The organism is Rickettsia akari str. Hartford, from assembly GCF_000018205.1.
GTDB classification, from domain to species: Bacteria; Pseudomonadota; Alphaproteobacteria; order Rickettsiales; family Rickettsiaceae; genus Rickettsia; species Rickettsia akari.
In genome coordinates, this window is record NC_009881.1 from 576,714 (window position 1) to 634,384 (window position 57,671).

The following is a 57,671-nucleotide window of genomic DNA, read 5'->3' on the forward strand; positions in this document are numbered from 1 at the left end:
GTATATTATGGCAGTGCAGGTTAACGGCAAACTCCGTGATACCTATAAGTTTAAAACTGCCGCAAGTGAAGATGCAATAAAGCAAATTACTGTCAATTTGCCAAAGGTACAAAAATTTTTAGCAGGAAAAGAACCGAAGAAGATTATTCTCGTGCCTCGTAAAATTGTGAATATTATAGTTAATTGATTTGAACTCACCTACTGCGTTATTCATCGTCTAGCCTATTATTTATAGGGTTTGCTCCTCGCTCCTTGTATCCGAATCCAACTAAATTTACTATATTGTGTGCATTGTTATTGTGAGAAGAACTACTCAGTGTCACTCCATTGCCCAGTTAAAAATACTAATAATTATTAGTATTTTAAGTTATATTTTTGGATCCCGTGGTCAAGCCACTGGATGACACCAAGTGCGTTTTCCAAACCACGCAACAATGCCTCTTCTGTAGCAAAGACATAGAGTCAAAATCATAGAGTATTACATCGATGCCCTCTTTAAATAGAGTGCAGGATTTTATACTTGAAGTCAATTTACTATGTTAATACATTTAATATCTTTATTAACTTATCTTAATTTAAATTAATGCATAAAAATATCGATTTCATTCCAACCGATAAGGTCTAAATTAGCTCTTGTTGGTAAAAAACGAAAAATATCATGGGCAAGCTCGAGCCTATTTTCTCTCAGTAGCATTTTTTGTAACATATCTTTTAACTGATGCAAATAAAGCACATCTTTTGCTGCATATTCTTTTTGTTCTGAAGATAAATTGTCAGTACCCCAATAGGAAGATTGTTGTTGTTTTGAAATATTTATATTAAGCAATTCTCGGCATAAATCCTTAAGACCGTGGTTATCTGTATAGGTTCTAACTAGTTTTGAAGATATTTTAGTACAAAATATATTTTCTAAATCTATACTTAAATATTGTTTTATAGATGCTAAATCAAATCTAGCAAAATGAAATATCTTGCATCTAGTTTTATCTAGCAATAACGCTTTTAAATTAGGAGCAGTGTAATCTTGATTTACAAAATGAACAAGATGGGCTTCACCATTGCCGTTACTAAATTGTAGCAAACATAGTTTATCTCTATGTAGATTTAAGCCCATTGTTTCGGTATCTATAGCGATATCTCCTTCAAGTTCAAAATTATCAGGTAGGTCGTTTTGATAAATTTTTATAGTCATAAATTATATTTAATTCTTTTTTAATCATGTTGTTTTGGATGTTCTGCTCATTTATTCTATGTCATTCCCGCAGAAGCGGGAATGACACAAGCGTCATGCAACCACAGCTTTAGTTGCTTGCAATGACGATACCTACCTTTGACTAGGTGTGTCTTTTATTGTAAACACCTGCTCATTTGGAGCAGCTACTCCTAAAACTTTCTTTGCTTGTTCTTCCAACATATCTTTATTTAGCGATTCCGTTCGGAGTAATTTGACGTTATGTTCAAGTTCTACTCTTTCTGCTCGTAACCCTTTCAGTTCATCATAAGCTTTTTCAAGCTGCCTATTTACTTTTAAATATGCAATAATCCCTTTGTTCCCATATATGCAATGAAAAACAAAATATCCAAGCAGTAAAGCTAAAAAGATATTTAAAATTATTTTTTTAGAATGATTGTTTAAATGTAGTATCATAAATATATATTCATAAAAAATAATACCGGAGCGGTTAAAATAATACTATCAAATCTGTCTAGCACTCCTCCGTGACCGGGTATTATATGCCCACTATCGTTAATATTAAATTTTCGTTTAAAATATGAAATAAATAAATCACTTGATTGAGCTATTAATGCTAATATACAACTAATTATAAACAAATAAATTTTATTTAAAAAATAGTAATTTTCAATATGAAAGTTTGGTATAAGACTCACTAATACCGCAACCAAACCTGCTGATAATATTCCTGTAACTAAACCGCTCCAAGTTTTTTTAGGACTGATTTTTGGAGCAAGCTTTGCTCCTTTAAAAGTTTTGCCTCCAATCATTGCAAAAGTATCTACAGACCAAATAATGCAAAAATAAAGCATAATAAGCCATTTATTAGTATCTTCCAATAATATTAATAGAGCTATAGGCATCGGGATAATAATTAGTCCCAGTACTGAATACGGTATAGAAGAGTAGGTCATATTATACCATTCACTTAACATTCCTACACCCACTAATATCATTAGAATATAAAATAAAGGCTTAAACCATAATATAGCTACAACAAATAACGGCACTAAAACTACACCGGACAGGATTCTTAAGTATATATTTTGTTTATCTTTTGCCAAATGTTCTTTTCCTTTTTGAGTAATCATTTATAGCTTCTAGTATATCATCTTTATTAAAATCAGGCCAATATTTGGGTGAGAAATATAATTCAGCATAAGCTGCCTGCCAAAGCAAGAAATTACTGATGCGATAAACCCCGCCCGCTCTTATTAATAAATCTACATCCGGCATTTCTGGATCATATAAAGCATGTTGTATATCACTTTCACTTACTTCTTTTTTACCGCTTGCAATAATTTTTGTGCATGCATCAACTATTTCTTGGCGACTTCCATAACTAAAAGCTATACAAAGTGTTATTTTATTATTATTTTCTGTTAATTCTATAGCATTATTTATTTGTTTTTGCAATGAGCTACTTAATAAATTCAGTCTACCTATTACTTTTATTTTAACGCCGTTTTTATGTAAACTGTTTAATTCATTTTTTAAATAAATACTTAATAATTTTATTAAGAAATCTACCTCCGTGTTTGAGCGTTGCCAATTTTCGGAAGAGAAAGTATATAAAGTTATATAAGGTATATTAAGGTTAATAACCTCAGGCAGTAATTCACGAATTTTATCGGCACCTGCTTTATGTCCTTCAGATTTTGTTAAGTTATGCCAATCTGCCCAACGAGCATTGCCGTCCATTATTATTGCTAAATGTTTTATGTTAGTCATTATTTTATATTTTAGATGTTGCTGTATGGATCAATTTTTCCGTCATTGCGAGCGGGTACTGCTACGTGGACACTAAAACCATCATTCCGAGGAGCGAAGCGACGTGGCAATCCAGAAAAAATAATAAAAAAATTCTGTAAATCAGAATTTTTTACTGGATTGCTTCGTCGAATTACTACGTAATTCTTTTCGTAATGACGATTTGGTATCTATGCGGGAATGACATCGGCAGTCATATTCTAGGTATTTCAATTCTTACCGATAGCCCGCCTAAATCTTTGCTATCTTCTAAATAAATAGAGCCTTTATAATCGTTTATTATTTCTTGAGTAATAGCAAGCCCAAGTCCTACATTACTTGCATTATCAAGCTGCCTTGCTTTATCTGATCTATAAAACGGTTTAAATACAAGATGTTTTTCTGTATCATCTATACCGATACCGTTATCCTCAATAATTATAGCTACGGTAGATGGATTATCTGCCAAAGATATTTTAATTTTAGTTCCATATTTTATAGCGTTACCGATTAAATTAGACAAGGCTCTTTCAAAAGAATTCGGTTTAATTCGTACTTTTGAATTATCTATATTATTAAGTTTTATAAATTCAATATCTACATGTGACCATTTTTTGTCTAAAAAATGTTCTATCCAAGGTAATAACAAAATTTCTTCAAATTCTTCTGTACTTTCACCTTTAGCAAAATCTAAATAAGAATTTATCATTTGCTGCATAGTTAATATATCTTGTTTTAACCCTTCAATTTCTTCGCTTTCTTCCATTAATTCAAGTTGTAGTTTCATTCTTGTTAAAGGAGTTCTAAGATCATGAGAAATCATAGCAAGCATAGTGGTTCTTTTAGTAATTTGTTTTTCAATACGAGCTTTCATTTTTAAAAAAGCAAGTCCTGCTTTTCTTATTTCTAAAGCTCCTGAAGGTTTAAAAATTTTGCCTTTTAAAACACCTCGACCAAATTTATCCATGCTATCCGCAAGATTGAGTATTGATTTAATTTGATTTTTGGAAAAAATAATAGAAACAGAAAGTAATATAACAGTTAAAGATATAATCCATAAAACAAATATATATACCGTAGGATTAAGTAGTAATTTTGCAGGAAAAGTAATGTATAATATTATTCCATCCTTTAATTCTAAAAATACTTCAATTTTATTTTCCTTATTCAGCTTAACTATATTTTTTTCATGGATTTTTGTAGCCAAAATATTTTTAAATATAGTTAGAGGCTCACTTAATTTAGGTTGTTTTATAGATAACTTTTTATTAAGCTGAAATTGATAAGATAAATTAAGATAATTTTCAGATAAATGGGTTATCTTTCTTGAATTATTTCTATGTTCTTTAATCAGTGATTCTATTTCATTGATAATAATAGTACTAGTATAATATGAAACATTATACCAATGACGATCGTAAAACAAGAATATAGCAACGATTTGTCCTATTAAAATCGGAATGATTATAATAAACATAAACCGTACAAATAATGTTCTCGGTAATAATTTAGATATAAAGCTCATATGTAATGTGTATACGTAATTTGCATTGTCTGTATGGCTCAATAAGCCTGCTCGATGTCATTCCCGCCTACGCGGGCATGATAATAAAGTGATCAAATATAAAGTGCATAGCCCTCATTACGCACGGTTTTTAAATATTTCGGCTCTTTTGGGTTGTCTTCTATTTTGCCTCTTATTCTTGTAATTTGCACATCGATAGAACGCATACTAAGCCCTCCCATTATTTTTGAAAGTTCAAAACGACTAGTAGATTTACCGGAATTTTTTATTAATATCTCAAGTAATTTTTGTTCGGTAGAGCTAAGAGATATAATTTGATCGTTCTTAGTGAATTCCTTTGTATCAAAATTATAGAAATTATTGCCGAATTTAATTATATTCGTTTCTTTTTTAAAGTTATTATAATTATTAATTAAATTATTTATCCGAAGTAATAATTCTCTCGGTTCAAAAGGTTTAGTTATATAATCAGAGGCACCAGCTTCAAGTCCTTGAACACGGTCATCGGCTTCCGATAAAGCAGTAAGCATAACTATAGGAATATTATTACCGGCATCCCTTATAGTAGTAGCAAAATCAAGCCCTGTTATTTCAGGTAACATAACATCTAAAATAATTAAATCATAATTAGAATTTTTTAATAGATTTTTAGCTTCTATGACTGAGCTTGCCGTTGATACTAAAAACTCGTTTTTATTTAAAAACTGCTTTAAAAGTGCTAATATTCTGCTATCATCATCTACGATTAAAATATGTGCTTTATGTGGTTGCATATATACTCATTTGTCATCCCGTGGCTTTACCACGGGATCCAGTAAAATTATTAATATCATAAGCTGTTTTTTTGGACCCCGTGGTCAAGCCACGGGGTGAGATCTTAGATTATATCTACTTTAATATAAATATGTGTTAATGACAATGATAAAACTAGAGCAAATTTTTGGGCATGTTTGGATTAATGGTGATTTAGTTCCTTATCAATTCGCAAGGATTCATGTTTTAACTCATAGCCTGCATTATTCAGGATCGGTATTTGAGGGTGAGAGAGCTTATAACGGCAAAGTTTTTAAACTAAAAGAACATACGGCAAGGTTAATAAAATCAGCAGAAGCATTAGGTTTAAAAGTACCTTATAGTGTGGACGAGATAATAAAAGCTCATGAACTTGTAATAAAACAAAATAATATTAAGGATGCATATATAAGACCGCTTATTTGGTGCGGAGACGAATCACTAAATATTACTAACCCTGATTTGTCTACTAATCTTTTGATTGCCGGTATTCCATCAATTCCCAGGTCTTTTGAAAAAGGTATAAATTTACATGTAAGCCGTTGGCGTAAAGCAATGCCTGATAGCACCCCGGTACAATCTAAATCTGCCGCTCAATATAATATGGCAATAACGAGTCAAAAAGCAGCTAAAGCTCTTGGCTATGATGATGCATTATTACTTGATTATGAAGGGTATATTGCTGAATGTACTACAACAAATATTTTCTTTGTTCAAGATAAAACGTTATATACTCCAATTGCTGATAGATTTTTAAACGGTATAACAAGACAGACTATTATTGAAATTGCAAAAGATTTAGGTCTAGAAGTAAAAGAAGAGCGCTTGAAATTAGAGCAACTAGAAAATTTTACCGGATGTTTTGTTACAGGTACGGCAATTGAGGTGCAAAATATTAGTTCTATAGATCTTGGCAATAAAAAGCTTATTTTTGAGGATCATAAAATTACAGAACTTTTGAAAGAAGAGTATGGGCGTGTTGTTAGGGAGTAGGAATAAGTGCTAAATATTTAATCCAGTGATTAAGTCGTGGGATAACAAATTAGGAAGCTGAACCATGAGGCAAATGCTTCCTCACAATGACAAATTAATAAAAAATAAAAAACAAAAATGAATAACATATTTAAAGGTTTAATTACCGCACTTATAACACCTTTTAAAGATAATAAGTTAGACTTATATGCTTTAGAGAGAATTTTAAAACATCAAATAAAGCATGATGTCGATGCAATATTAATTGCAGGTTCAACCGGAGAAGGTAGTAGTTTGAGTTTTGAAGAATATAAATTATTACTGCAAACTAGCGTAGAAATCGTTAATAAGCGTATTCCTATAATAAGCGGATGTTCATCAAATAATACCGCTTATGCAATAGAACTGGCAGCGGAATCTACAAAAATCAAAGTTGATGGTTTTATGGCTAGTCCACCATCTTATGTAAAACCTACACAACACGGGATTTATAAGCATTTTGAAGCATTACATGAAGCGTGTAATCTACCTATTATATTATATTCAGCTCCCACTAGAAGCGGAGTAGATTTTTCTGATGAGACGATATTGAGGCTTAGCGCGCTAACGCGTATCTTAGCATTAAAAGATTGCGGCGTAGATTTAGGACGTCCATTGCGTATTAGAGCAATAGTTAAAAAGGATTTTAATATTTTAACCGGTAATGATGAAGTAGTTTTAGCTTTTAATGCACAAGGTGGGGTAGGGTGGACTGCTGTAGCCTCTAATATTGCTCCCGATATGTGTAAAGAGTTATTAGAGAAGTGGTATAAGAATGATACTAAAGGAGCATTAGAAATCCATCAGAAATTACTGCCTTTATATAAAGCTTTGTTTCTAGAATCTAATCCGATTCCAATAAAATATGCCGCTCATTATTTAGGTTTATGTGAAAATGAAATTAGACCTCCATTAACTGAAGCAAGCGATAGTGCTAAAAAACAAATTGAAAACATTATAACAGCACTATCTATAAAAATATGACCGAATATAAGAAAGTTATTGCACAAAATAATAAAGCCATTTTTAATTATTTTATTGAAGAAAGATTAGAAGCAGGTATTGTATTAAATGGGAGTGAAGTACAGTCTCTGCGTCAAGGCAAAGCTTCTATAGAGGAAAGCCATGCGGCAGATACCGGACATGAGGTATTTTTGTATAACTGCCATATTGCAGAATATGAAAAAGCGAATAGATTTAATCATTCTACTCGTAGACCTCGTAAATTATTGTTGCATACTAAAGAGATAAAGAAAATTATCGGTAGAATTAGAATAAAAGGCTATACGCTAGTAGCTCTTTCTATGTATTTTAATAAACAAAATAAAGTGAAAGTTGAGCTTGGTATTGCTAAAGGTAAGAAATTACATGATAAAAGAGAATCAATTAAAGAAAAAGACTGGAAAAGAGATCAGAGTAGATTAATAAGGCAGAAATAAGCGTCATTGCGAGAAGCATTACATAGTAATTCGACAAAGCAATCTAGTAAAAAATACTAATTTATGGCATTTTTTTATTATGTTTGTTGGATTGCCACGTTGTCTAGCTCCTCGCAGTGACGCTTTCAAGTAAAAACAATATAAAATTTTTTAAAAAAGGAATTTATGCAGAATATTATAGGTAAAATATTAGTTATATTTGTATTTGTGATAGGAGTTTTATTTGTTTTCAAAACAATGAAAACTTATTCTACAAATCCGGTTTCCGTTGAGGTGAAACAAAGTGAGGATGCAAGGAAATGTGAAGAGGAAAGAGTCCAAGAAATAATCAAAGATTATTTGCTTAAAACTCCGGAAATAATAATAGAATCAATAGAAGGCTTGCAAAAACGTAAAGTACAGGAAAATGAGACTAAAGTTAATAACTATCTAAAAGATCATAAGTTAGGTATTGAAGATAGTACAAGCTTTCCTATTATAGGAAATAAAGACGGGGATGTAGTAATAATTGCTTTTTATGATTACAATTGTTCTTATTGTAAAAAAGGCGATATTTTTATCAATGAATTATTACAAAATGATCCAAAAGTTAAAGTTATATTACGACCGCTCCCTATCCTTGGAGATGCTTCCGAATATCTTGCAAGAATAGTTTTATCCGTTTATAAGGTTAATCCAAGTAAATTTAAAGCTGTTCATGATGAATTAATAAACATAAGAGATGTTTCTAATGAATCCATAAAAGAGTTATTAACCGAGAATGGCTTAAATGCTATGGAAATTGAAGAAATTGCCGATAGTAATGAGATTAAAGATTTCATTACTCAAAATATGAAAATAGCTAGAAGCCTTAGAATCCAAGGAGTACCTGCGTATATCATTGATTCAAAATTAATACCTGGGTTAATAGATTTCCCACAATTACTAAATATAGTTAAAGAAATTAGGGATGCTCGGTGAATTTCAAAAATTGGCAATGTCATCTAGCAAGAGCTGCGGTGTTCATTGGTTAAGTATATGTACCGTTCCTCGACCTTGCAGACTCCTTGCTCTTTTTGCAGTTGACCATATCCGCGAGGTGTTGTTACGTGGACTGGTAAAACCCGTTTTGTCAGCCCGTGTCTTGACCACGGGGTTCATGAAAACAATAAAAAATACTAATAATTTTAGTATTTTTAACTGGATCCCGTGCTCGCAAGCCACGGGGGGGATGAGAGATGGGAAATTGATACGTGCAACAATCCCTTCCCACGCACGTGGAAATATTAAAATTACTTTTCTAGATTCCTGCTTTTAGCTAGGAATGACATCGATTCATCGATTGCTGTTGAATAATTTTAGCCTTTATTTAACAAATCAAACATAGTTTTACCGATATCGGCAGGGGATTTAGTGATAGTTACGCCGGCACTTTGTAGAACTTCAAGCTTATCTTCGGCACTTCCTTGTCCTCCGGCAATAATAGCTCCGGCATGTCCCATTCTTTTACCGGGAGGTGCTGTAATACCTGCAATAAAGCTAACAATAGGCTTCTTGATTTTTGATTGCTTGATAAACTCGGCTGCATCTTCTTCTGCATTACCGCCAATTTCACCAATCATAATAATTGCTTTTGTTTCATCATCTTTTAAGAACATATCAATACAATCAACGAAATTAGTGCCGTTAACAGGATCGCCGCCTATACCGACACATGTAGATTGTCCAAGTCCTACGGCTGTTGTCTGTGCTACTGCTTCATAAGTTAGAGTACCTGATCTTGAAACAATACCTATCGTTCCTCTTTTATGAATATGCCCAGGCATAATACCGATTTTACATTCACCAGGTGTGATAACTCCAGGGCAGTTAGGCCCGATTAATCTAGTTTTAGAACCGACTAAAGCACGTTTTACTTTCACCATATCAAGTATCGGAATTCCTTCCGTTATACATACTACTACTTCAATTTTTGCATCGATTGCTTCTAAGATCGAATCAGCGGCAAAGCTGGGCGGAACATATATGACGCTTGCATTTGCACCAGTTTTTGCTTTTGCTTCATGTACGGTATTATATACAGGTAAATCAAGGTGAGTATGACCGCCTTTGCCCGGTGTAATACCGCCAACCATGTTAGTGCCGTAAGCTATCGCTTGTTCAGAGTGAAAAGTTCCTTGTGAACCAGTAAAACCCTGACAGATAACCTTTGTTTTTTTATTTATTAATATTGCCATGTTAAATAATTTTTATTGTTTTTATTTTGTGTAATTGTCACCGTCATTGCAAGCAACTGAAGGCGTTGTTGTATGGATCATTATTATGTAATTCCCAGCATACGCGTGAATGCCATAAAAGCCACGTAAGTACTACGCTTGCCTAGCTCATGACGAGTACACCTACCTAATAGCCGCGACTATCTTATTTGCTGCATCTGCTAAATCATGTGCCGGTATTATGTCTAAACCGGAATTTGATAAAATTTCTTCGCCTTTTTCAACGTTAGTACCGGCTAAACGGACGACTAATGGCACTTTTATACCTATGTCTTTTGCAGCTGCAATAATCCCTTCCGCTATAATATCACAACGCATAATACCGCCGAAAATATTAACTAAGATCCCTTGCACTTCTTTATCGGATAAAATTATTTTTAAAGCTTCTTTTACACGCTCACGATCAGCCCCGCCGCCAACATCTAAGAAATTTGCAGGTGACGCACCGTAAAGCTTAATAATATCCATAGTAGCCATAGCAAGACCCGCACCGTTAACCATACAACCGATATTACCGCCCATTTTTACATAGCTAAGCCCCGCATTTGCCGCTCTAGTTTCTAAAGGATCTTCCTCATCGTGATCACGCATTGCCGTAATATTTGGATGTTTGAATAAGCCGTTATCATCAAAAGTGATTTTTGCGTCTAAAGCGAGTAAATTTCCGTCCGTTTGTACAATTAACGGGTTGATTTCAATTTGTGCAGCATCAGTTTCAACAAAAGCATTATACACTGATTTTACTATTTCTTTCATTTGTTTAGCTTGGTTATCCTTAAAACCTAGCTCATAAGCTATACCACGCATATGAAAATCTTGTAAACCGGTTGCAGGATCAACAGAAAATTTAATAATTTTTGCAGGAGTTTTTGCTGCTACTTCTTCAATATCGACTCCTCCTTCGGTAGAAGCTATGAAAGTAATACAACTTGCCGATCTATCAAATACTATACTGAAATAATATTCTTTTAAGATATCACAACCTGATTCGATATAAAGACAATTTACTTTTTGTCCTTGAGGTTCTGTTTGATGTGTTACTAAATTAATACCAAACATGTCATGAGCCACTTTTTTTGCTTCTTCTTTACTCTTAACAACCTTAACACCGCCTGCTTTACCTCTACCGCCGGCATGTATTTGTGCTTTAACCACATATACTTCTGTATTTAACTTATCTATGGTTTCGTTAATCTTCTCGGTTTTCGTAACAACGAGTCCAGTGGAAGTAGGTACGCCGTATTTTCTCAAAATCTCTTTTGCTTGATATTCATGAATATTCATTTTAAATAATGTATTTAAATAATTAAAGCACAGTATAATAATTAATCTTTAAACTGTAAAGTAGAGAGTTTATGATGTCAGTCCCGCGTAGGCTGAAATCTAGTAAAAATACCAAAAACAAGTTAAGTTATATACAAATTAGTTTATAATTCCACATTCTCTTCAGTACCTTATCTTTCCTAATAAAGTGCTGATACGCAGCCAGTATATGCAAAATAATTAAAGTAGTAAATAACAATGCAGTCTTTTTATGGATTTTTTAAAGATTTTGTCAAATTGTAAATCTTGAACACAAGAACTTATAGTAAACAAACCGTCAAAATCAATATGATGATTTGATAGGATAGTCATGAAAAAGCTGCTTATTGGCATTAATAACATTAAAAGATATAGCAAATTTATATTAATATTAGCAGCTTTTTGCTGCCAATTCGGTAAATCTAGCTGGTAATAAAACATTAAAAGACGTATTATTACTAAAGATAAAACAACTATACCGGTTGTTTCATGTATCCCCTATAACTCACATTTTAGAGGCGCTTCTATATAATTATCCATTAAGAAACTGACAACGAGTATTACTATAAGTATAATACTCATTATTCAGTGAAAAAGTCTTACAATTAAGCCGCAAGAATTTTCAGTATTTGTAAGTAGCATTATTAATACGCTAATAAATTATTCTGAACCTAATGTTATTCCTAACTAATGTATGGCTCGATTATGACTGCTCGCAATGACGCAAGGATATCAATGCCCAATTGCTTTATCTATAATCTTTTCCGCTTCCTCGCCACTAATTTTTGCTTTATCATTCAGAATGAGATTAGCATTCTTTAAGTCATCTCCTATTGCTTCTGCTCTTCCTTTTAAAATCTTAGCTAAAAACTGTTCGGCAAGAGCGTAATATGAGATTCTGTTACCTGGTTTTGCAAAGCCATGTCCTTCATCTTTGTAAAGTGCATAAACTACCGATATATTCTTTGCTTTCATGCTGTTTACAATCTGTTCTGATTCTGCCTGTACGACCCTCACATCGTGAGCACCTTGTGCTATAAATAAAGGCTTTTTGATATTATCAACAAAATTAATCGGTGATCTTTTTCTTAAAAACTCTTGTTCTTCTTCAGTATCCCAAGGTCCTATACGTGTTTTATATATACTTAACAATGGTGTAATATAAGGAGCTTTAGATTGCACATGAGTTAATAAATTAGACATACCTACAACATCAACACCGCAAGCAAATATGTCAGGGGTCATGGTAAGACCTACAAGCGTTGCATAACCTCCATAACTTCCGCCCATAATACAAACTTTGTCAAAATCAACTATATTATTTTTAATAGCCCAGTTAACACCGTCAATTAAATCGGTGTGCATTTTACCGGCATATTCTAAATTACCGGCGTTTAAGAAATGTTTCCCAAAACCGGTAGAACCACGGTAATTTATACTTAAAACTGCGTAACCACGATTTGCAAGCCATTGATGCTCAGGATTGTATCCCCAGCTATCACGAGCCCACGGTCCGCCATGAACATTAATTATTAGCGGTACTTTTTTATCAGGAATATTATTTTCATCAAGCTTTACATCATTGGGAAAAGTGATATAGCTAACTAAATCAAGCCCGTCACGTGACTTGATAATTACCGGTATCATCTTAGCAAGGCTATATTGCTCAAGTTCTTTGCGATTAGTAAATAAAAATTCGGCTTTTTTATTTGCCCTATCATATTTATAATATTTCACCGGTGCATTATCAGCCATATAAGCAACGATCCAAGTTTTGTCGTCTAACGTCCTACTATTGATAATTAAATCACCACGATCAAGAGTCTGCAGATATTTCATATCATCTTCAATCTCTTTATCTAATATTTTATATGAAACTCTATCATAGTCTATGGATACTGCTTGCGGAGTGTGTTTGGTAGGATGCATAGTAAACAAACCGATATCGGCTTTTGGATCTTCAGCTAATATTACTTCGTTATCTGTAGCGAGTGTTATCGCCTTAAGTGCTGAAGTATTGCGGTTACGCCCATCAAGCATATAAAGAATTTCGCCGCTAGCATCAAAACCTAGTATAGAAGTATTGAAAGAATCCTCCATTGAGATTTTAGTATATAATTTAGATGCTCCGTCTTTTAATTCATAATATTCAACGGCTCCATCTTTATCTAGTAAATTACCGAATCTTAAATTTAAATTTTCATCAGTTACATAATCAGTAAATCTATCATTTTTATAAATGAGTTCTTTTTCTAAAGTATCTAGATTTAATTTATAAATATCAAAATATTCAGGATTACGCTCATTTAAATATATTAATATCTCATTTGGCTTTTTATAGCTCACTCCAGCTATACCGGCTTTAACGCCTCTTTCAGGAGTAAGTAATTTTGTCTCTTTGGTCTCTATGTTATAGCTATAAATTCGGTCATTTTCATCACCGTTAAAATCTTGTGTATATAAAATATTTTTATTATTATAAGCTTTAGTATAAGACCAAATACCACGTCCTTTATCATTGGTGATGGCTTCTGCTTTACTAATATCATCTGATGGTGCTAGCCAAATATTTAAGACACCATCTTGCGGTGCAACATACAGAATATATTTACCGTCGTGGGTTAGAGAAACCCTTGCTTTATCAGGGTTACCGAATAAAACTTTTCTTGGGATTATTTGATTGTTATCCGTTATTGTTTGCTTTTGAAACATAAAAATACCGACACTTATTATTAATATAGTGCCTATAATATAGCAAATTTTACTCATTACTAATGGTTTGTTATTTAAATTGATGTTCTTTTTATGTCATTTCAGCGTAGGCGGGAATAACATAATGGGCACGGGACGACAAAAACTATACTCTCTCAATATTGCTTAAAAACCAATCAACTTCTTTAGTATTAGCATTACGTGTAAATGTCCATTCTTCTTTTAAATCTTCAATTTTGTCAACTACATTTTTACCTTGAAATAGTAATTTAATAAAGATGTTATTACCAAACATGTAAATTTCTGAATATTTTGCACTTAAAGCTGATGAGTCAAAAACATCTCCATAAGATGGTATTATTTTTTCAAATGCTTCCAAGTATCTTTTATCTATGAGCTCAGATAATTCCTTAGAATCTTTTTTATAAGCAGCTTCTATAATCATTTGAAAAGCAGTTTTAGCATTATTTATGAATTTAACCGGATCAAAAGAGTAAAGGCGTTTATGGACTTGTTCCATTCCATCTACGACCGCAGTTATATTATGTTCGACTATTATATCTTTAAAAGCTTTAATATCTTGGGCTGTTGGAATATTTTTTTCTTCTTTATTGGATTTGACTGTACTGTAAGTTACGTCCTTAATAACCGGTTCGCCAAAATAAGATTTTTGCCTTGTCTGTTCCTCTTCTGAAGTAGAACCGAGAGTCGTAATTAATTTGTTTATAATGTAAAAAGCAATAACGGCAAAAATTAATAACTCTATTATTTGAGGAGACATTTTTTATTTTTTTTTATTAAAAGATTATTCTATATATCTTAATATAAAAAAATAATCTTTTAAAGTTATTTAATAAAAATAAGGATTTATTTTTATTTGAGTTATACTTAAAGTTTAAAAAAATTAAAAGATAACTAAAATATCTTGATTATTTCAATTATTATGATATTACCACTTTGTACATGATGTTTAAACTCCATCATTGCAAAACATTTATAGCCTTTAGTCCATTTATGCTAGGTGGCTGTTGTATTAAAGTTTAATTTTTAAGCGTGTTTAGTATAACAGATAATTATTATTTTCAATGATTGAGTTTATCCCCTAGAACTTGTATATTTTTTAGCAACTCTTCCACTTTTATAGCATTATCAAATCCGTGATCGTAATGAAATCTTATATCAGGTGAGAATTTCACATTTATTTTATTAGTAATAAAATTTCTGATAGCTTTTTTAGAATTATTTAATGCATTCATAACTTCATTTATTGTTAGTTTAGTATTAAAAGGCAAGAAATAACAATTAGCTATTTTTAGATCAGCAGTAACTATAACTTTCGTAATAGTGAGCGGACAATTAAAAAGTCTGCTATCCAGCATTTTACCACGTCTTAGAATTTCGATTAATGCTTCATTTATAATGCTTGCTAATTTTTGTTGTCTATGAGAATTAGTTTTGGTTAATTTTTTCATAAGTTAAAATATATACAATTCTAGAGCATAATAGCATACTTTTGCCAAACAACCAATCACTAAAAATTTTAGAAATTTTGTTTTAACAAAACCAGAGAATAAAGAAATAAAGCATCCCCAAAAAGGAAATGCCATTAAGAAAATTATAAATATCTCATATTTATAATATAATTTTGTTAAACTTTTATGTCTTAAGATATTATGTTCATTTTTTGAAGCATAAAAGATATTTAAAACTATTCTTCCAAAAATATAATTGAATGCATGACCGCTAAGAGCAGCACAAATAGCTACTAACAGCATTATTAAACTATTATAGCCCGCAAACACTTTCATAGAATGAAATATTAATTCATTCTGAAAACCGATAATAAGATTTGAGACAAAACTATCAACGAATAATAAACTATATGCTTCAAATTGATTCATAAATGTAATATATTGAATTTTGATTATGTATGTTGTATTGCTTGATCCTTTTATTCCGTGGTCAAGCCACGGGGTGACAAAATAGCAACATACCACAACCATTACTATCTAACACCAAAATAAAGTAACCGGCAATGAAAAAGCAAATTATTTATCCTGATTTTATAGCACGAATTTTTTCTACGGCACTTGATTTATCATTATTTGCCTTTATAGCAATCCCAATATCACAATTTTGTTCTTTTAATTTATTATGGTTGTTCTTTAATGATTATTTCCTTAGCAATAACATTAATCTTTATAATCCCAATGAAATGTTTAACTCAGTTATGAGTCAGGAATTTTATGAATATCTTAAAGCAGGAAATTTTAATAAATATATTTTGTTTAATATCTCAATTTTTGCTACTAATATGTTAGTAATAGGCTCATATTTTGTAACGCTTTGGTATTATAAAGGTGCAACGCTTAGTAAAATGTTCCTACGTATGAAAGTCGTAGATGCCGTAACATTAAAGCGTCCAACTTTAAAGCAGTTAATTAAAAGATTTTTAGGGTATATGACTTTTCCTATAGGTATTTTTTTCATACTTTTTTCTTCTAAAAAACAAGCATTGCATGATAAGATAGCCGGAACAGTTGTTATTAAGTCTTAATATATTATACTCGCTGAATTTGAAAAATTGGCTATGTTGTTTTTTGCTTTTAATCCTCACGTACTAGTTACGTACGCTGCGGTGAAAAGCTTCAAAACGCCTTGCTCTTTTCCAAATTGATCTTCGTATTGTATACCAACTCTTCATTTATAATGATATATACTCCGACTATGAATAAAACAAATGATCATGAAATAGACCAGCTGATTTATCTTTTTTCAAAATTGCCTGGGCTTGGTAGTAGGTCAGCAAGACGTATAGTGCTTTATCTACTACAAGACAAAGATGTTAGGTTAAAAAGCCTGATTAATAACCTTGTAGAGATAGATAAGAAAATAGTAAAATGCAAGATTTGTGGTAATATGGATACGGAAAGTATTTGCTCTATTTGCTCTTCTAAATATAGAGATAAATCGGTTATTGCTGTTGTTGAAACCGTAGCTGAATTATGGGCAATGGAGCGTAGCGGTAATTTTAAAGGTTTATATCATGTACTAGGCCATAATTTATCGGCGGCTAGTAGGCAAAATCCTAGCATACTAAGGTTACCTGAACTACTTAAAAGATGTTTTGCAGAAAATATTAAAGAAGTTATTATTGCTACTAATTCTACTTTAGAAGGTCAAACTACTGCCTATTTTATTACTGAATATTTAAAAGAGCATCCTGCTAAAATTTCTCGCCTTGCTAGCGGTATACCTATCGGAGGTGAACTTGATTATCTAGACGAAGGTACTTTATCTGCCGCTATTAACCTACGCCAACCTTTTGAGTAAAAAATTATTGCTTTTACCTATCTAACTACTTAATAAAAATTAATTAAATTATTTTGTTAACAGTGCCATAGTGCAATAATTGAATTTTTTATTAAAAAAAATATGAGGTAAATATTATGCCAAATGAGAATAATAACGGTATCATTAACAACCAATAGCCCAAACGGTAAATATATGTCTCCAAGACCGGAATGAGTAAAACCTAACTGTGTGGTTATTACTTATTCTGTAATTGATAATATTAATTCCACTCTTGAAGCCTTACAAGCACGAGGTGCAAGTGTTTATTACATAACTGATAAGGATGGAACGCAATATCAATATCATAATGATTTAATAGATCAAGCTTTTTATGCTGGCAAGAGTAGTTGGCAAGGAGAAGTAGGTGTTAATAAGTTTGGTATTGGGAATATGCTTATTAATGATGCAAAAAGTGATTTTGCTGAAGAGCAAATAGAGCAGTTATGTAAATTCCTTAAGGATATAAAAGTAAGATATCCGGATTTAGATTTAAAACATGATTTAGTAGGTTTTGGTGAAGTAACTAGCTGGTTTTGGTAGATATTCTGATACTACGCAAGATCAAAATAGTAAAGTATTATTAGGTCTTGATAGTACTGGAGAACAAGTTGATACTTTACAAACAAAGTTAAAAGCATATGGTTATGGAGTAGCATCGACAAGCACTTTTGCTCAAATTACTCAACAAAAGCCGTCAGAGTATTTAATGACCGTTACGATACCGGTTTACCGAATAAAGTGCCGCCTATAACTTGGACTGAAGCAAGTGAATATGCATTATCAAAATTATTAGGGGAAGCACCAGCTGGGGATATAATATAATTAAATATTATATCTTAATAATCATTCGACAAAGTGCTCTTTAATATTGAGTTATTAAAGAGCACTTAAAGCTATAACAAATCTTGATGAAATTCTAGATGATGTTCACCGGAAAATTTTATTACATCATTATGATTCCATTGATGGTCCAAATTTATCAGTAATTCACCTTGTTCTATGTATTATACCTTTCTTTAAGGCATCTATAAATTTATCATACTGATTCTTATCTAGTTCTTCTTGTAATTTTTCACCAATTTTTCCGTAACAATCTAAATCTCTATATTTACCAAGCGGAATAACGTCGTTAATAGTCATATCATGCTCTTTTGCAATATGCCATATAATATTAGTAATAATTTCTTGGTGGCGATTAATTTGTTGTATAGTACGAAATTGATGGATTTCTATAGGATCCCACTCTTTGGGTATCTCATAGTTATCATATTTAGGTAAGAGATTAGAATATTGCTGTATCTTTTTGTGATTGTTAATTAATGAAGCAACCTCTAAACCTATTTTAAGCACTTCTTGATTTTGAGCCTCATTGTTTAGAACTTCATCAATTTTTTCTAAAGCTAGATTATACTTCTTATCTGCAATCAAATCGATGCTAACCGTATCAACTATTTTTATAGCTTAGTCTGATGAAAAATGAAGTTTATTTGTAAGATTTTCTATATGGATTTGAGTGTTATGTTTTTCATGGTTTAGTAAAAATTCTAATTCCTTAACAGTATTATTTACTTGTGTATCTAGATAGAGAGTTATTTGAGGTACTGATGTGCTAGTTCGTATTGTTTAGTCTTTAATGTAATTTGAGCTAATGTATACGGTTCATTAACACTCTTACTAATTTTAATTATCTTATCTCTTAGGTTTGCTTTATTGAAAATTTTTTCAGAAGTAGAATATTTATTATATTTAGCCATATATTGAAAGATGTAACATGCCATTACAATTATCAGGTAAATTATTTTGCTTAATTGAATTTAAGTTAGATTGAGAAATTGCGTTAGAATTCAAAATCATTTTTGCTAAAGTTTTTATATAATTAGAGGCATTTTGTATTAAATTTTCTGTTTCTGTAAATTTTCCATTAAGCCTATAAATCGTAAATAAATTATAGAAGTGTCTATTTTGTCTTTTAACATGATCAATAATTGCCATTCAGATGATGATAAATTTTTTGTATTAACATATGCTGGACACAGATTAGTCCGACAACGATTATAAAGCTTCTTTTTCTTCACCATCACTTACTAAAGTCGGTAGCTGAGGATTAAGTAGTGTATACTCAAGTATTATTATTACTGCTTCATATTCTTAGTATTACTTAATATTCCTGAAAAATGAGCTAAGTTCATAAGATTTATAGTTATTGTATTTGTATTTATTAAATTTTTATAACTTCAAGTTGTTTGTCAGATTTTATAAATATTACAATATGTTCTAAGAATTGAAGATATTGTGGATAATCTATTGTAGTTTTTAGTAATTTTGAAACTATATTGGCAGTATTAAGTAGATTTTTGGCTATTTTTTCCATAATTTGAATATTTTTTCTATTACTGCTATAAAAAAATATTTTTCGTGCATTATTGCATTATACTTATAAGTAATAAGATCTAAAGGATTTTAAAATGATATAGGTTTACATTTAAACTCAATTTCTTATTCATAGCTTTTGTGAATTATAGCAGTTTTATCTTGATTTATGTCATAATCTTCAAATAATTTGTGGCTTTTAAGGTCTTCATAATTATTATTATTTTAATAAACATTTTAGTAATAATTTTTTATGTATATTACTTGCTATATTTGCTGTTTCTAAGGCTAATTTTTAAATCCTTTACGTTCTCTATAGTTTCTAAATAATTTTCTATTTTAAACTTTCTAACTTCATCTTCGATAGATGTTGTTGTTCCTTGTAACATAATATCACCAACAAGCAGTAACCATAAAATATGGTTACTTTCAGAAAAGTTAATAGAAGACTTGTGTGATTTCATATAGAATGCCTAGTTATTGTTAACAAGGCATTGTATATTAATTTGATTCTTAGTCAAAAATTATTAATATTTTTTAATAATTATCCACCGAATTGCTCTTTAATAATTCTATCTTCTAGCGTATGGTTTTTATTAAAGAGCAGTTTGATAGGCGTATCCGTAGTAGATTTAACGGTAACATTTGTGATATTATTAAACTCCTGAAAATCGGCAGTAGCATTTACCGGTCGTTTATTTGTATTAAGTATTTTAAATTGAATTGTAGCAGATGCAAGCAGTAAAGCACCGTGCCATCTACGTGGTCTAAAAGAGCAGATAGGGGTTAGGCATAGCATATTTGATTCAAGCGGTAAAATAGGACCGCCGGCAGATAAATTGTAAGCACTACTTCCGGCAGGCGTTGCAATTAAAGCTCCGTCTGCTACTAATTCGCTCATTCTCTCTATTCCGTTTACGTCTATTCTAAATTTAGCAGCTTGATTAGTTTTACGAAATATCGATACTTCGTTAATAGCAAGTGCGGTATATATTTGACCACTTATATCTTCAGCTTGCATAAGAAGAGGATTTAGAATAGAAACAGTACTTTCATGTATATTTTGTGATAAATTCTTAGTATCTAAAGGATTCATTAAAAAGCCGAGGTTTCCTAAATTAACTCCATAAAAAGGTATATTAAGATGCATATAGCGGTGAATATTATGTAGTAATGCTCCATCACCTCCTATTACGATAATTGCTTCTGCTTCCTCTATTTTACAATAATTATAGAGTTTTTTTATTTCCTCTATAATAGCTAGATGTTTGGAATTTTGGTTATAAATTAATGCTATTTTATTTATATTCATTATACGAATTTCTTTTTTAATATATAGACGCTTAACTCATAATAAGTTATAAGAATAAAGTAATAAAATAAATATTAAGTTAAATTATGTCATCATTCAACATCAAAAATCATAAAAATGATCTGCTATTTGTACCGCTAGGAGGATCCAATGAAATAGGTATGAATCTTAATCTTTACCATTATAAAGGTAAATGGTTAATGATTGATTGCGGTAGCGGTTTTGCCGATGATTACTTACCTGGTGTTGATATGATAATTGCCGATAGTCGCTTTATAGAGAAATATAAAAAAGATATAGTAGGTCTGATTTTAACTCATGCTCACGAGGATCATTTAGGCGGTGTACAATATTTATGGAGTAGCCTTAAATGTCCTATTTATACTACTACTTTCACAGCAAATTTTTTAAAAATTCGTTTAAATGAATATGATTTTGCTAAAAATATAAAAATTCATGAAGTGAAATCTGGTAGTAAAATAAGTCTAGATCCTTTTTCCTTAGAGATGGTGCCACTGACTCACTCGGCTCCTGAAATGCAAGCAATTATGATCCGTACGGATGCAGGTAATATTTTACATACGGGAGATTGGAAATTTGATAATGATCCTGTACTTGGTCAAAAAGCCGATGAGGAGCTTCTGAAGTCTTATGGAGATGAAGGTGTTCTTGCACTTGTTTGTGATTCAACTAACGTGTTTAATAAAGGAAGCTCAGGGTCTGAGGGAGATGTTAGAAAAAGTTTAGTAGATATCATAGCCGGATGCCCTCAAATGGTAGTAGTTTCAACCTTTGCATCTAATTTAGCACGGCTTGATACAATAATTCATGCTGCAGGACTGGCCGGTAGAAAAGTAGTCTTAACCGGTAGAAGTTTGCATCGTATGATGCTTGCAGCTCAAGAAAGCGGCTATTTCAAAGATATTGCTCCTCTAATTAGTGAACGTGATGTTAGTAGATTTAGCAGAGAAGAATTATTAGTCATTGCTACCGGTTGTCAAGGTGAGCCTATGGCAGCAACTGCAAAACTGGCTAGTAATTCTCACCCGTCAATAAGACTTGCTCCTAAGGATACGATGATTTTTTCTTCAAAAATTATTCCTGGTAATGAAAAGAAAATATTCAGACTATTTAATATATTTGTTAAAGCTGGTGTAGAAGTGATTACTGAACGTGACCATTTTGTGCATGTTTCAGGACATCCATCGATTGACGAGCTGCACAAAATGTATTCTCTAATTAGACCAAATATTTGTATACCTGTTCACGGCGAGCCTATACATATTCATGAACATGTTAAGCTTGCTAAGAAAAATGGTATAAAACAGGCAGTAGAGGTTGAAAATGGTAGTGTAGTATTGCTTGAACCTAATAATGCAACAGTAATTTCAAAAGTTGAAAATGGTTATTTAGCTGTAGATGGTAATTATTTACTCCCTGTAGAATCTCCGATTTTCAAAGCTAGAAGACGTATGTGTGAGTCGGGTATCGTTGTAGCATCAGTAGTAATTAATAAAAAAGGGATGCTTGCTGCAAACCCAATTCTGTCTATGCCTGGTCTGCTTGATCCAAAAGAGGATATGGCGTTGGTTAATCTCATTAAAAACGATATTCAAGAACTTGTTACCATTCAAAATAAACAGACTAAAAAAGCATTGTCGGATGAACAAGTAATCGAAGCAATAAAAAGAACAATTCGTAAAACCTTAAAACAAGAAATTAATAAGTCACCCGTTATAATAGTAAACCTTGAGAAAACTGTGGAGTAGTTAAATTGTGATTGTGAGTAAGTATTATTGTATGGTTCGAGAAGCCCGTTCTATGTCATTCCCACATGGTGTTGTTGCGTGGATACCCTAGCCATCATTGCGAGGAATGAAGCGATGCGGCAATCCAGGAAAATAATTAAAAAAATTCTGATTTACAGACTTTTTTACTGGATTGCTTCGTCGAATTACGATGTAATTCTTCTCGCAATGGTAGAAAACTGGTCTACAAAGGCAACGCCACGTAGGAATGATACAAACATAAACTTGCAAGCGACAAAGAAAAAATCAAATGAATAAATTTAAAAATATTGCTGTTTATGGCGGAGGGAGTTTCGGTACTAGTCTTGCTGCTTTAGCAGCACAAAACTGTAGTAATGTTACTTTATTTTTACGTGACGAGGAAATAGCAAAAGAAATTTTACATAAAAAAACTAACATAAAATATTTAGGTGGTATTAAATTACCTGCTCATTTACATGCTACTACAAACTTAAGTGTAATTAAGGATTTTGAGCTAATTATTATTGCAGTGCCGTCTTATGCTTTTGATGACTCAATAAAATTATTAAAAACTCACGGCATTTCTGAAGATAATACTCTTCTAATCGCAACAAAAGGCTTTGCCCGTAATCCTACTGAACTATTTTCTGATAGATTAAAAACTCTATTACCGCATAGCTCTACAGCGTTTTTTGCAGGTCCGAATTTAGCAAAAGAACTCGCTAAGAATTTACCGGCTTCGGCAAGTATTGCAAGTTTAGATATAGATATAGCAAATAAAATAGCCAATAACATAAGTTCAAAAATTTTTACTACTAATATGACAAGCGATATTGTAACATTACAGGTAGCAGGAGCGTTGAAAAATATTTTTGCTATTAAAAGTGGAATTGATTTAGCAAGTGAGCAGGGCGAGAATGCAAGGGCAACGCTTATAGTGGATGCCTTAAAAGAAATTATTACTTTATCTAAGGTCTTTGGAGGTTTGCAAAAAAATTCTGATATTTTGCTAGAGGCAGGAGTAGTAGGCGATTTAGTGCTTACTTGTTACGCTTTAGGTTCACGTAATACAAATTTTGGTTATGAGCTTGGAATTAGTAGTGATAAAAAGAAATTTTTACAGGAATATAAACAGCTAGTAGAGGGAAGAGAAGCATTAAAATTAGTTTTAGATTTGATAAAGCAATATGATTTACATATGCCTATAATTTCAGAAGTGGCTAGCTATGTCATGCCTGCATAGGTGTGGCGTTGTTGCATGGAACGCAAAACCTACTTTATGTCATTCCAGCCTACGCGGGAATGACATAAAATGATCCATGCAACAACGCTTCCTAGCAATGACGATTGATTGTAGCTACAATAATCTATTCATCTGTTCTCGCTCTAATTTTTCTTCTTTATCTGGTTTATTAAACATTCTTTATAAAAACTGTTTGGTTATATATACAAGTTCTATTTCGGGCTTTTATTCAGAATATTCAAGTATTACTACATGCTTGAAAGTAACCACTTTATCACTTTCTTTTTCTAAACTATATTTATCTTTTAAAATGTTATCAAACTCTTCAAATTTATTTTTATCTATAGTTAAAATAACATCTTCTATTACATTAAAATCATTACATATTACTAAAGCTTTGGTAATAGTTTTTGTATTTAATTCTATATAATAATTATATCCTTGCTAATAATTAGGTGCTTTATTGATGATTTTGTATTTTTTTTTGTTAGATCTATATTGGTAGTTTTATTTAATTCAAGACCAAGCGGCATAGGATTAGAGTAGGTATTTAAACCAAAAAATATAATTAATAATGGTAATAGATTTTGCATAAATATACTCGTTGAACTTGAAAAATTTGCTACGTCGTCTTTGTAAGTCCTAGGATGCTCAGGTATTCAGGTATTAAATATACGCTCCGCTCCTCGGCTTACAGACTCCTTGCTCTTTTCCAAGTTGAACTTCGTGTCTCAACTCTTCATTTCATAGGAGTATATATAATATTAAACAACAAATCTTAAATACCATAATATTGATTATATTTCAATTAAAAGTTAATAAGATAAAAATCTTTACAAAATTTAGTGAAAAAAAAATAAAACCTCATATATTATAAGTAATTATATCTTTAGCTCATTACATGATAATCTTTAGTATAGTTTTTTTTAAAACCGTTTCGGTATTATTAAGTGTAGTAATAGGATTTTTAGCAGGTAAATATTCAAATGTTGAAAGAGATAGTATCTCTTCGTTACTGTTCTATTTTATATCGCCTATAGTATTTTTTACGATACCTGCTAGTACAACCTTAACACTTTCTGCATTAAGCGTTACGGTCGTAACATTTATAATTGCAACACTCTTATCGCTTTTTTCTTATTATTTTTTTGGTAAATTTTGGCAGGATCATACACGTAATATTATAGCTTTGTCTGCGGGTACGGCAAATGGTGGATATTTTATGTTGCCTATAGCTGCAGCACTTTTCGATGATTATACATTAAGTATTTATATGATGGCGGTGATAGGAGTTAATATTTATGAATGTTCCGTCGGCTTTTATATTTGTATGCGCAGTTTTGCTAATACCACCGATAGTATATTAAAAGTAGTAAAATTACCGATTTTAAACGCTTTTTTCTTTGGATGTTTATTTAGTTTTTGTGGTTTTACTTTACCGGATTTTTTAGATGATTTTATATATAATATGAAAGGTTCTTTTTCAATACTCGGTATGGTGATGGTGGGGCTTGCTCTTTCGTCTCTACAGAAATTTGAAGTTGATATAAAATTTACTCTTGCTACTTTTGCTGCTAAATTTCTATTCTATCCTTTGGGGGTAGGGTTATTTATCATGTTTGATCATTTTGTAACAAAATGGTATAACAATGATTACTATAATGCTCTAAAACTACTTTCTACGGCACCACTCGCAGCAAATACTATAGTTATAGCAAATTTACAGAAATTTTATCCTGAGAAAGTTGCGGCTACCGTATTTTTATCTTTGCTTTTTGTAGTTATATATATGCCGACAATGGTCAGTATATTTTTAAGTGACTTAAATTAATCACATGATGACAATGATTTTTTTAAATTTATTCTAAATTGGTATTAATTAGGTTCATATGAAAATTAATTCAATAAAAATTGGTCCATATATTAATTTATTACCTCTTCAATATATACCGAAACATAAAATTTCTTATGTGGAATTTGGTGATCCTAAAAATAAAAATATCATAGTATGTGCTCACGGCTTAACTAGAAATGCTCATGATTTTGATAAAATAGCGAAAGAGTTGAGTACAAATTATAGAGTAATTTCAATAAATTATCCCGGTCGTAGTGATAGTGAAAATTTTAAAAAATCTAATCATTATAACTATACGACTTATATTAAAGATACGTTATTTTTTTTAAAAAGGCTAAATATCAAAAATCCTATTTGGCTTGGTACTTCAATGGGCGGTATTATAGGTATGGTACTTGCCAGTAAATATAAAAATATTTTTAAAGCCTTAATATTAAATGATATAGGGGCGTTTATTGATGCTGCTCCTTTAATGAAAATTGGAGGTTATGCTAAAAAAACGATACTCTTAGATGATTTGGCTAGTGCAAAAGAACATTTAAAACTGATTTATGCACAAATCGGTATTAAAGATGAAGAAGATTGGGATTATTTAACAAAATATAGCGTAATTTCTACATTCGGCGGAAAATATAAAATGAATTATGATCCTGCTATAACACAAGGAATGAAAAATGCTAGTAACCAAGAAGATGTTAAACTATGGTCCGTATGGAATAAAATCAAATGTAGAATACTAGTAATTCATGGGATGAAATCTCAAATTTTAACAAAATCTACTGTTAACAAGATGAAAGAAACAAAAATTTTTGATCTTTATGACGTAAAATATGCCGGTCATGCTCCTTCCCTAATGAATTTTGAAGAAATTAACTATATCAAATCTTGGTTAGAGAAGAAGTCTTAAGGTCATTTCTGCATGGATATTAAATCGTCATTGCGAGGAGCGAAGGGCTGTGTTGCAGGGCTCTTATGTCATTCATGCACAAGCAGGAATCAAGAAACAAAAGATATTAAATACAACAAATTTTTGAAATTAAAAGCTCGATTTATCTTGCTTTATGCTGTATTCCAGCCCACGCCGGAATGACACAGAGATCATTTAAATTAATTAACAAATAATAATTATGAAAATTACTACTAAAGTACTAATAATAGGCTCAGGTCCTGCTGGTCTAAGTGCCGCTATTTATACGGCTAGAGCCGCTCTAAAACCAATATTAATTAATGGTATGCGGCCAGGTGGGCAGCTTACAATTACCACCAATGTTGAGAATTATCCAGGATTTGTGGAAACGGTGCAAGGACCTTGGCTTATGGAGCAGATGTCTATGCAGGCTCAAAATGTCGGTACAGAAATTATTAGTGATTATGTGGAAAAAGTGGATTTATCAAAGAGGCCTTTTAAAGTATTTACAGGATCAGGAAATGAATATGAAGCAGAAAGTATAATCATCTGTACTGGTGCGGAAGCAAAATGGCTTGGTATAGCTTCGGAGCAAGACTTTATGGGGTTTGGTGTTTCGGCATGTGCTACTTGCGATGGTTTCTTTTTTAAGAATCAAGAAATAGTTGTAGTAGGGGGAGGGAATAGTGCAGTAGAAGAAGCTTTATACTTAACCAATCATGCTAGCAAAGTTACTATAGTGCATAGGAGAGATAGTTTTAGAGCTGAGCAAATATTACAAGATCGATTATTTAAAAATCCTAAAATATCGGTAATTTGGGATCATGTAGTAGATGAGATTGTAGGTCGCAATAAGCCAAAATCTGTTACCGGAGTTAAAATTCAAAATGTCCACACCAAAGAGATTAGTTTATTGAATTGTAGCGGTGTATTTATAGCTATCGGGCATGTACCGAATACGGGGTTATTTACTGGACAAATTGCAATGGATGATGATAATTATATCATCACGGAATCAGGTACAACCAAAACTAATGTAGAAGGTGTTTTTGCTGCCGGTGACGTTCAGGATAAAATTTATAGACAAGCAGTAACTGCTGCAGGAACAGGCTGTATGGCAGCTCTTGAGGCTGAAAAATTTTTGAATAAATAATACATTTCCTAAAAAAAGACATAATCATATAATAATTTATTAATTTAAATTCTTGTATTGAAAATTATAGCAATATACTCTTTCTTTCTAATGTTCTAAAATAGAGATGGATTATGCCTATACAACACGTAACTTCAGAGAAAAAATGGGAAATGTTTTTAAAAGCTATAGGAGCAGAGATAGGTGTTACAAAGATAACTGATAGTCAAGTCATTTTTAAAACAACTTCTAAAGACTTAGAACATTTTCGTACATTATTAGCATCTCCTGATGAATTAAAGAAGAATGTGATACATGCTTTATTTAATGATAATAAGGAGAACATATGAGAGTATGAACTATATAATGCGGATACTTATCACAGAGTATGGTTTGTATAAAATTTTAGAAACAATAAGATTAGAAGCTGAATTTAATAAAGAATTATTAACTGCTGAAATTCAACTCTCTTGTGGAAAGCCAATAAAACATAAAATGGACAAATCCAAACTTGAGATATTACAAGCCATTATAAGTGATGAAAATAAATTATCACAAATTTTAACAGATGAAACAACAACGGCTACAGATTATACCTATCCACCTACTGAATTTTCTAAAAAAATATCACAAATTATTTCTCACAAAGAAAAAATCGATTAACTTTTACTGTAAATAACGGTGCAACAATGCAAGCAGTTCAAGCTTATAAAGTTGACGGTACATCACCTATTATCGCTTCTAATTTAGAAGGCGGATTTGTCTTTGATAAGAAGTATTTATTTCTAATATTTAGCGGTTTTGTCTGGCAGGAAGACGGTAAATTCCCAATTCTGTTTTCTTCTAAAGACCAAGAATATCTAAATACTAATAATAATCATGAAATTACTTTACTTTATTAATAGATATTAGCGGTAGTATGAAATATACTTTTAGTGATTATAAAAATAATATACAAAGGATACTAGCTAAGTGAGTTGAGATCCCTTAATGATCAATCTAGCATGGAATCTTCGTCTGATAAGGGCAAACTCTCTTGCAGATATTAAGAAGTATGTAGAAACGTTAAATGCTTATGGATATACAAGATTATATGGTACCATCAAAGATACTTTAGAATTATTGAAAGAAAAAATAAATATACATTCTACTATTATAGAATTTACTGATGGAAAAAACACAGGAGCTGACTGTAATACAACACAACAAGATGTTATAGATTCTGCAATTGCTGTAATACGCAATCCTCAATTTAATATGTATGCGGTAGGCTTTGGTAAAAACTACAATAAAGAATTTTTTGAAGAAATTGCAATGCGTGGATGATTTACTCATATTAGTTTAATAGGTCCGAGCGGCATGAGACAGTTTGAGCAATATATTGATAATATTGAGCAAAATGTGGTTATTTGGAAAATATTGGGAGCACAATTACATTTTATAATACGAGTACAAGAAGGCGATGTTTTTATTTGAGATATAAGTAGATACCGATAAAGAAATTACGTTCTCTAAAGATAGTCAACAATTCACTATTGGAGTAGAGGAGTTTGATACAAATATTGCCGGCGTAGTCAGAAGTTATTACGATGAAGTAGCTTAATATGCCGATTTGGGATGAACAATCAATCGCCTTTAGTCGAATGTAAGATATAATGAAGTTGCCTTGGCGGACGAATTTATAAAGAGATATGAGAAGTTATAGAAAAAAAATAGCCATATCCAGTATGATTTAAAAGTACACAATATGTGGGTACCAAAGTATAGCAAGAGTGTATTAACGTGAAAGGTAGCGAAGAGAGATCTAGAGATTTATTTAGGAGTATTTGTATGGAACATGAAGTACAGATAATTTCAGGCAAAGTAGCTTGTGATCATGTTCATATGTTTATCTAGTATAGACCGCAAATAACACCTAGCAAACTTGTGCAGTATTGAAAATGCAGTAGCTCAAGAATATTATTGCAAGAATTTACTTATTTGAGAAAGCAGTATTGGGGCAATCATTTTTGGGCTAGAGGTTATATGGCAGTTAGTTTGGGTAATATTACTGATGAAATGATACAGCAGTATATTGATGAGCAAGAAGGTGCAACTATTAATGATGACCTATTTCTAATCGATTACACTTCTATTTATAACATCTCAGCTTATAGCTGAGAGTTGTTTAGTGATTATATTTCTCTTACTAGTATTACCGCATAATTTTAAGATTAGAAAAGTACTATATGTCATTTCTGTACAGCATTGTTGTATAGCTCGAATCTTATGGCGAGGCGCGAAGCGACGTGGCAATCCAGAAAAATAAGTAAAAAAATTCTGTAAATCAGAATTTTTTTACTGGATTGCTTCGTCGAAACTTGCAGTTTCTTCTCGCAATGATGGAGTGGTATCCACGTAGGTAACGCTTGTATTCGCTTGCAATGACGATTTTAGTATCAACACAATAATACCAATATGAAATTTATGAACTTACTTAAAAATATTACGGGAAAGAATTATATAAACGGTGAATTTGTAGAATTTGGGAAACAAATATCCATTATTAATCCTTCAACTTTAAAAGAAATCGCTACAGTTCCGAATTTAGAATTATCTGAGATTAATTCAGCGATTAATAATACGGTGCAAACTTTTGCTTCATGGTCACAAAGTTCGTTTGAAGAAAGAATAGCGATTCTTAGAAAATGGTATAATTTAGTAATAGAAAATATTGATGAGTTAAGTCATATATTAACACTAGAGCAGGGTAAAGTACTCTCTGAATCCAAAAAAGAAATTTTATACGGAGCATCTTTTATTGATTGGTATACATATGTTATACATAATATTCACGGGACTATTAAACCAGGCAGTAGTAAAGCTCATAAAATTGTTACGCAATATGAGCCTGTAGGACCGTCTGCGGCTATAACTCCTTGGAATTTTCCAAATGCAATGATTACTCGCAAGGTAATACCTGCAATAGCTGCGGGTTGCAGCGTTATATTAAAACCGTCAAGCCTTACGCCTCTATCAGCTTTAATACTTACGAAATTTGCAAGCGATGCTGGTTTGCCAGCCGGAGTATTTAACGTAATTACCGGTGATTCTGATATTATAGGTCAGTCTTTTTGTGAAGATTTTAGGCTTCGGAAATTATCATTTACCGGTTCTACAAATGTCGGTAAAATTCTATATCAAAATGCCGCAAATACTCTAAAACGTTTATCTTTGGAGCTTGGCGGCAATGCTCCTTTCATTATAACAGCAGATAATAAGTTAGAAAAAGTAGCAAGAGATTTGGTAGTTGCTAAAACTAGAAATAGCGGGCAGTCTTGTACTTCACCAAATAGGATATTTATAGAAGAATCTATATATGAAAAATTTATAGAAATTCTAAAGGCTAAATTTACTCAGCTTAAAGCCGGTGATGGCTTTGATAAGGAATCAGATGTAGGTCCGTTAATTAGTTCTGCTGCTATAGAAAAAATACAAAAGCTGCTCACTGATGCACAAAGTAAAGAAGCTCAATTAATTTGTGGTGGTAAAGCTGTTGATAATTTTATTGAGCCCACTATTATTATTGACTGTTTGGATAATATGGATATCTTTAGAACAGAAATATTCGGTCCGGTAGTTGCTTGTTATAAATTTAAAGATTTGGATGAAGTAATAGAACGTGCAAATAATACCGAATACGGCTTGCAAGGATATGTATATTCAAATAATATATCTACGGCACAAATGATAGCAACTAGGCTTGATTTTGGTATGGTTTCAATTAATAATCCATTGCCTGGAAATGCAAAAGCACCTTTTGCAGGGCGTAAAGCTTCAGGCTTTGGAGTTGTAGGCTCATTTGAAGGGATATTTGAATATCTCAATACGAAATATATAAATTTACAGAATTAAGAATGCCAGCGTGTTTTTTTTATGTTATTCCTGCTAGGTATTGTTGCGTGTATCAATTTCACCTGTGTCACCACGTGGTCAAGCCATGAGGTGACACGGTTGATTTTACCGGTCCATGCAGCAACGCAAGCTTGATCACGTTATGACAATGAAAATAATCATTATGAATAAAGTTATGCCTGTTCCTATAAATGATATTGAAAGAAAAATTGAAGAAATTAGCCTTATACTTGATAATTATGAACCGCTTTGTTTAATAATAGGTACAGCAAAAATAAATCCCCACTTACATATAATATCTAATAATCTTGCTGAATTGTTAGATAAAAAGATACCACTTTCACTTGAATATTTTGATCCTATAGTACGACTAATTGAACAATTTAATAAGATTGAAATCATAATACCTAAAGAGTTTAATAATGCTTTATGTAATACATTATTAAACTTTGAGAATAATGATTATTCCGACGAATTACCAGAAACCGTAATTCAATATACAGAAAAACTTGATATTTCTAGAGGTTGATGCGTATTAACACTCTAAAAATCTCAATAGTTTTACCGGTTTATAATAGGGAGAAGCTATTATCTTTTGCTATTGAGAGCTGTCTTAATCAAAGCTTTAAAGACTTTGAGCTTATTATTATTGATGATTGCTCAAAAGATAGTAGCGTGATAGTAGCTAGGAAATATGCAGAGCAGGATTCACGTATTAAGGTAATAGTAAACGAGACCAACAAAACATTACCGGCAAGTTTGAATATTGCTTTTAAAGAGGCTAAGGGGGAGTATTTTACTTGGACTTCAGATGATAATCTTTTTCATGAAAATGCTTTAGAAAAAATGGTTAAGATACTTGATAATTCACCTGATATAGGGCTTGTATATACTGATTATACTTTAATCGATGAGCAAGGTAGTATAGGTGCAAGACTTTATCAAGAACCGCCGGAGTTTTTACCGATTAGAGATTGTGTCGGTGCATGTTTCTTATATAGAGCCGATTTAGCAAGACAAATAGGTGGATATAATGAAAATATGAAGTTGGTGGATGATTATGAATATTGGCTTCGTTTTGGACTTGTTACGAAATTTGCTCATATACCGGAATCTTTATATTTCTACCGAGTACATGATCAAAGCTTAACAATAGAGCGTAAAGTAGAAGCAAAACAGAGCAAAAGAGCTTTAAAAGAATTATTTAAAGATAAATACATTATAGCTGATAAGATTAAACCTATAAATGATTTATATAATTGGTTTATTGAAGATAGAAATTTAATCTCTTATTTTAGGTTATTTAAAATAATTATTTGTAGTCCGATAATTACTATTTCTTATATTATTAAAAATCTGAAAAGAATTAGGTGATATTTTAGAATAGTGTCATACCGTAGCGGTATCATTGCGCGTATATTAATCGTCATTGCGAGGAGCGAAGCGACGCGGCAATCCAGAAAAAATAACAAAAAAAATGCTGTAAATCAGAATTTTTACTGGATTGCTTCGTCAATTATTTTGTCCTTTCCTCGCAATAACGGAAAATCGAGCCATGGGATGACAACCAATTTACAACACATTTAAAAACAAATGCAAGATCAAGATTTCATACATACATTAAATCCACAACAGCAAAAAGCAGTTCTTCATACTGAAGGACCGCTTTTATTGCTTGCAGGTGCAGGGACAGGTAAAACAAAAGTACTTACCTCAAGAATAGCTAATATTATTCACAAAAATTTAGCCCCACCTCAAAATATTCTAGCCGTTACTTTCACTAATAAGGCTGCTAAAGAAATGGCTGAAAGAGTGAACAGTCTAATTAATTGCTACGGTCTTAATATAGGCACTTTCCACTCAATGGCAGCTAGGATATTACGTGACCAAAGTGAGCATTTAAATCTTGGTTTAAATAATAGATTTACTATTATTAGTCATGATGATCAATTAAAATTAGTTAAGGATATAGTAAAACTAAAAGATATTGATACTAAAAAATATGCTCCTAAATTAATACATATAATAATTTCGAGATGGAAGGATCAAGGATTATTACCAAGTAAATTATCAGCATCAGATACTAATTTACCGCTGCAGAGGGTGGCAAAACTTGTATACGAAGAATATCAGAAAAATTTACTTATTTCTAATGTTTTAGATTTTGGAGATTTGCTACTTTATAATAATGAGCTTTTTATTAAAAATCCCGCAATACTAAGATATTACCAGGAAAAATATCGATATATTTTAATCGATGAATATCAAGACACTAACGTTGTCCAATATTTATGGGCAAGAATGCTCGCAAGTTTATATAAAAATATTTGCTGTGTAGGAGATGATGATCAATCTATCTATGGTTGGCGAGGAGCAGAAGTCGGGAATATATTACGTTTTGAAAAAGATTTTGCAGGTGCAACGATTATTAAATTAGAGCAGAATTATAGATCAACTTTGCCAATACTTGCTGCTGCCTCTAATGTAATCAATAATAATAAAAACCGTCACGGTAAAACGTTATGGACAGATAAGGAAAGCGGTGAAAAGATAAAAATTATCTCTTGTTGGAGTGATAAAGAAGAAGCAAGATATATAGCCAGTGAAATAGATAAGTTAGTGAGAGAAGAGCGATATAATGCTGGCAATATTGCAATATTAGTACGAGCCGGATTTCAAACAAGAAGTTTTGAGGAAGCGTTTATAAATAGTGCTATGCCTTATAAAATTATAGGAGGTGTGCGGTTCTATGAACGTATCGAAATAAGAGACGTGCTTGCTTATATTCGTATATCTTTGAATCAAAATGACAATCTAGCACTTGAGCGTATTATAAATGTGCCGAAAAGGGCAATAGGTGCAGCTAGCTTAAATAAAATTAGATTATATGCACTTGAGCGAAATATTTCTAATTTCGCATCCATTAAAGAAATGTTAGAAATGGGCGAGATTAAAGCAAAACAATATGAAACTCTAAAAGATTTGGTTACTAAAATTGATAATTGGCACGAAATATTTAATATAGATGCTCCAATAAACGTAGTTAAAGCAATACTTGATGATTCCGGTTATCTTGAAATGCTTCAAGAAGAAAAGACCGAAGAAGCATTCGGTAGAATCGAAAATATTAACGAAATGCTTAAAGCTATTGCCGAATTTAACGATGCTCATGATTTTATCGAACATTCAAGTTTAGTTATGGAAAATGAAGTGCTTGAAACTAATTACGGTGGTGCTGTTACTATAATGACCTTGCACGCAGCTAAAGGGCTTGAGTTTGACGTAGTGTTTTTACCGGGATGGGAAGAGGGGCTATTTCCGTCTCAAAGGTCTCTAGACAAAGACGGCGAAAAAGGCTTAGAAGAAGAACGCCGCATTGCTTATGTCGGTATTACGAGAGCCAAAAAAGACCTATACATTACCCACGCCGAAAGCAGAAAAATATTTTATGAAATAGTACGCTCTTACCCTTCAAGGTTTATAACAGAAATCCCTGATGAAATTACGATTAGGACCTCTTCTATGAAAAAATACAATTCTTTTTATAAGTTTTAATTAATTTTCATTCATAAATTTTAAATTGGTTTGCATACTTTAACTAATTGTTATCTAATTTAATTAATAATAATTAACATAGGAAGTGGTATGGCCAAGGAACTAATACCTGATAGACCACAAGAGAAACTTAAAACTGCTTTTGAATATCAAGTTGATAGTGCAGCAGTGATAATAAGAACACTAGATGAAAAAGTAAAGCTTGCTTCAGAAGAGACTTCTCTAATCAAAAGGCAAGACCTACGTTTACAAGCTGTAGGAGCAGCTATCAGTTTGTATTCTCCTGAAGTAACAAATCAATATCTTGATGATACTAAAATAGAAAAATTGGTTGGTTTATTGAAAAAAAATAAAAAATATACTATAAATTTATTGTCTAAAGAAAAAGATGTATATGAAAAATTAGTAGCTAAAAATGAAGCTATGATTAAAAGCTTTCCAATATCATTGGATGGAGTAATAGATCATATAACTGTTAAAGTACAAGCAAAAGCTTATAAGAACGCTGTTGAAATTGCTTTAACAGCAATAAGGTATGTGATCAACTATGATGAAGACACAGAAAAAAAGTTGAAATTGCTACCGAAACAATATTAGATGCTGAAACATTAATTAAGAAAGCTGATAAGAATATAGATTTACAACAAACTACATTAACTCCAGAACAAGTTGTGGTTCAAAACACTTTTAAAAGTACAATAGATAAATTATATGAGTTTCTTGAAAAAAACATTGAAACAAATAAAAACATAACGCAAGGAGTAGATATAATTGAAGAAGCAGGAGTAAATAAAAGTGAAATGATAAATTCATTACTACCGGCAATAAGTAAACTACCGCCTAAAAAAATGACAGAGCAATATAGAGACATTATCAAGCATTTTGCTCCATTACTTGAGAGTAGCAATCCTGCACTTCTTAACGGTACTAAAAAATATTAACAGAGTTAGATCCCGGATATTTAACCGAACACGGATGGGAAAAAAATATAGCATTAGAATTACAAAGAGTAGTCAAGCCTAAGCTATGGCAAAGAATAGTAGCAGTTTTTACCGGTACGGATTATGCTCAAAAAAATATAGATAAAGCAGTCGCTAACTTTGAAAAAAGTAATAGTTTATATATAGATATGAAAAATTTGTTGAAAGAATTACAAAGAGAAAAACAAGCATCAAATAAAGAAATCAATATCGTCACAACAAAAAAAGAGCAAGGCAAAGAGCAAAATAAAACAATATCCCAAAACTATAAATCTTCTATATCAACCCCTATATCTCATGTTGATAAGCTTAATAAAAGTAAAGAGAGTGGCAACAATCATGGCATAGTAAATAATGATTTATATGATAATTACGATAATATAGTTGCAAATTTTTAAGAAGTTTGATAACTTGGCCCATTATATCCAATAAACTTAATCATGAGGTATTATATGGCAGAAGGGATTATAACTAATATCAGTGATACTATTGAAAAAATTAAAACAAATGATGAAGTAACTGAGATATCGGCTGCAGTAAAAGGTAAAATAGTTGATATAAAAAACGTTAATAGTAGATTAGATACTTTGAATAAAAATATTGTTACTCCAGATCCTATTCAAAGATATTTACAATCTGAAGAATATATCACTAGTACGCTTGAAGTACTTGCCAGTAAAATTATTAGTGAAGTCGTAGAACATAAAGATGTACAAAAATTAGTAGATAATTTGCATATCAATTTAGCACAAGATGCAAAACTGATGCCTAGTACAGCAGATAAGTTAAAGTTTGATGTTGCAAGGACTGAAGCAGCACTTAAGGGGTTTGTACTTCCTCTAAATAAAGGAGGATCTTTTGATGAATTATCATTGATGGGTATAGAAGATGAAGAAGAAATCTTTGCTGGTCCTATAAGAGCAACTAAAGAGGCATTAATAGCCGTAAGCGGAAGTTCTATACCTAAAGAGCAATATGCACATGCTGTAAAAGATAAAGCTATAGAAATCTTAAAACAAGATCCTAAAAACACTCCGGAAAAACTTGAGAAATATGCGAAATTTATTATTCAAGGAGATAAAAATCAGAAATTTAATAAAGATAGTGAGCAGTTTATCCCAAGAGTAAATCAATTATCTCAAGCGGAATTTAAGGAATTACAAAAGGCCGCCACTTATACGGTACAGCAGATTAGTAATAGATTAGAAAAAAATAATAAAATCAGTAAGCAATTAGAACAAACTATTATACTTACTAAATCATCAGGTATAAAGAATCCTGAAGTAACAATAAGGGCATTAAATAAGTTAGATTCCACTTATCTAACTGACAATAGTACTAAAATAGCCGCTGAATTAAAAGATATTAATAATAGAGGTACTTCTTTATGGGAAAAATTTAAACAGATATTTACAGGTAGAAACTATTTAGAGGAAAGATTAGGAAAAGTTATGGATAAATATATTTCTCTAAGTGATAGATATGTAGTGAAGACAATTCATGATAGAATCTTTTCAAATGCTTTAACAAATCCTGAAATAGCTGAAGGTCTAACAAAATTTTTGAATGAACATAAAGATCAAGCAGCAACTCATCCTGAATTTAAAAATTTAATTCCTGTTAATGGTGAGGCTATTACAGTTCAACCGCAAGAAGTTAATAATTTTAATTTAGCGGAACTCAGAAAAGTCAATCCAATAGCATTTGATAAAACAATATTTGAAGATTTAATAAAACTAAGAAGTTCTAATATAAAACCTCCGCAAATCACGCCTAATATTTCTACTAAAAATCAAGCAGCAGTAAGAAGTAGGGGTTAATTTTTATATAATTTGTAAGTCTATGTTATTGTAAGATTTATAAATAAATTCCGCGTGGTTCGTTTACGTCATTTCCGCGTAGGCGGAACGCTGTTGTATGGCTGATTTTGTGTCATTCCTGCGAAAGCGTGAATCCAGCAAGAAAGTATAAATACAGAAAATTTTTGAAATTAAAAGCTAGATTTATCTCGCTTTATACTAGATTTCTGCTTTAGCAGTAATGAAATCGGTATCCACGCAACAATGCCTTGCGAGCAGCCGTAAGTTGCATAACAATCTTGTCAAATATCCTGAGATTGCTTCGTAGAAACTTATAGTTTCTTCTCGCAATGACGATATTGATCTTTAGTTAGTAATACTTGGTGGAACGGTTAAATACTCCTCTTTCCATAGTTCGTTATAAAGAATAGGGTCTATATTACCGCCTGAGATTAGTACCAGTAATTTTTGAGGTTTGGATTGTATTTTTAACCAATTCACCACTGACACCATATTTATACTACTTGACGGCTCGCATATAACTTTAAGTAAATTAGTAAGCCACGCCGTCCAGTAATATATTTCATATTCTTCTGCTAAATAAAAATGATCAAGTTTTTTCAGATATTCAAATGTACGGGCTGATACACTTAAGGTTTTAAGACCGTCTGCGATGGTAGTCGGTGCCTTATCAAATTTATATATCTTATTATTTTTAACCGATAAATAAGCATCATTAGCAGTAAGCGGTTCTGAACCTATTAACAAGCTTATCGGTGATATTAATTCCTTGGCAAGGTATGAGCCGGAAATTAAACCGCCGCCGCCGCAAGAGGCAAAAATAGCATCAGGACTAAAGCCTAGCTGCTGTAATGCTTCATAGCATAAAGTGCCTGCTCCTGCTATTGTAGAATCACTATCGGAAGGATGTATATAGTAAAATCCTTGCTTTTCATCTTCTTTTGCTTTTTCTTCTGCTTCTTGTCGAGTATATGTATATATAACTTCACCGCCGTAATAAAGAGCTGCTTGCTGTTTTACTTTTGAAGTATTTAACGGTAAATAAATCCTTGTTTTAAGACCGAATAATTTACTTGCATAAGCAAGACCAACCCCATGGTTACCCGTACTATAACAGACTATTTTATCAGGTAATTTGCCTTGCTCTTTTAATTCTAATAAATGATTTAATACTCCTCTAACTTTGAATGCACCGGTTTTTTGTAATGATTCAACCTTAAAAAAAATCTCATGACCGAGCATCTCATTTAAGCTTTCAGAGTGAACGATTGGAGTTAAATGTAGATATTGTTTTATTCTAGTATGTGCAGTAGCTACATTTTGAGAAGATTGTAGTAATAAAGTCATAAATATAATTAATAAAGATGGCTTGCAATCGCATTTATACTATATTATATAGTTAATAATTAGAAATTTTTAAAGGTTTTAATTGATGAATAAAAAGTCCCTGCCGCTTATGGCATTACGAGATATGGTAGTATTCCCGGGAGTAATTGCTCCTATTTTCGTGGGTAGACAAAAATCGCTGAAAGCGTTATCCAATACTACAATTTCTGAGGAAGATAATAGTAAATATATTTTAGTAACTTTACAGAAAAAATTTGATCAAGAAAACCCTAGTAAACATGAACTTTATAACACAGCTATACTTGCCAAGATTATCCAAATAGTGAAGTTGCCTAATAATACGGCAAAAATATTAATAGAAGCAGTAGCAAGAGTAAAGCTAAGCAATATCAAAGGCGAAGAGGCTTTTGAAGCAAATTATGAAATTATTCCAGATGAAGAAATATTTGATGTTAATAACATGCGTTCATTAGTGGATAATGCAGTACAATTATTTAGTAAATATGTGATTAATAATAAGAAAATTAATGCGGAAATTATTGAAACTATCAATAAAGAAATAAGTAATAGTACTAATTTTATAAATATTATAAATATATTAGCTTCACATCTGATAACTTCACTTGAGGCCAAGCAGCATTTATTAGAAGAAACTAGCCCTTTTAAGCGTATCACTGCGGTTATTAGTACGCTTACTTCCAATATAGTTAATTCAGAAACCGAGCAGGCATTGCAGCAAAGAGTAAGAAAGCAAATCGAAAAAACGCAGCGTGATTATTATCTGCACGAACAAATGAAAGCTATTCAAAAGGAACTTGATGAAGATAAATCGGAACTTGCCGATATTGAGAAAAAAATTAAAAGTTTAAAATTATCTAAAGAAGCTAAAGAGAAGGCAGAATCAGAGCTTAAAAAACTTCGTAGTATGAATCAAATGTCGGCGGAGTCGGGAGTGACGCGTAATTATCTTGAGACTTTACTAAGTTTGCCTTGGGGTAAGTATGATAATAGCAAAATAGATATTAACCAAGCAGAGAAAATCTTAAATCGTGACCATTTTGGACTTGAAAAAGTGAAAGAACGAATTATAGAATATTTAGCAGTATTACAGCGTTCAAGTAAAATTAGAGGGCCTATATTATGTTTGATAGGTCCGCCAGGGGTTGGTAAAACTTCACTTGTAAAATCTATTGCTGAAGGAATGGGGAGAAAATACACTAAATTCGCTCTAGGCGGTGTTAGAGACGAAGCAGAAATCAGAGGGCATAGAAAAACTTACCTTGGATCAATGCCGGGTAAAATTTTAGGTCAACTTAAGAAAGTTAAGACTAGTAACCCTGTAATGCTGCTTGATGAAATTGATAAAATGAGTTCTGATTTTAGAGGTGATCCGGCATCCGCTTTGCTTGAGGTATTAGACCCTGAGCAGAATAGTCACTTTGTTGATCATTATCTAGAAGTAGAATATGATCTATCAAATGTAATATTTATTGCTACTGCTAACTCACATGATTTACCTAGAGCTTTAAGTGATAGAATGGAAAAAATATATATATCCGGTTATGTAGAGGAAGAAAAACTCCAAATCGTCAAAAATTATTTAGTGCCGAAACAATTTAAAATGCATAAAATCAAAAAAGATGAAATTACTATATCTGAGACGGCAATTTTGGATTTAATTAGATATTATACCAAGGAATCAGGTGTAAGAGCTTTAGAACGTGAAATAGGAGCGTTAACTAGAAAAGCATTAAAGCAAATTTTAGCAGATAAAACAGTTCAGCATATCGCCGTAGATAGTAATAATCTTGAAGAATTTTTAGGGGCTAAAAAATATAATTTCGGGATTGCTGAGCAAGAAGACCAAATAGGGAGTACTACAGGACTTGCTTATACTGAATTAGGAGGAGAGCTTTTAACTATAGAGGCTTTAGCATTTCTAGGGAAAGGTGAAATCAAAACCACCGGAAAACTTGGTGATGTTATGAAAGAATCGGCAATGGCTGCCTATAGTTGTTTTAGAAGTAGAGCAACAAATTTTGGATTAAAATACGATAATTATAAAGATTTTGATATTCACATTCACGTACCGGCCGGAGCTATTCCAAAAGATGGACCGTCTGCCGGCTGTGCTTTGTTTACTACTATTGTTTCGTTAATGACTAAAATACCAGTACACCGCACTGTAGCAATGACCGGTGAAATTACTTTAAGAGGAAATGTTTTACCTATAGGTGGTCTTAAGGAAAAGTTACTTGCTGCGAGTAGGGGAGGGATTAAAACCGTATTAATTCCTGAGGAGAATGTTAAAGACTTAAGAGATATACCGTCGAATATAAAAGAAAGCCTAGAAATTATATCCGTGTCAAATATCGACCAAGTACTTAAGTATGCTTTAGTAGAAACCCCGTTAAATAAATAGAGATCAGTCATATACTCGTTTAATTTAAAAAATGGGCGTCGTTGTTTAATATTGTTTGATCTGCGTGATCGTCTGTGTACGCTGTGCGGTCAAAAAAATATAAAACGCCTTGCTCCTTGCCAAATGACACTTCATCTATCTGCTTTTTATTTACTATCAGTATATAGTACCGAGTAATTTTTATAAAACCCGCGATGTCATCCATGAACCCTCGATATCATTCCTGTAAAAGCAGGAATTCAGTAACCTATTACCGTGGGCTTGGACCACTGGGATCTCGTATCGCAGACTCAGTCATAAGATACCGCGATCAAGTCGCGGTATGACGCCAAAGAAACTTGGATGCCCGCTTTCGTAGGAATGACATTGGTATTCACGCGTGCAATGCCTTCTCGCAATTACAGAAAAACCGAGCAATGCAATAACACCGCAATCTTTCGACTGTGGTTCAATCCATAAAATTTATCACTTTCTTATAAATAATCCCAAAAATCTATTGTTGTAAAAAAGTTGCTACAAATTATTAATTAAAATTAATTTTATCTATATAACACACATTAAGATTTCTTAACTAATTACTAATGTGATTTAAAAAAATAATTAATGTATTGGAGTGAATATTAATGAAAAAATATTAAGAAAATATGCACTAATTCTAATGCCACAGGAGCCACAATTCCTAATCTCGGTAGCGTAAGCTTGAGTACCGGTGCCGGTCTTGTAGGAGGAGTATTTAATAACGGCGATATTATTCAAACAGCGGTTGTAGGTCTTGGAATTAAAATATCGGAAGATAAAGCAAATGCTGTTGTTGGCGGGATAAATACATTAATAGCACTACCTGCTTTTGGTATGGTTGAGGTAAGTCAAAATGTATCAATAGGTCCTCTTAAATTTATTAGTAATAATGTTACGTCAATTATTACCGGAGTCAGTCATCAAACATGTAGTAATATAGATTTCGCTGGTAAGAATTCTACTTTGCAAATTAATAACGGTTTAAATATTAGAACTCATACAGATAATACGGTAGCCAGAAATAACGGTATACGACTTTTGCAGGTACAGAGAGTATCTTAAATAATATCGGCTTAACTAATTCTCTTTCTCAAATAAATGTAGGAAATGGGGAAGCACATATTGATATGCCTGGAGCAGGTAATATCGTAGTCGATAATACGGTATTTACGAAGTTACTTAGTATGAATAGTATTGGACAGGTAATATTTAATCAAGCTTTGGACCTAGGAGCAGGTGGTAACATATTATTTGGAGTGGATGTTAAGTTAATAACAAATGGTGTGACCGGTTCAATTACAACTTCTACAAATAATCAAGGAACACTGATAATACAAAGCGGTAATGTTAACGGTATGATTGGAGCTAACAGCAGCTTAAAACTTGTAAATATCGAAGCAAATCCCGTTACGTTCTCAGATAACGTATTTGCTCCTGTAGCTTTAAATAATAATGGCTCTATCTTAACTTTATCAGATGGAGTTACGCTAACCGGAGTAGTAACCACTACTCCAGGCGATGATAGTGGTAAATTAATATTTGCAGATGGTGGAACGGTCACAGGTAGCGTAGGAGCAAATAGAGCAGCATTAGAAGAAATAATATTCAACGGTATAAATATACAAGATGTAGCAGATGCCATAGCTGATGTAACGACAGCATGGATTAGTCGGTAACTTAAATTATAATGCAAACGGTAAATTAACGGCTAATAAAGGCATAGTAGAAAATATTGCTTTCAAAGGTACTAACGGAACGTTTAATTTAGGAGATAGCTCTGTCATTATTGGAGCAGTACTTAGCACCGGTGGTATAGGTGGTACATTGAATTTTATAGGTGACGGTAATGTAACTCAAAATATAGGTAGGAATGTGACGGTAAATATAAATCACGCTCATATACCGGATAGATTTTAGCTGGTTATAGCTATTTAGCTCCGAAATTGATTAATTTAACCACAACGTTAGGGATTAGGTACTCCAATATTATGGGATTCGGGATATACTGAAACTGGCACGACTTTCAAAAATTTAATCGTTAAATGGAAAAAGTATAATACAATTTAAGTGCTTGCGGGTGTGAGGATCTCAAAAGATATTAACGTAGAAAATATAGTTTTAATCGTTATATTTTGTATTTCTCTCTCTTATTGTTGCTATTAGTTTTTCATATGAAATTTTAGATTGTTCTTTAAACATATTTTTGTTAAAAATGAGCTCATAGACAAGACAATAATAAGAAGTTTTAAGAATGCAATAGCAATTTAATTAGAAGCAAATGAATTGAGATTGTTTTAAGAAGTATACGGGATTAGTTTTTTTGATAATATTAAAAACTCGGAATTTAAAAGAGATTTAACATAAAAATTAGACATTTTTGCACATAAAAGGAGCATATGAATTTTTTAGAAAACGAAGAAAACCATGACATGGATTGGCGAGAGTGACGGGACTCGAACCCGCTACCTTCTGCGTGACAGGCAGACGCTCTAACCAGATGAGCTACACCCCCTTTACATACGAGACAACAATATATATAACAATTCTTCTATTCCTGCAAGAGTAAAATATCTTATTTTATCGAAAAATATAAAGCACCCAAATCTCTAAACATTCCTTCTTATTATTAATTCAAATTAGTAATTATTAATTGAAGCCTTGAAAATTATTAGAGATTTTATATGACTAAACCATATGTCATTAAATTAACTACTCCTTTTGAGCATATTAAACTTTATAATCCTATACCCGATATTGCGCTTAGAAGTGCTATTATTATGCAGGCAATAATACTAATACTTATACCAAGAAAGAAGCAACAAAAGCAGAATATAATGCTAAAAAGTGGCTTTTTGAAAATAATGAAAATTTTAAGCTACATTCTTAGACATGGGTATTGAGCCTAATTATGTAATAAAGACTACTAAAAAACTAATTAAATCGCAACAAAATAAAGATAAGCATCCTAAACTCTACATCTAAAGTTTAGATGCAGTAATTTGTAATAAAACTTGAAATTACTCTAAATATAAATTAATTATATAGGTGTTACTTAGTAACGCCTATATATTAATGATTTCAGATTATAAAGGTTATTTATGATTATTTCAGTTTCAGGTCAACATATTTCGATCGGTAATAATTTACAAGAATATTCAAAAGAGAGGGCTACGCAAATCGTTAAAAAATATTTTACCGATATAATAAATATAGATATACATTTTTCAAAAGAAGGAATGAACTTTAAATGTGATATTATAGTAAAATATGGCTCAGGTAAACATAATATAATCAAAAGTCATGATAGGTGTAGCGATACATATATAGCTTTTGATAAAGCTATGTCAAAACTAGAAAAACAGCTTAGAAAATATAAATCAAAATTCAAAAATCATCATGCTGGTAAAGTAAAAATATCAGAAATTGCTTACGAAGGTACCAAATATATTATTAATCCGCAATCTGATATTGAAACCTCTAACTCCGAAGATAATGATAATCCGGCAATTATCGCTGAAAAGCCTGTAGAAATATTAAAATTATCAGTAAAAGAAGCGGTAATGAAGATGGATTTAGAAGATTTACCTGCGGTAGTATTTAAAAATATCAATAATGATCGTATCAATATAGTGTATTATCGTAAAGATGGTAACATTTCTTGGGTAGATTATAATTAATGATTATTATCCATTATAAAGGGGTTACGCCAAGAATTGATAAAACTGCATATATTGCCGAAATCAGATCTTTAATAGGAGATGTTGAAATAGGTAGTAATTCAAGTATTTGGTTTAGTACAGTTCTTAGAGACGACGTTGAATCAACAAAAATATGAAATAATATTAACTACAAGATGGTAGTGTAATTCATACTGCAAGATTTAACAGACAGGTAGAAATAGGCGATACCATAACTATCTGTCATCTTTCTCTTATTCATGCCTGCACAACACATAATAATGCATTTAATTTATATGAAGTCTTATCCCGCCACAGAAGATAATGAAATCTAAAGAATTATGGATGGGTTCCCCCCTGCAAAATTTGTTAGATATTTAACTGATCAAGATTGAGAATATACGCGAGATAATGTAAGACATTATGTAGAACTTGCGAGTATTTATAAAATTTGATGTCATTCCTAGCTAAATGGCATTGTTGCATGGTTTAAGAACAGTGTTGTCATTCATACGAAATGCAGGAATCCAGCATAAAGCGAGCCTTTAATTGCCAAAATCTGCTGTACTTATAATACTTTTGGATTCCCGCTTTCGTATGAATGACAACACTGTTCTTAAACCATGCAACAAAGTCGCTAAAGTCATAAATGACATACTGTACTATAAGAATCCTTAAACGCCTTAACCGTATTTTTAAGTAAAAAGGCAATAGTCATCGGTCCGATGCCACCCGGGACTGGAGTAATATATTTTACTTTAGACTTAACATGCTCAAAATCAACATCACCGATAATTTTGTTGCCGCTAATTCTATTAATGCCTACATCAATTACTATCGATTCAGGATTAAAATATTCTGCAGTTAATTTTAAAGGCGAACCTATTGCAGCAACTACAATATCCGCTTTTAAAGCGATAGAGCCTAAATTATGTGTTTTAGAATGGCAAATAGTAACACTGCAATCTTCTTTTAATAGTAAAGCACTTAAAGGTTTTCCTACTATATTTGAGCGTCCAATAACTACAACGTGTTTACCACTTAAATTAGGTTCGTATTTTTTTATCACCGCAAGACAACCAAGGGCAGTGCATGGTATAAAACTTTGACTGAATTCACTTACATCTATAATACCGCTATGTAAGTAACCAACATTTAAAGGATGAAACCCATCAACATCTTTATATGGTGATACAGCAGATAAAATTTTATTTTTATCTATGGAGTTTGGCAAAGGAAGCTGAACTATCATTCCCGAAATCTCGTTATCATGGTTTAACTCATTGATTTTTGTTATTAAATCATTTGTATGAATAGTAGTAGATAGATTTACTAATAAAGTATCGATTCCTATTTTATGTGCATTTTTTATTTTATTTTTTACATAAATAATACTTGCAGGATTATCGCCAACTAGTACTATAGCAAGCTTTGGTGAAGCGTTGGTTTGACTTTTAAGTTCTTGAATTTCTAGCTTTAAATCCTCTAGTATCTCATTTGCTAACGCTTTACCGTCAATTATATTATTCACTATATTTTTATCCTTTTTCAGTTATCATCCAGCGACTTGATCGCGTGTTCAAGGTATTTTTATTGTTTTTATGGATACCGTATAATAATATAAAATTCTGTGATGAGATTGCAACAAAAAGACCTACAACCGATAATAATATTAAAGTGATAAATTCAAATTTTAATTCCTCAGCAACAAGAATAGAGTAATCACGGTATATAATCATGGATATAATAGTGAATATCAGTACTATGCTCTTACTAATACCGATACTTATTCCGGAGTCAAGCCACGGTATGACAGCGAGTACTTTTTTTCGTTCCACATAACAATACTTCCACAGAAATGACATGGGATACTTACTTCCTTTCCCCATACTTAGTGGTAGAATATTCAAAATGTAGAGCCTGACCGTTAAATACTCTAATATAAGCATGATGAATGCTGCTTGCAGCTTCAGCAAAGCCCGTAAGAATCAGCTTAAGCTTACCGGCATAATGAGCAATATCTCCAATGGCGTAAATACCTTCTATATTAGTTTGATAATAGGAATTATCTACTTCAATATGGTGAAGCTTAACATCTAAACCCCAATTAGCTAAAGATCCTAGATCTTGTTTTAAACCAAAAAACGGTAGTAATACATTGGCATCTAATTTGCGAATGTTATTTTGCAGGTCTTTAACTATAACTGTTTGAAGTGTACCATTATTGCCATCTAAAGCATTTAACTGATAACCGGTGACTAATTCGATTTTACCAGTTTCTGCAATATCTCTTAACTGCCTTACGCTTTCAGGAGCTGCCGTAAATTTATCTCGTCTATGCACTAAATATATTTTATTTGCAATTTCTGAAAGAGAAATAGCCCAGTCGACGGCGGAATCACCGCCTCCCGCTATAACTATATTTTTACCTGCGAATTTACTTTTATTATTAATAAAATAAAAAACCGATTTGCCTTCAAAATCTTCAATATTGGCAAGAGGCGGCTTGTTTGGACCAAATGAACCAGCTCCCGCTGCAATAATAATAGCTTTGCTTTTAATAATAGTATTTTTTGAGGTTCTAATTTCAAAAAAATCACCTTGCTTATTTAGATCTGTAGCATGCTGATTTAAGTGATATACAGGCTTAAAAGGAGCAGCTTGAAACTCTAACTGTTTTATTAGCTCTTCTGCGGCAATTTTAGGATATGCCGGTATATCGTAAATAGGCTTTTCAGGGTATAGAGTAATACACTGACCTCCTACGGTTTCTTGAGCATCGATAACGTGGCACTTCATCCCAAGCATTCCGGCCTGAAAAATCGTAAACAGCCCGACCGGTCCCGCTCCGATTATTATAACGTCAGTATTATGCATTATTTTTTTAACTCAATTTAAAAAAGGATTTTATTGGATCTTGAGGAAATAATCAATTGTTATTGTTATATACTCGCTAAATTTGAAAAATTGGCTACATCGTCTTTGTAAGTCCTCGGATGTTGAACCTTTATTATACGCTCCGCTCCTCGGCGCGCAAACTCATTGCTCTTTTCCCAATTGAGCTGCGTCTACCAACTTTTCATTCTACCGTGGAGTATAGTGCTTAGAGAGATATTGATTTAATATGTCCTAACTTTTACTGAGTTAAGAATTTTTTTATCTCTAGTCAGGTAGCTCTAATGCATTTTGCTGTTGCTACAATAAGTCTATCAGTCGGATCACCATGAAAATCATCCATAAGAAAAACGCTTTCAGCAGCAACCTACGGAGCAATTTCTTTAATAGACACTCTATTAAAATAGTTATAGAATTTAGAAAATCCTTTATAGGCTCATGAACATTAATATGCCTTTTAAAGTTAAGCGTAGCTATTTCCCATAATGAAATAGAACTTAGGAATAATTGTGAACTTTCTTGAGCTAAATTGATTTTGTGTTTTATTTGCTCTGATAATTCTTCAGGTTGTAATAGTTACCACAATAAAACATGGGTACTAATCCATTATTAATACCTTGTAAAATCGTTCAAATTTGCAAAAGATTAATAATGGAAATTAATTTTCTGCATTCCATTTGTCTTTTATTGGATCTAATATATCTGCTTTTATCTCAGCTTTATTTTTTAGCATACCGAATATTGAAATCTTTTGAATATTTATAGGGAATATTTATTTTTATTAAAATTTTACGAAATATTATCGGTTTTGTTATCTTAACTATAAGTGCAGGAAATAGCTTTGCTTCATCTGCTAATGCTTTTCGCCTTGTTAGTGCAACGGTTTTACCGTCTTGTATAGTTACGGCTACACCTTTAGCTTTTGGTACGTTACTACGACTGCTCGCAATGACAGGGCGGTATTCACGCAATGTTGCCTTACTTCCGCATGATAAGACTGTGTGTGCCTTAAAAAGGCATAAACAGTAATCAAGAGTGATGTGTGTCAAGTCAAAAATCTAAAAAAAAAATAAATATTTATATTGAATAAATTATTATTCTCGTGTCTACTTAAGTGAAGATTATATACACTAAATATGGTGTCATTTTTTCAAAATAAGCATTATGAATAACGCCTACAGCCCCATTAGTACCTATAATGAACACGCTTAAAAAAAATAAATTTCAAATAACTATAAACAACAACCATAATAATTTACTTAATCCTTTCGGTAAAGCTATTCTGCGAGATCGATATCTTATGAAAGGTGAGGATTTTCAAGATTTATTTGCACGAGTTTCCAGTTATTATGCCGAAAATAAGCAGCATGCTCAGAAGCTATATGAATATATGAGTAAAATGTGGTTTATGCCGGCAACACCAATCTTAAGTAACGGCGGAACGGATAGAGGGCTTCCTATTTCATGCTTCTTGAATGAGACCGATGACAGCTTAGACGATATAGTAAATCTATGGACGGAAAATGTTTGGCTTGCTGCACGCGGCGGTGGGATTGGAAGTTATTGGGGTAATGTTCGTTCTATTAATGAAGGGATTCGTGATAAAGGTCATTCATCCGGTATTATACCGTTTATTAAAGTAATGGATTCTATGACTCTCGCTATTTCGCAAGGTTCTATTAGACGAGGTTCATCGGCTGTATATTTGCCTATTAATCATCCTGAAATCGAAGAATTTATTGATATAAGACGTCCGACAGGTGGGGATGTTAACCGTAAAGCTCTTAATATTCATCATGGTATAGCGATTACCGATGAATTTATGAAAGCAGTTGAAAACAATACGGACTTTGACCTTATTAGTCCTGCTACCAAAAAAGTCGTAAATAAAATTAGAGCAAGAGACTTATGGGTTAAGTTATTAACTACTAGAATAGAAACGGGTGAGCCTTACTTGTTATTTATCGATAGTGTTAATAAATCTATCCCTGAGCATCATAAAAAATTAGGGCTTCAAGTTAAAATGTCCAATCTTTGTAGCGAAATTACATTGCCGACTGGAATTGATCATTTAGGAAAGTCAAGAACGGCCGTTTGCTGCCTTGCTTCTTTAAATTTAGAGTATTATGAAGAATGGAAAGATGATAAAGAATTTATCTATTCTATTATGTTGTTCCTTGATAATGTTTTAGAAGACTTTATCAATAAAGCACCAAATACGATGGCAAGAGCTAAATATTCGGCTTTGCGTGAGCGAAGCGTTGGACTTGGCGTAATGGGCTTCCACTCATTTTTGCAAATAAAAAAAGTACCGATAGAATCGGTGATGGCAAAAGTTTGGAATAAAAAAATATTTGAATATATATCTGCTGAAGCTGATAAAGCCTCAATAGAAATCGGTAAAGAAAAAGGAGCATGTCCTGATGCTCTAGATGCAGGAAGTAATGAACGATTTAGCAATAAAACCGCAATAGCACCCACAGCCTCAATTTCAGTAATAGCAGGTAATGCATCACCAGGAATAGAGCCGTTTGCTGCTAATAGCTTTGTACAAAAGACTTTAACCGGTTCTTTTAATGTGCGTAACAAACATTTAGAAAAGTTATTAGAAGAGAAAGGATTTAATAATGACCAAGTTTGGTCTTCGATTGCAACACATGAAGGATCAGTGCAACATTTAACATTTTTATCCGAAGCAGAAAAACAGGTTTTTAAAACCGCTTACGAAATTGATCAAAATTGGTTAATTGAACTAGCAAGCGATCGTACTCCTTACATTACGCAAGCACAATCTTTAAACATCTTTGTACCAGGTAATGTTAGTAAGAAATATTTAAATAATATTCATTTTAAAGCATGGAAGAAAGGAGTAAAAAGTTTATATTATTGTAGATCGACATCAATACAGCGAGCCGATAAAGTGTCGCATGACATATTAAAAGCCGATTTTAAAGATTTAGAGAAACAAAACGATAAGCTAACAGAAGCCGGTAATTACGAAGAATGCTTGTCTTGCCAGTAATAGTGGTTAATGTTGTTTCTAGTTAAAAGCTCATGGGATTAACTTAAGAATCGATGCCATTCCTGCGCAAGCATGAATCCAGTAAAACATAAAAAACTTATTTTTTATATGTTTATTTTATCGTATATGTACATATAGTAGGGTTATTTTTTAGGTTCCTGCTTTCGCAGGAATGACATTGAGTATTTTTTTGAGTCATACCACAAAGTATACTGGTAAATAATAAAAACAAACAAGAAGAACAATTATGTCACTACTTGATGCAAGTCCAATATATAAGCCATTTTCATATCCATGGGCATATACAGCTTGGCACACTCAACAAAAAATTCATTGGTTACCGGAAGAAGTACCGCTTGCCGATGATGTGAAAGATTGGAAGTATAACTTAACTCCAGGGGAAAAACATCTATTAACACAAATATTTCGTTTTTTTACTCAGGCGGATATTGAAGTGAATAACTGCTATATGAAGCATTATTCACGAGTATTTAAACCGACTGAAATATTAATGATGTTATCGGCATTTTCTAATATGGAAACGGTACATATTGCAGCATATTCACATTTACTTGATACGGTAGGTATGCCGGAAGTAGAATATTCAGCATTTCTTAAATATAAGGAAATGAAAGACAAGTATGATTATATACAGCAATTTGGAGTGGATACCAAAGAAGATATAGCAACTACACTCGCAGTATTTGGAGCTTTTACTGAAGGATTACAGCTATTTGCTTCTTTTGCGATTATGCTTAATTTCCCTCGTTTTAATAAAATGAAAGGTATGGGTCAGATTATTTCTTGGTCAGTGCGTGATGAAACTCTTCATACTAATTCAATTATTACTCTGTTTAAGACTTTTGTAAGAGAGAACCCTGAAGTTTGGACAGAAACTTTACGTAAACGTATTTATGAAGCTTGTACAACTATTGTGCATTTTGAAGATGCCTTTATTGAACTTGCGTTTGAAGTTGGCGGTATTGAAGGGTTAACGGCATATGAAGTAAGACAATATATTCGTTATATTGCTGACCGTCGTTTAATGCAACTAGGGCTCAAAGATGTATATTTGGTCAATCATAACCCGCTTCCTTGGCTTGATGAAATGCTAAATGGAGTCGAGCATACGAACTTTTTTGAAAATAGAGCGACTGAATATTCAAAAGCGGCGACTACCGGTTCATGGGAAGAAGTATTCACTCAGATGGACGCCAAAAGAGGAGGCTAAAGAATATACTAAGATAGAACTTGAAAATTGGCAGCCGTGTCTTTGTAAGCCTTCGGATGCTGAACATGTTGTATCGAAGTATACATATTAACAACAACAATAAAAAAATTTAAAATACCTAATTTTTATTTGTGAAAATTTTGAATAATGTTATGGATGTTACAAATAATACAAATTATCAAAAGGTTGTAGAAAAAGTTTTATCTTCTTCTAACGCTAATAAAGCACTAAAAAGTGCAATTAAGGACTTATCATCTTCAAAGAGTATAAGCTTAAGAACGGTGTTACTCGGAGCAAAATTTGTTTTAACTAATCCTGTAAATACTTATAATCTTGTCAAACTTGCTAAATCCTCTAATATATATCTTGATCCGGAATTTCAAAAATCACTTCTTGAGAAATCTCCAATATGGGAATTTTTAAAAAAACATTCAGACGATTTGCCTAAAATAGGTCAAATCTTAGCAAATTCAGGCTTTAGAGAATTTCAAGATAAGAGTGCTTTAGATAAAAAGGGACTCGAAATACTAAAAGAATGTTTTAAAAATGAAAAAGTACTTAAAAAACTTCAAGAAATTGCAGTTGAAGTAAAGCAAGAGCTACCTGACTGGAATAAAGTGACGTCTAGCGTTTTGGGTATGCTGGTTACCGATAAAAATTTCAAAAAATTCTTTAATGACAAGAGCGAAGATATTACGAATTATATACGCACTGGAGCAACTGAAATACTTCCAAGCGATTATATAAAAACTTTTGATAATATATTACAAAAACCCGACAAGAAAAATGTGTTAAAAATATTTAATACACATCCTCATTTTAAGCAAGAACTGGCTGAAAATATAAACGATCCTAATACTCTAAAAAGTTTTAATAAGTTATCTCCTGAAGAACAACTAATTATTGGCAGTTTCTTAGAAGAAGCAAAAGAACAAGCTAAACCTTTCTTAAAAGAACATTTTGAAAGCTACAAAATTGATCTTAAAATTTTAGATATTATTCCTACTTTATTAAACAAAATTCCTGAGACAAAAGAGATTTTTGATACTCTTCATGATCCAAATCAAGGTTTCATGATATCTCTTGAAAAATCCTTAGAAATGGTGGCGGGTGATGATAAAGTAAAAAGTTTTTTTGCTAATAATAAAACAATCTTACCAAATATTGCTTTAGGTATTATTGAAAATAATCCTAGCATACAAAGCATAACAAAAGAATATAATTTTGATCAACAAATGCTTAGTATAGTAGGTGAAGTTATGTCAAAGCCAGAAATTGCTCATGAGATTGTTGCAGACTTAAATAAAGGCGATTATATGAGTTTAACCGGTAATATAATCTCTGCCCTGAATGATCCTTCATTTAAATTAAAAGATATATTAGTAGAGCAAAGTAAAGAAGGTCTATTTGATAATTTCATTACAGGAGTTTTAGAACAAGATGAAAAAAATAGCCAAACTATAAAACTACAACTTATAAATTATGATCTGGAAGCAAGTGATATTACAAAGTTAATGCGCATAATGCCTATATTACTTGATAAACCTGAATCATTAAAAAAGGTTTTTCGAGATTTTATTAAAGGTGATTATATTGGAATGGCAAAAGAGTTAATAATTTTAACTAACGACAATCCTGAAATTAAAAAATATTTAAACAATAATAGAGCAATATTTGCAAATATTTTAGACAAAACTTTAGTGGACATACCAGGTATAAATAACCTTGATAAGAAAGAATTATATAATGTACTTCCATCAATGTTAAACCATCCTGATGAATTAGTTAAAGTTATAGAAGCGGTTGAACAAAGTAATTATCGTGGTGCAGCTAGTGCTATATATAATCTAGCTCAAAAAACCAATTATTTTGAAGGACAATTGCCGAATATTATAAAAGCAAGTTTTAACTATGCTACTGAAAAAGTAAAAGATGTATTTAGTCCATCACAAGATTTTAAAGATAAAACTATAGATGAAATTACTCTTAGAAATAACTTAAATAAAATACAAAATGGAAAATTCAGCTTAGAGGGAGCTATATTAGTAGGTAATTTATCTAATATTGACTTCTCAGGCATATCATTAAAAAATGCAGATTTAACTAAAGTAACTTCTTTAAAAGATTGTAATTTTAAAAATACTAATTTAGCAGGTGCTAAACTACCTGATAATTTAATGCTACTTACTGATACTTACAATCTTAATAAGACAATCCATTCTTTAGCACCTGAACTAATTAAAGAGCAACAAGCAAAATTAATTGATAAGGCAATTGATAAAGTATTTTTACAAATACAGGCCGAAGAAAAAAGGCATTTACTGAGTAAAAAAGAATTTGCTCAACAGGTAAATATGTTATGCGAAGAAAATCAAGCGGTTAAAGACTATATTATAGAAAAACTCAATTCGCTACCTATGAATATGGTTACTAACCTAGCTACTCCTAAAACAAATCAATATAAACATATTACAAATCATTTAAATTCTCCATTACAAATATTGAGCCCTTTATATGAAAATATTGTAAATAAAGAAGATATTAAGAGTAATTTATTGACAAATATTTTAAGCGAAAAAATAGCACAAAAACTTTTTGATAAAGGTGATAATAGAGGTGAAGATTTTTTCATGATTAAGCAGATGCTCAAACCTATCGTTTCTGAATATTCTAATAAGAATCCTGATAATATCAATAATTTTTTAGAGCCGAAAAATCTAGAAAAATTAGCAATTAATATTGCCTCTAATTTAAATTCTAAATCTAAATATACTTGGGCAGGTACTATTACCGGTGGAATTTATTTACCACAAGAAATCTTCAATGAACAGTTAAAAGATAATTTTAAGAATGAGTTTGAAAATATTAATAAACTAAATCTTTTAAAAGAAGCAAAAAATGTAGTTTCAAATTTAGATAGTAAAGTGCATATAGTAGATCATCACTATAAATCACATACTTACGCATCATTACCTACAAAAAGTAAAAAAAATAAACATATAGCTCTATAAATCTTAGATCCAATTGATTTAATTACCATATTATGTAATATAAATTAAAATATTTAAGTAGTTCTTAATTTATTTTTTTGAATCAGTTTTAAGAGAATTTAATATTGATGTAATTAAATACATTGCATTATTTTCATGGAAGTTATAAATTCCATTAAAGATATTAAATTAAAGAATTTCAATAAAACTGTTAAAAGGATATTATCTTCTCATGATGCAGACAAGGCATTTACACGTTTTATTTATGACCTTGCATCTCCAAAGAAAAAAAATATTACCAGTTAGTATAGGAGCGTTATTAAAAGGTGCACAGTTTGCTTTCACTAATCCCGTAAATAGTTATAATCTTGTTAAACTTGCAAGCTCATCTGATATATATCTTGATTCAAACTTTCAAAAATCCATTCTTGAAAAATCCGAAATATGGAATTTTCTAAAAAAACATGTAAATGATTTACTAAAAATAGGGCAAATCTTAGAGAAAGCAGATTTTAGAGAATTTCCAGAAGGTAGTTTTATGGATCAAAAGGACCTTACAACATTTAAAAAATGATAATGTACTTAAAAGCATTAAAGACATTGCAATTGAGCGAAAGCAAGATGTACCTGACTATAATAAAGTGACTTCTAAAACATTAGAAATGTTATCTAACGATAAAAATTTCTTGAAATTTTTTAATGAAAAAGGCAAAGATATAGCAGATTATATACGTACCAAAGCAACAAAAATACTTCCCAGCGACTATATAAAAGCTTGTGATAATATATTACACAAACCTCAAAGTAAGGATACAGATGCAAAAGTTGATCCTAGTATTGTAGATACTATTCCTACTTTATGAAATAAAATGCCTGAAACAAAAGAGATTTTTGATACTCTCAATGCTCCAAATCAAGGAGTAATGGTCGCTCTTGAGCAATCTTAAGAAATGGTATCTGGCGACGATAAATTAAAAAATGTTTTTGCTGATAATAAAACAGTCTTACCTGATATTGCCTCAGTTGTTATTGACAATATTCCGAATATACAAAGCATGAAGAAAGAATATAATTTCGATCAACAAATGCTTAGTACAGTAGCTGAAGTTATGTCAAAACCGGAAATTGCACATGCTATTATTACAGATATAAATAAAGGCGATTATATGAACTTAACAAGCCGTATAATTACTGCTTTTACGAGCATTAATTCAAGTTAAAAGATGAGCAAAGTAACGAAGGTTTATTCGATAATTTAATGTGCCGATTTGGGATGAACAATCAATCGCCTTTAGTCGAATGTAAGATATAATGAAGTTGCCTTGGCGACGAATTTATAAAGAGATATGAGAAGTTATAGAAAAAAATAGCCATATCCAGTATGATTTAAAAGTACACAATATGTGGGTACCAAAGTATAGCAAGAGTGTATTAACGTGAAAGGTAGCGAAGAGAGATCTAGAGATTTATTTAGGAGTATTTGTATGGAACATGAAGTACAGATAATTTCAGGCAAAGTAGCTTGTGATCATGTTCATATGTTTATCTAGTATAGACCGCAAATAACACCTAGCAAACTTGTGCAGTATTGAAAATGCAGTAGCTCAAGAATATTATTGCAAGAATTTGCTTATTTGAGAAAGCAGTATTGGGGCAATCATTTTTGGGCTAGAGGTTATATGGCAGTTAGTTTGGGTAATATTACTGATGAAATGATACAGCAGTATATTGATGAGCAAGAAGGTGCAACTATTAATGATGACCTATTTCTAATCGATTACACTTCTATTTATAACATCTCAGCTTATAGCTGAGAGTTGTTTAGTTAAAGGGGTTTTAGAACAAGATGAAAAATAGCA

Annotated in this window: 53 protein-coding genes, 1 tRNA gene and 9 pseudogenes (1 of these 63 only partly in view); 39 read left to right on the forward strand and 24 right to left on the reverse strand. The window is 31.8% G+C overall.

Going from position 1 to position 57,671, the window contains the following annotated elements:
• Positions 1-187, forward strand: the 3' end of a protein-coding gene (leuS, locus tag A1C_RS02845; RefSeq protein ID WP_012149551.1) for a leucine--tRNA ligase. Its footprint begins 2,426 nt before the window's first position; only the last 187 of its 2,613 coding nucleotides appear in the window; the start codon falls outside the window, past its left edge; it ends in the stop codon at positions 185-187.
• On the opposite strand, the pseudogene A1C_RS09480 reads toward leuS, so the two are convergent.
• The 7 genes and pseudogenes from A1C_RS09480 to A1C_RS02875 all read right to left on the reverse strand — a co-directional run.
• A pseudogene (locus A1C_RS09480) lies at positions 173-281 on the reverse strand (palindromic element RPE2 domain-containing protein); the annotation flags it as partial. The gene leuS and the pseudogene A1C_RS09480 overlap by 15 nt on opposite strands.
• Positions 282-580: 299 nt before the next feature.
• Positions 581-1,192, reverse strand: a complete 612-nt coding sequence (locus A1C_RS02850) for a ribonuclease D (RefSeq protein WP_012149552.1) — start codon at positions 1,190-1,192, stop codon at positions 581-583.
• Between the two features lie 132 nt (positions 1,193-1,324).
• A complete protein-coding gene (locus tag A1C_RS02855; RefSeq protein WP_012149553.1) occupies positions 1,325-1,648 on the reverse strand; it encodes an FtsB family cell division protein in 324 nt (107 codons plus the stop codon).
• Positions 1,645-2,325, reverse strand: a complete 681-nt coding sequence (locus tag A1C_RS02860; RefSeq protein WP_012149554.1) for a phosphatidate cytidylyltransferase — start codon at positions 2,323-2,325, stop codon at positions 1,645-1,647. The genes A1C_RS02855 and A1C_RS02860 overlap by 4 nt, the downstream gene beginning before the upstream one ends.
• Positions 2,285-2,965, reverse strand: coding sequence for a polyprenyl diphosphate synthase (gene uppS / locus A1C_RS02865; RefSeq protein WP_012149555.1), 681 nt, complete (start codon positions 2,963-2,965; stop codon positions 2,285-2,287). Before uppS ends, A1C_RS02860 begins: the two co-directional genes overlap by 41 nt.
• 232 nt (positions 2,966-3,197) lie before the next feature.
• Positions 3,198-4,508, reverse strand: a complete 1,311-nt coding sequence (locus A1C_RS02870; RefSeq protein WP_041816766.1) for a sensor histidine kinase — start codon at positions 4,506-4,508, stop codon at positions 3,198-3,200.
• 92 nt (positions 4,509-4,600) lie between these two features.
• Positions 4,601-5,281 carry a response regulator transcription factor gene (locus A1C_RS02875; RefSeq protein WP_012149557.1) on the reverse strand — a complete coding sequence of 227 codons (681 nt, stop codon included), beginning with the start codon at positions 5,279-5,281 and terminating at the stop codon, positions 4,601-4,603.
• A 139-nt stretch (positions 5,282-5,420) separates the two neighbouring features.
• Here A1C_RS02875 and A1C_RS02880 point away from each other — a divergent pair, with 139 nt between their 5' ends.
• From A1C_RS02880 to A1C_RS02895, 4 genes are all read left to right on the forward strand, one after another.
• A complete protein-coding gene (locus A1C_RS02880) occupies positions 5,421-6,293 on the forward strand; it encodes a branched-chain amino acid transaminase (protein ID WP_012149558.1) in 873 nt (290 codons plus the stop codon).
• A 117-nt stretch (positions 6,294-6,410) separates the two neighbouring features.
• A complete protein-coding gene (gene dapA / locus A1C_RS02885) occupies positions 6,411-7,295 on the forward strand; it encodes a 4-hydroxy-tetrahydrodipicolinate synthase (RefSeq protein WP_012149559.1) in 885 nt (294 codons plus the stop codon).
• Positions 7,292-7,750, forward strand: coding sequence for an SsrA-binding protein SmpB (gene smpB, locus A1C_RS02890; RefSeq protein WP_012149560.1), 459 nt, complete (start codon positions 7,292-7,294; stop codon positions 7,748-7,750). The genes dapA and smpB overlap by 4 nt, the downstream gene beginning before the upstream one ends.
• A 165-nt stretch (positions 7,751-7,915) precedes the next feature.
• Complete coding sequence (locus A1C_RS02895) at positions 7,916-8,710, forward strand: DsbA family protein (protein ID WP_012149561.1); 795 nt, start codon at positions 7,916-7,918, stop codon at positions 8,708-8,710.
• 377 nt (positions 8,711-9,087) lie between these two features.
• Here the strand turns inward: A1C_RS02895 and sucD are convergent, their stop codons facing one another.
• From sucD to A1C_RS02930, 7 genes are all read right to left on the reverse strand, one after another.
• A complete protein-coding gene (gene sucD, locus A1C_RS02900; protein ID WP_012149562.1) occupies positions 9,088-9,966 on the reverse strand; it encodes a succinate--CoA ligase subunit alpha in 879 nt (292 codons plus the stop codon).
• A gap of 162 nt (positions 9,967-10,128) precedes the next feature.
• A complete protein-coding gene (gene sucC, locus A1C_RS02905) occupies positions 10,129-11,289 on the reverse strand; it encodes an ADP-forming succinate--CoA ligase subunit beta (RefSeq protein ID WP_012149563.1) in 1,161 nt (386 codons plus the stop codon).
• A gap of 219 nt (positions 11,290-11,508) precedes the next feature.
• A complete protein-coding gene (locus A1C_RS08565) occupies positions 11,509-11,748 on the reverse strand; it encodes a hypothetical protein (RefSeq protein WP_012149564.1) in 240 nt (79 codons plus the stop codon).
• A 291-nt stretch (positions 11,749-12,039) separates the two neighbouring features.
• Entirely contained in the window at positions 12,040-14,076 is a 2,037-nt protein-coding gene (locus A1C_RS02915; RefSeq protein ID WP_012149565.1) for a S9 family peptidase, read from the reverse strand.
• A gap of 88 nt (positions 14,077-14,164) precedes the next feature.
• Positions 14,165-14,800, reverse strand: coding sequence for a Tim44 domain-containing protein (locus A1C_RS02920; RefSeq protein ID WP_012149566.1), 636 nt, complete (start codon positions 14,798-14,800; stop codon positions 14,165-14,167).
• 301 nt (positions 14,801-15,101) lie between these two features.
• The gene (rbfA, locus tag A1C_RS02925; protein ID WP_012149567.1) at positions 15,102-15,491 is read right to left on the reverse strand and encodes a 30S ribosome-binding factor RbfA; all 390 of its coding nucleotides are present in this window, start codon (positions 15,489-15,491) and stop codon (positions 15,102-15,104) included.
• Positions 15,492-15,494: 3 nt separating this feature from the next.
• Positions 15,495-15,920: a YqaA family protein gene (locus A1C_RS02930; RefSeq protein ID WP_012149568.1), complete on the reverse strand. Its 426-nt coding sequence runs from the start codon at positions 15,918-15,920 to the stop codon at positions 15,495-15,497.
• A 134-nt stretch (positions 15,921-16,054) separates the two neighbouring features.
• On the opposite strand from A1C_RS02930, the gene A1C_RS02935 reads away from it, so the two are divergent.
• The 3 genes and pseudogenes from A1C_RS02935 to A1C_RS02945 all read left to right on the forward strand — a co-directional run bounded on the left by A1C_RS02935 (position 16,055) and on the right by A1C_RS02945 (position 18,195).
• Entirely contained in the window at positions 16,055-16,576 is a 522-nt protein-coding gene (locus A1C_RS02935) for an RDD family protein (RefSeq protein ID WP_012149569.1), read from the forward strand.
• A gap of 170 nt (positions 16,577-16,746) precedes the next feature.
• Positions 16,747-17,352 (forward strand): recombination mediator RecR, encoded by a 606-nt coding sequence (gene recR, locus A1C_RS02940; protein WP_041816835.1) that lies wholly within the window; start codon positions 16,747-16,749, stop codon positions 17,350-17,352.
• Positions 17,353-17,468: 116 nt separating this feature from the next.
• A pseudogene (locus A1C_RS02945) lies at positions 17,469-18,195 on the forward strand (N-acetylmuramoyl-L-alanine amidase).
• A gap of 165 nt (positions 18,196-18,360) precedes the next feature.
• Here the strand turns inward: A1C_RS02945 and A1C_RS08570 are convergent.
• The 4 genes from A1C_RS08570 to A1C_RS02965 form a co-directional block, all read right to left on the reverse strand.
• Positions 18,361-18,801 (reverse strand): hypothetical protein, encoded by a 441-nt coding sequence (locus tag A1C_RS08570; protein WP_012149573.1) that lies wholly within the window; start codon positions 18,799-18,801, stop codon positions 18,361-18,363.
• Positions 18,802-19,591: 790 nt separating this feature from the next.
• Positions 19,592-19,744, reverse strand: coding sequence for a hypothetical protein (locus A1C_RS08575; protein WP_012149576.1), 153 nt, complete (start codon positions 19,742-19,744; stop codon positions 19,592-19,594).
• Between the two features lie 259 nt (positions 19,745-20,003).
• The gene (locus A1C_RS02960) at positions 20,004-20,207 is read right to left on the reverse strand and encodes a hypothetical protein (protein ID WP_012149577.1); all 204 of its coding nucleotides are present in this window, start codon (positions 20,205-20,207) and stop codon (positions 20,004-20,006) included.
• An 80-nt stretch (positions 20,208-20,287) separates the two neighbouring features.
• Positions 20,288-21,055 (reverse strand): NAD kinase, encoded by a 768-nt coding sequence (locus A1C_RS02965; protein WP_012149578.1) that lies wholly within the window; start codon positions 21,053-21,055, stop codon positions 20,288-20,290.
• An 86-nt stretch (positions 21,056-21,141) separates the two neighbouring features.
• Here A1C_RS02965 and A1C_RS02970 point away from each other — a divergent pair, with 86 nt between their 5' ends.
• From A1C_RS02970 to A1C_RS07725, 3 genes are all read left to right on the forward strand, one after another.
• Positions 21,142-22,824, forward strand: a complete 1,683-nt coding sequence (locus tag A1C_RS02970; protein ID WP_012149579.1) for a ribonuclease J — start codon at positions 21,142-21,144, stop codon at positions 22,822-22,824.
• Between the two features lie 289 nt (positions 22,825-23,113).
• Entirely contained in the window at positions 23,114-24,067 is a 954-nt protein-coding gene (locus A1C_RS02980) for an NAD(P)H-dependent glycerol-3-phosphate dehydrogenase (protein WP_012149581.1), read from the forward strand.
• Between the two features lie 76 nt (positions 24,068-24,143).
• On the forward strand, positions 24,144-24,497 hold the full coding sequence (locus A1C_RS07725) for a hypothetical protein (RefSeq protein WP_232279077.1): 354 nt from the start codon (positions 24,144-24,146) through the stop codon (positions 24,495-24,497).
• On the opposite strand, the gene A1C_RS07730 is transcribed toward A1C_RS07725, so the two are convergent.
• Positions 24,490-24,660: a hypothetical protein gene (locus A1C_RS07730; RefSeq protein ID WP_012149583.1), complete on the reverse strand. Its 171-nt coding sequence runs from the start codon at positions 24,658-24,660 to the stop codon at positions 24,490-24,492. The two genes, A1C_RS07725 and A1C_RS07730, sit on opposite strands and share 8 nt — an antisense overlap.
• A 308-nt stretch (positions 24,661-24,968) precedes the next feature.
• Between A1C_RS07730 and A1C_RS02990 the strand changes: the two genes are divergently transcribed.
• From A1C_RS02990 to A1C_RS03065, 16 genes and pseudogenes are all read left to right on the forward strand, one after another.
• Positions 24,969-25,898 carry an AEC family transporter gene (locus A1C_RS02990; protein ID WP_012149584.1) on the forward strand — a complete coding sequence of 310 codons (930 nt, stop codon included), beginning with the start codon at positions 24,969-24,971 and terminating at the stop codon, positions 25,896-25,898.
• 58 nt (positions 25,899-25,956) lie between these two features.
• Positions 25,957-26,829 carry an alpha/beta fold hydrolase gene (locus A1C_RS02995; RefSeq protein ID WP_012149585.1) on the forward strand — a complete coding sequence of 291 codons (873 nt, stop codon included), beginning with the start codon at positions 25,957-25,959 and terminating at the stop codon, positions 26,827-26,829.
• Between the two features lie 220 nt (positions 26,830-27,049).
• Positions 27,050-27,982 (forward strand): thioredoxin-disulfide reductase, encoded by a 933-nt coding sequence (gene trxB / locus A1C_RS03000; RefSeq protein WP_012149586.1) that lies wholly within the window; start codon positions 27,050-27,052, stop codon positions 27,980-27,982.
• 113 nt (positions 27,983-28,095) lie between these two features.
• Positions 28,096-28,311, forward strand: a complete 216-nt coding sequence (locus A1C_RS03005) for a hypothetical protein (protein ID WP_012149587.1) — start codon at positions 28,096-28,098, stop codon at positions 28,309-28,311.
• A gap of 16 nt (positions 28,312-28,327) precedes the next feature.
• Positions 28,328-28,624, forward strand: a complete 297-nt coding sequence (locus tag A1C_RS03010; protein ID WP_012149588.1) for a hypothetical protein — start codon at positions 28,328-28,330, stop codon at positions 28,622-28,624.
• A gap of 26 nt (positions 28,625-28,650) precedes the next feature.
• A complete protein-coding gene (locus A1C_RS03015; protein WP_012149589.1) occupies positions 28,651-28,863 on the forward strand; it encodes a hypothetical protein in 213 nt (70 codons plus the stop codon).
• 88 nt (positions 28,864-28,951) lie between these two features.
• Complete coding sequence (locus A1C_RS03020; protein ID WP_012149590.1) at positions 28,952-29,287, forward strand: vWA domain-containing protein; 336 nt, start codon at positions 28,952-28,954, stop codon at positions 29,285-29,287.
• Positions 29,288-29,652: 365 nt separating this feature from the next.
• Positions 29,653-30,121 (forward strand): annotated as a pseudogene (tnpA, locus tag A1C_RS06830) (IS200/IS605 family transposase).
• A 306-nt stretch (positions 30,122-30,427) separates the two neighbouring features.
• Positions 30,428-31,855: an NAD-dependent succinate-semialdehyde dehydrogenase gene (locus A1C_RS03030; protein WP_041816836.1), complete on the forward strand. Its 1,428-nt coding sequence runs from the start codon at positions 30,428-30,430 to the stop codon at positions 31,853-31,855.
• A gap of 142 nt (positions 31,856-31,997) precedes the next feature.
• A complete protein-coding gene (locus A1C_RS03035) occupies positions 31,998-32,384 on the forward strand; it encodes a hypothetical protein (protein WP_232279078.1) in 387 nt (128 codons plus the stop codon).
• The gene (locus tag A1C_RS03040; protein WP_012149595.1) at positions 32,384-33,229 is read left to right on the forward strand and encodes a glycosyltransferase; all 846 of its coding nucleotides are present in this window, start codon (positions 32,384-32,386) and stop codon (positions 33,227-33,229) included. Before A1C_RS03035 ends, A1C_RS03040 begins: the two co-directional genes overlap by 1 nt.
• A 219-nt stretch (positions 33,230-33,448) precedes the next feature.
• Complete coding sequence (pcrA, locus tag A1C_RS03045; RefSeq protein ID WP_012149596.1) at positions 33,449-35,410, forward strand: DNA helicase PcrA; 1,962 nt, start codon at positions 33,449-33,451, stop codon at positions 35,408-35,410.
• A 90-nt stretch (positions 35,411-35,500) separates the two neighbouring features.
• The gene (locus A1C_RS03050) at positions 35,501-36,007 is read left to right on the forward strand and encodes a hypothetical protein (protein WP_012149597.1); all 507 of its coding nucleotides are present in this window, start codon (positions 35,501-35,503) and stop codon (positions 36,005-36,007) included.
• A gap of 74 nt (positions 36,008-36,081) precedes the next feature.
• Complete coding sequence (locus A1C_RS03055) at positions 36,082-36,351, forward strand: hypothetical protein (protein ID WP_012149598.1); 270 nt, start codon at positions 36,082-36,084, stop codon at positions 36,349-36,351.
• Positions 36,352-36,539: 188 nt separating this feature from the next.
• The gene (locus A1C_RS03060; protein ID WP_012149599.1) at positions 36,540-36,788 is read left to right on the forward strand and encodes a hypothetical protein; all 249 of its coding nucleotides are present in this window, start codon (positions 36,540-36,542) and stop codon (positions 36,786-36,788) included.
• Between the two features lie 54 nt (positions 36,789-36,842).
• On the forward strand, positions 36,843-38,210 hold the full coding sequence (locus A1C_RS03065) for a hypothetical protein (RefSeq protein WP_012149600.1): 1,368 nt from the start codon (positions 36,843-36,845) through the stop codon (positions 38,208-38,210).
• 345 nt (positions 38,211-38,555) lie between these two features.
• On the opposite strand, the gene A1C_RS03070 is transcribed toward A1C_RS03065, so the two are convergent.
• Positions 38,556-39,557: a serine/threonine dehydratase gene (locus A1C_RS03070; protein ID WP_012149601.1), complete on the reverse strand. Its 1,002-nt coding sequence runs from the start codon at positions 39,555-39,557 to the stop codon at positions 38,556-38,558.
• Between the two features lie 85 nt (positions 39,558-39,642).
• On the opposite strand from A1C_RS03070, the gene lon reads away from it, so the two are divergent.
• The 3 genes from lon (at position 39,643) to A1C_RS08580 (ending at position 43,673) form a co-directional block, all read left to right on the forward strand.
• Positions 39,643-41,979 (forward strand): endopeptidase La, encoded by a 2,337-nt coding sequence (gene lon, locus A1C_RS03075; RefSeq protein ID WP_012149602.1) that lies wholly within the window; start codon positions 39,643-39,645, stop codon positions 41,977-41,979.
• Between the two features lie 699 nt (positions 41,980-42,678).
• The gene (locus tag A1C_RS07735) at positions 42,679-43,059 is read left to right on the forward strand and encodes a hypothetical protein (protein WP_041816769.1); all 381 of its coding nucleotides are present in this window, start codon (positions 42,679-42,681) and stop codon (positions 43,057-43,059) included.
• Positions 43,060-43,124: 65 nt separating this feature from the next.
• Complete coding sequence (locus A1C_RS08580) at positions 43,125-43,673, forward strand: hypothetical protein (RefSeq protein ID WP_232279079.1); 549 nt, start codon at positions 43,125-43,127, stop codon at positions 43,671-43,673.
• A gap of 759 nt (positions 43,674-44,432) precedes the next feature.
• On the opposite strand, the gene A1C_RS03095 is transcribed toward A1C_RS08580, so the two are convergent.
• Positions 44,433-44,509: transfer RNA gene (locus A1C_RS03095), tRNA-Asp, on the reverse strand.
• A 169-nt stretch (positions 44,510-44,678) separates the two neighbouring features.
• On the opposite strand from A1C_RS03095, the pseudogene A1C_RS08585 reads away from it, so the two are divergent.
• From A1C_RS08585 to A1C_RS09245, 3 genes and pseudogenes are all read left to right on the forward strand, one after another.
• Positions 44,679-44,979: pseudogene (locus A1C_RS08585) on the forward strand (hypothetical protein).
• Between the two features lie 116 nt (positions 44,980-45,095).
• Positions 45,096-45,674 carry a ribosome hibernation-promoting factor, HPF/YfiA family gene (hpf, locus tag A1C_RS03105; RefSeq protein ID WP_012149606.1) on the forward strand — a complete coding sequence of 193 codons (579 nt, stop codon included), beginning with the start codon at positions 45,096-45,098 and terminating at the stop codon, positions 45,672-45,674.
• Positions 45,674-46,069: pseudogene (locus A1C_RS09245) on the forward strand (gamma carbonic anhydrase family protein). The gene hpf and the pseudogene A1C_RS09245 overlap by 1 nt, the downstream one beginning before the upstream one ends.
• Positions 46,070-46,317: 248 nt before the next feature.
• Here the strand turns inward: A1C_RS09245 and folD are convergent.
• The 3 genes and pseudogenes from folD to A1C_RS03125 all read right to left on the reverse strand — a co-directional run bounded on the left by folD (position 46,318) and on the right by A1C_RS03125 (position 48,551).
• Positions 46,318-47,205, reverse strand: a complete 888-nt coding sequence (folD, locus tag A1C_RS03115) for a bifunctional methylenetetrahydrofolate dehydrogenase/methenyltetrahydrofolate cyclohydrolase FolD (RefSeq protein WP_012149608.1) — start codon at positions 47,203-47,205, stop codon at positions 46,318-46,320.
• Between the two features lie 79 nt (positions 47,206-47,284).
• Positions 47,285-47,470: pseudogene (locus tag A1C_RS06855) on the reverse strand (NADH-quinone oxidoreductase subunit NuoN); the annotation flags it as partial.
• 76 nt (positions 47,471-47,546) lie between these two features.
• A complete protein-coding gene (locus tag A1C_RS03125) occupies positions 47,547-48,551 on the reverse strand; it encodes an NAD(P)/FAD-dependent oxidoreductase (protein WP_012149610.1) in 1,005 nt (334 codons plus the stop codon).
• Between the two features lie 792 nt (positions 48,552-49,343).
• Between A1C_RS03125 and A1C_RS09675 the strand changes: the two are divergent.
• The 6 genes and pseudogenes from A1C_RS09675 to tnpA (A1C_RS06880) all read left to right on the forward strand — a co-directional run.
• A pseudogene (locus A1C_RS09675) lies at positions 49,344-49,499 on the forward strand (Csu type fimbrial protein); the annotation flags it as partial.
• 268 nt (positions 49,500-49,767) lie between these two features.
• Entirely contained in the window at positions 49,768-51,591 is a 1,824-nt protein-coding gene (locus A1C_RS03135) for a ribonucleoside-diphosphate reductase subunit alpha (protein ID WP_012149613.1), read from the forward strand.
• A gap of 247 nt (positions 51,592-51,838) precedes the next feature.
• Positions 51,839-52,822: a ribonucleotide-diphosphate reductase subunit beta gene (locus A1C_RS03140; protein ID WP_012149614.1), complete on the forward strand. Its 984-nt coding sequence runs from the start codon at positions 51,839-51,841 to the stop codon at positions 52,820-52,822.
• Positions 52,823-52,974: 152 nt separating this feature from the next.
• Positions 52,975-55,833 (forward strand): pentapeptide repeat-containing protein, encoded by a 2,859-nt coding sequence (locus tag A1C_RS03145; protein ID WP_012149615.1) that lies wholly within the window; start codon positions 52,975-52,977, stop codon positions 55,831-55,833.
• A gap of 135 nt (positions 55,834-55,968) precedes the next feature.
• Positions 55,969-57,073 (forward strand): annotated as a pseudogene (locus tag A1C_RS08595) (pentapeptide repeat-containing protein); the annotation flags it as partial.
• An 85-nt stretch (positions 57,074-57,158) separates the two neighbouring features.
• A pseudogene (gene tnpA, locus A1C_RS06880) lies at positions 57,159-57,626 on the forward strand (IS200/IS605 family transposase).
• Positions 57,627-57,671: the final 45 nt, after the last annotated feature.

Coding starts and splice junctions, on each gene's coding strand:
- A1C_RS02850 (WP_012149552.1), bottom strand. CDS start 1,192: ATGACTATAAAAATTTATCAAAACGACCTACCTGATAATTTTGAACTT.
- A1C_RS02855 (WP_012149553.1), bottom strand. CDS start 1,648: ATGATACTACATTTAAACAATCATTCTAAAAAAATAATTTTAAATATC.
- A1C_RS02860 (WP_012149554.1), bottom strand. CDS start 2,325: ATGATTACTCAAAAAGGAAAAGAACATTTGGCAAAAGATAAACAAAAT.
- uppS (WP_012149555.1), bottom strand. CDS start 2,965: ATGACTAACATAAAACATTTAGCAATAATAATGGACGGCAATGCTCGT.
- A1C_RS02870 (WP_041816766.1), bottom strand. CDS start 4,508: ATGAGCTTTATATCTAAATTATTACCGAGAACATTATTTGTACGGTTT.
- A1C_RS02875 (WP_012149557.1), bottom strand. CDS start 5,281: ATGCAACCACATAAAGCACATATTTTAATCGTAGATGATGATAGCAGA.
- A1C_RS02880 (WP_012149558.1), top strand. CDS start 5,421: ATGACAATGATAAAACTAGAGCAAATTTTTGGGCATGTTTGGATTAAT.
- dapA (WP_012149559.1), top strand. CDS start 6,411: ATGAATAACATATTTAAAGGTTTAATTACCGCACTTATAACACCTTTT.
- smpB (WP_012149560.1), top strand. CDS start 7,292: ATGACCGAATATAAGAAAGTTATTGCACAAAATAATAAAGCCATTTTT.
- A1C_RS02895 (WP_012149561.1), top strand. CDS start 7,916: ATGCAGAATATTATAGGTAAAATATTAGTTATATTTGTATTTGTGATA.
- sucD (WP_012149562.1), bottom strand. CDS start 9,966: ATGGCAATATTAATAAATAAAAAAACAAAGGTTATCTGTCAGGGTTTT.
- sucC (WP_012149563.1), bottom strand. CDS start 11,289: ATGAATATTCATGAATATCAAGCAAAAGAGATTTTGAGAAAATACGGC.
- A1C_RS08565 (WP_012149564.1), bottom strand. CDS start 11,748: ATGTTTTATTACCAGCTAGATTTACCGAATTGGCAGCAAAAAGCTGCT.
- A1C_RS02915 (WP_012149565.1), bottom strand. CDS start 14,076: ATGAGTAAAATTTGCTATATTATAGGCACTATATTAATAATAAGTGTC.
- A1C_RS02920 (WP_012149566.1), bottom strand. CDS start 14,800: ATGTCTCCTCAAATAATAGAGTTATTAATTTTTGCCGTTATTGCTTTT.
- rbfA (WP_012149567.1), bottom strand. CDS start 15,491: ATGAAAAAATTAACCAAAACTAATTCTCATAGACAACAAAAATTAGCA.
- A1C_RS02930 (WP_012149568.1), bottom strand. CDS start 15,920: ATGAATCAATTTGAAGCATATAGTTTATTATTCGTTGATAGTTTTGTC.
- A1C_RS02935 (WP_012149569.1), top strand. CDS start 16,055: ATGAAAAAGCAAATTATTTATCCTGATTTTATAGCACGAATTTTTTCT.
- recR (WP_041816835.1), top strand. CDS start 16,747: ATGAATAAAACAAATGATCATGAAATAGACCAGCTGATTTATCTTTTT.
- A1C_RS08575 (WP_012149576.1), bottom strand. CDS start 19,744: ATGGAAAAAATAGCCAAAAATCTACTTAATACTGCCAATATAGTTTCA.
- A1C_RS02960 (WP_012149577.1), bottom strand. CDS start 20,207: ATGAAATCACACAAGTCTTCTATTAACTTTTCTGAAAGTAACCATATT.
- A1C_RS02965 (WP_012149578.1), bottom strand. CDS start 21,055: ATGAATATAAATAAAATAGCATTAATTTATAACCAAAATTCCAAACAT.
- A1C_RS02970 (WP_012149579.1), top strand. CDS start 21,142: ATGTCATCATTCAACATCAAAAATCATAAAAATGATCTGCTATTTGTA.
- A1C_RS02980 (WP_012149581.1), top strand. CDS start 23,114: ATGAATAAATTTAAAAATATTGCTGTTTATGGCGGAGGGAGTTTCGGT.
- A1C_RS07725 (WP_232279077.1), top strand. CDS start 24,144: ATGCAACAACGCTTCCTAGCAATGACGATTGATTGTAGCTACAATAAT.
- A1C_RS07730 (WP_012149583.1), bottom strand. CDS start 24,660: ATGCAAAATCTATTACCATTATTAATTATATTTTTTGGTTTAAATACC.
- A1C_RS02990 (WP_012149584.1), top strand. CDS start 24,969: ATGATAATCTTTAGTATAGTTTTTTTTAAAACCGTTTCGGTATTATTA.
- A1C_RS02995 (WP_012149585.1), top strand. CDS start 25,957: ATGAAAATTAATTCAATAAAAATTGGTCCATATATTAATTTATTACCT.
- trxB (WP_012149586.1), top strand. CDS start 27,050: ATGAAAATTACTACTAAAGTACTAATAATAGGCTCAGGTCCTGCTGGT.
- A1C_RS03005 (WP_012149587.1), top strand. CDS start 28,096: ATGCCTATACAACACGTAACTTCAGAGAAAAAATGGGAAATGTTTTTA.
- A1C_RS03010 (WP_012149588.1), top strand. CDS start 28,328: ATGCGGATACTTATCACAGAGTATGGTTTGTATAAAATTTTAGAAACA.
- A1C_RS03015 (WP_012149589.1), top strand. CDS start 28,651: ATGCAAGCAGTTCAAGCTTATAAAGTTGACGGTACATCACCTATTATC.
- A1C_RS03020 (WP_012149590.1), top strand. CDS start 28,952: ATGATCAATCTAGCATGGAATCTTCGTCTGATAAGGGCAAACTCTCTT.
- A1C_RS03030 (WP_041816836.1), top strand. CDS start 30,428: ATGAACTTACTTAAAAATATTACGGGAAAGAATTATATAAACGGTGAA.
- A1C_RS03035 (WP_232279078.1), top strand. CDS start 31,998: ATGACAATGAAAATAATCATTATGAATAAAGTTATGCCTGTTCCTATA.
- A1C_RS03040 (WP_012149595.1), top strand. CDS start 32,384: ATGCGTATTAACACTCTAAAAATCTCAATAGTTTTACCGGTTTATAAT.
- pcrA (WP_012149596.1), top strand. CDS start 33,449: ATGCAAGATCAAGATTTCATACATACATTAAATCCACAACAGCAAAAA.
- A1C_RS03050 (WP_012149597.1), top strand. CDS start 35,501: ATGGCCAAGGAACTAATACCTGATAGACCACAAGAGAAACTTAAAACT.
- A1C_RS03060 (WP_012149599.1), top strand. CDS start 36,540: ATGAAAAATTTGTTGAAAGAATTACAAAGAGAAAAACAAGCATCAAAT.
- A1C_RS03065 (WP_012149600.1), top strand. CDS start 36,843: ATGGCAGAAGGGATTATAACTAATATCAGTGATACTATTGAAAAAATT.
- A1C_RS03070 (WP_012149601.1), bottom strand. CDS start 39,557: ATGACTTTATTACTACAATCTTCTCAAAATGTAGCTACTGCACATACT.
- lon (WP_012149602.1), top strand. CDS start 39,643: ATGAATAAAAAGTCCCTGCCGCTTATGGCATTACGAGATATGGTAGTA.
- A1C_RS08580 (WP_232279079.1), top strand. CDS start 43,125: ATGCCTGGAGCAGGTAATATCGTAGTCGATAATACGGTATTTACGAAG.
- hpf (WP_012149606.1), top strand. CDS start 45,096: ATGATTATTTCAGTTTCAGGTCAACATATTTCGATCGGTAATAATTTA.
- A1C_RS03125 (WP_012149610.1), bottom strand. CDS start 48,551: ATGCATAATACTGACGTTATAATAATCGGAGCGGGACCGGTCGGGCTG.
- A1C_RS03135 (WP_012149613.1), top strand. CDS start 49,768: ATGAACACGCTTAAAAAAAATAAATTTCAAATAACTATAAACAACAAC.
- A1C_RS03140 (WP_012149614.1), top strand. CDS start 51,839: ATGTCACTACTTGATGCAAGTCCAATATATAAGCCATTTTCATATCCA.
- A1C_RS03145 (WP_012149615.1), top strand. CDS start 52,975: ATGGATGTTACAAATAATACAAATTATCAAAAGGTTGTAGAAAAAGTT.